The organism is Neisseria flavescens, assembly GCF_001618065.1.
Taxonomy (GTDB): Bacteria; Pseudomonadota; Gammaproteobacteria; order Burkholderiales; family Neisseriaceae; genus Neisseria; species Neisseria flavescens_A.
The window spans coordinates 1-56,692 of sequence record NZ_LAEI01000064.1; the positions used below are offsets into that span (position 1 = coordinate 1).

A 56,692-nucleotide genomic window follows, 5' to 3' on the forward strand; every position below is an offset into this window, starting at 1 on the left:
TTAACCACCGCCCTGTTTTAACAGGGTTTTTATTTGATAAAAACACTATCAACCTTTCTACACATTCCATACATACAAAAAATACAAAACAAAGGCCGTCTGAAATGCTCTTTCAGACGGCCCTTTTCATGTTTTCTATTTATCCAATACGTTGAAGGACAATTTCTAGGACAAATTTACTGCCTACATAGGCAAAAATCAAACTAACAAATCCGACAATAGTCCAAACAGCGGCTTTTTTGCCGCGCCATGCGGTCATGCTGTGTTTCAACAATAATGCACCATAAATCAGCCACGACATAATACTGAAGATGGTTTTATGCGTGAAGGTCATCGGCTTACCGAAAACGGTTTCTGCAAAAAACGTACCGCTGATTACGGAATAAGTCAACAGAATGAAACCTGCCCACATACCTTGGAACATGAGTTTTTCCAAACTCAATAATGGCGGCAAGAAGCTAACCAATGCGGAAAAACGGCGTTTGTGCAGATTGCGGTCGAGCAAAAGGATCAGGATGGCAAATAAGGTAACGATGCCAAATAGTCCGTATGCGAGTAATGATGATGCGATGTGCGACAGCGGCAATAAGTCTACGATTTGGCGGCCTGAAAAATCACCCGGGAAAAGGAAACCCAACAATAAGGTCAATGCGGCACAGGGATACAATAAGAGTTGCACACCGCGCAGACAATAAAAGAAGCTGCCTAAGCAGTACATCATCAGCATCAGCCAGACTATCAGGCTGAGCGAATAGCCAAAACCGGTAATCAATACCCTATCCTGCAATACTGGGAACATCAATGCTGCGCCATGTACCAATAATGCGCCACTCAAAATCAGCAGCTCGGTTTTCAGCGGGTAAGATTTATTATTGTGCTTTTTATGTTGCAACCAGGAAAATGCACCCAATCCGGCATACACCAGCATAAGGCAGATTAAGACAATCGGCATAAATATCTTTCTCAATAGACATGTAAACACTTGCAAACAACCGGCAGGGTTTCAGACGGCCTTGGTGTGCGTATTTGTGTTCTTGAAGCATAACTTCGGACTATCGTGTAAAATAATCCGAATTTTATTTTAACAAAGAATGCCCTGTATTGGGCAGCTATTCTCATTATCAAGGATAAGTATGTTAGACAACCTGACCAACCGCTTCAGCAAGGTACTTAAAAATATTCGCGGCCAATCAACGCTGACCGAAGACAATATTAAAGAAGCCTTGCGCGAGGTTCGTCTTGCCCTGCTGGAAGCCGACGTTGCATTACCCGTCGTTAAAGAATTCGTCAACACAGTCAAAGAACAAGCCCTTGGCCAAGAAGTCGTCGGCAGCCTGACGCCTGACCAAGCCTTTATTGGCGTGGTCAACCAAGCCTTAGTCGAATTGATGGGCAAGGAAAACAAAACGCTGGACTTATCGGTTTCACCGCCTGCCATTGTTTTGATGGCTGGTTTACAGGGTGCCGGTAAGACAACAACCGTCGGCAAACTTGCCCGCCTGCTGAAAAACGATCAGAAGAAAAAAGTTTTGGTGGTATCTGCCGACGTTTACCGCCCTGCCGCGATTGAACAGCTGCGCCTGTTGGCCGAACAGGTCGGCGTGGACTTTTTCCCATCCGATACCAACCAAAAACCGGTTGAGATTGCAACTGCCGCTGTTGATTACGCCAAAAAACATTTTTACGATGTATTGATGGTCGATACCGCCGGCCGTTTGGCAATCGATGAAGAGATGATGAACGAAATCAAAGCGCTTCATGCAGCAGTCAACCCAGTTGAAACTTTGTTCGTTATCGATGCCATGCTGGGTCAGGATGCAGTAAACACTGCTCAGGCATTTAATGAAGCCCTGCCGCTGACCGGTGTCGTATTGACCAAGATGGACGGCGACTCGCGCGGCGGTGCGGCATTGTCCGTACGCCATGTAACCGGCAAACCGATTAAATTTATCGGCGTCGGCGAGAAAATCAACGGCCTCGAACCTTTCCACCCCGACCGTCTTGCCAGCCGTATCCTCGGCATGGGCGACGTATTGACACTGATTGAAGACGTTCAAAAAGGTATTGATGAAGAAGCCGCCGCCAAAATGGCGAAAAAGCTGCAAAAAGGCAAAGGCTTCGACCTCAACGACTTTAAAGAACAAATCCAACAGATGCGCAATATGGGCGGCTTGGAAAACCTGATGTCGAAAATGCCGGGCGAACTGGGTCAAATATCGAAACAAATCCCCGAAGGTACGGCTGAAAAAGCGATGGGCAAAGTGGAAGCCATCATCAACTCGATGACCCCTAAAGAACGCGCCAACCCTGCCCTGCTCAAAGCCAGCCGCAAACGCCGTATTGCAATGGGTGCGGGTACGACCGTGCAGGAAGTGAACAAATTGCTCAAACAGTTTGAACAAATGCAACAAATGATGAAGATGTTCAGCGGCAACGGTTTGGGCAAACTAATGCGTTTGGCCAAAGGCATGAAGGGAATGAAAGGCATGTTCCCAGGTTTGTAAGCCGATTTGACAGAAAATGCCGTCTGAAAAGTTTCAGACGGCGTTTTGGTTTTTACTCTAGCAAAAATTACTGTTCACATATAACTATGAAATCTATTCCTTTTAAGAATTTTCATAGCGTATCGTTGCCTCTTCCAACATTTCCCATTGGCCACCACTACCATGGTAGGTTTCGGCACCAAGCCTGAAAACGGCATTGCAATGCGTACATTGAAAATAATGTACCACGAAATCGTTCCAACCATATATGTCACGATTACCCTGAGAATCAGTATGGGTAATGTAACCGCTATTGGCGATGGTTTTGGCAAAATCAAGGCTGGGACCATAAACTTTGTCGTAGGCTGGGGTAATGTCGATGAGCGTGCCGTCTGCTAAACGATCAGAGGCTCGCAGTAACATTTGCGATAATTCTTTCGGAACCCTGATACGAACGGTAGGTCGCAGGTCAGAACAGTAATCACACATCGTTTGGATCTTTCAGCATAGTAAAGGAAAACGAAGTGGAAGGAGCGCGGAATCCTTGCTTATTCAATCCTCAACTTATTGTGGCTTTTTCTGCTCTTCGCGTACTTTGTCCACCAACTGGTCAATCGTGGTCATGCCAGACTGCCAGTCTTTAAATTCGACTTGGTATTTGCCGCCGACAATAACGGTCGGTGTGCCGCTGATTTGGAATTTATTGGTCAATTCTTCCATTTGAGCCGCACGCGCTTGGCTTTCAGGAGCCTCAAATGCAGCCAATACTTTTTTGCCGTCAAACGCTGTTTGCTCGGACAGCCATTTTTTCAGGGTATCGGTATCGGCCAAGTTGATTTTTTGGTTAACCATCGCATCGAAAATATGGCTGTTGGCTTTATCTGATTCACCGGCCATTTCCACTGCGGCCGCCAAACGTGCCAAAGGTTTCATTTCATCACCCCACACGACATGCTCCCGGCGCATATAGGTATCGTCTTTAAACGTTTTGATGTGCTCGCTCAAAACCGGCTCAAGATGGGCACAATGCGGGCAGAAGTAGCCGAAGAATTCCAATACTTCGATTTTGCCGGCCTGCTGTTGCGGAATCGGATTGGACAATACGGTGTAATTGACACCTTCGGTCAATGCGGCAGGGGCTGCCGGAGCGGATGTGTTGCTTTGGGCGCTGTCTGCCGGAACGCTGGTTTCCGCCTGTTTGCCGCAAGCGGCCAATGCCAACAGGGTTAATGAGGTCAAGGCTAAGGTTTTCAGTTTCATAGGTATCTCTTTACATTCAAATCAATGGGCGGATTTTATGGCATTTTGTTGGAGGTGTGTTCGATTTGAGTGAAAAAATGTGTTTAGTTTTATTTCAACCTTTATAAAAGGCCGTCTGAAATATGGCTTAGATCATAGCCTTATTTTCAGACGGCCTTTGCCTGATTTCATCAGAAACGGTAATTTACCCGGGCAGTATAGCCGCGCGGATTACTCGGCATGGCATCCGAACGCCAATATTTTTGATTGAGCAGATTGGCAGCGGCAAAGGTAACGTTAACATTTTTATGGTTCCAGCCGAGCATGGCATCAACTCGGGCAAAGCCTGGAAGCGTAGTCACTTCTTTATTTCTTGAGTCGTAACCGTAGCGTTTGCCTGTACCGGTTACGCCGATTTCGCCGTAGAGGTTTTCGGTTGGTGTGTAACGGAAAAACAGGTTGCCGGTAACGTTGCTGGTGTTATTCAAATGGATGCCCACTCGGTCGGGATTTTCTTTGTCTTCAACGACTTTCGCCTGCATCAAGCCCAACGAACCGCGCAGATAGAGTTTTTTGGGAATGATTTGCCCGATGGCGGACAATTCCACGCCGCGCGAACGGTGTTTACCGCTGACTGCCCAAGTGTAGGGATCATTTTGCGCGTCGGGGCGGTAGCGGATATTGAAGCGTTCGATTTGGTAGGCGGACAACGTAGTGCTGAGGCGGTCGTCCAGCCAACTGCTTTTCACGCCGGTTTCGTATTGGCGGGTGTACTCGGGGTCGGCGTTGAACACGGCGGCAGACGACGTGTCGATACTCAAATAGCCGCCGCGTCCGCCATAAGGCGCGAAGCCTTTGTTATACGAGGCGTAAAGTGTGTGGACTGGGTTGATGTTCCACACTGCGCCGATGTTGGGGCTGAACGAGTGGCCGCTGTACTGGCGGCTGCTGCCGGTGAGTTTGTTTTCGGAATTAAAGGTGTATTTGTCGTAACGGCCGCCGAGGACGAATTTCAAATCGGGCGTGGCGGAGAAGATGTTTTGCACGAAGATGCCGTAGGAATCGGCCTTGTGTCGGTTTTGAGTGAGAACGGGCTGCAATCTGCCCGAAGCCGGCCAGCTCGCGCGGTCGTAGGGGTTGATGGAGGCTGAAAAGGCGCGGCTGTAACCCAAGGTCGGGTTGCGGTGTTCGCGACTGTAGTCCATGCCTACGGTCAGGTGGTTTTCAAAACGGCCGATGTTGTAGTCGCCGTTGAGTGTGAAATTGGACGACAGGGTTTTGTTGTCGGTCTGCTGCCAAGCATAGTTACGTTTGATTAAGTTGCCATTTTCGCTGCCTGCATAAAAATGGTCGAAATCCTGCGCCGCCGTACGGTGGGCGAGCTGCCATTGGGCGCGCCATTTGTCGTTGAAGGCGTATTCAAGGTCGGAACGCCAAACTTGCAGCTTGTCTTTAACAAAATCGTTCGGGTGAGCAAAACCCATGCGATAAGGCAGTCCGAAGCGGTCGTACACGGACTTGGTCGGGCTGCGGTCGGGTGTGCGCTCCACATTGTCGTAGGTGTATTGCCCCGTCCATTTCAAGCCGTTGTCGAGTTTGACGGTAATGCTGGGCGAAACCATGACATTTTTACTGTCTATGCCGCTGCGGAACGAATTGGCGCGCCCGACTTCGCCGGTGAGGCGGATGGCGACGTTTTTATTCAGCACTTCGTTGATGTCCATATTCAGGCTGCGGTTTGCCCACGAGCCGTAAACCGCACCGATGTTGCGGCTTTGTTTGAAGTTGGCGTATTTGCTGACCATGTTGATGACACCGCCGCCGTTGGTGCGGCCGTAAAGCACGGAAGACGGGCCTTTCAGGATTTCCACGCGCTCGATGTTGGCGGTGCTGCGGCGCACTTGTCCGCTTTCGCGCACGCCGTCGCGGTAAATATCGGATGCATCGGCTTGGAAGCCGCGCAGGAAAATGCTTTCGCCACGCATATCGTAGGCAGCGTCGATGCCGGCATTGCCTTCAAGGATGGAACTCAAATCGTTCGTGCCGTAGTTTTTGTTTTTCTGAATATTGAGCGTATCGACGGTTTGCGGCGTTTCTTTGATGAGCTGTCCGTTGCGGGTAACGGCGGCTTCGTCGTAGTTGATGTAGCCTTTGAGTACGCTGGTGTCGGACTGTCCGACCACGGTAACGGTGGGCAGGGTGGCGGTGTAATGTTCACCATTATCCTGCGTATCGGCGGCAGCAACAGGGAAGGAAGCGATAATCAGCGTGGGTAATAAAGCTAAATGAAATGGTATTTGCATTTTTATACTCAATTTAACGGAACAACCGAATTATATTGCTTCATAAAAGAAATGAGAATAGTTTCTTTTAATTATATTTAACATGATATTTGCAAACAAAGGCCGTCTGAAACACATATCGGTTTCAGACGGCCTTTGTTTATTAATAGACATTTCTAAACTACTTACTCAACAGCATTTCCTGCATCAGCTTCATGCCCCATTGCCAGCCGCCGAGTGCGCCGTTTAACCGGCCGGAATGCGGCGATTGAAGCAGGCGTGCATGCCAGCAGTCGGCCTGTTCTTGCGCCCAATCGCGTGGCGCACCGTTTGTTTCGGCGATAACCAGCGCTGTACGGCAAGGGCAGCGGACGCGTTGAAACGTATGGATTTCGTCCTCGGGAAAAGCTTCTGGACGCGGCGAGACCAAAATAATATTGGTCAGGCGTTTTTGCGTCATGATGTCGGCTTGATACAGCCATGCCAAAAATGCGGACACGCCTGCACCATGAGCCACGACGGCAATATTTCTGCTCACGATATGGTCGAAGGCCGTCTGAATGGCATGTTGCCATTCGGAAATGGTTTGCCGACTATCGGCTTCGGCAGTTTGAACAATCGGATAGCTGACCGCCCAGCGGTCTATCCACATTTCCGCTTCATCCGCATCGCGTATCAGAAACAGTGCCATTTCTTCGAGTTCGAAGCTCTGCATTTCAGACGGCCTATTTGAGCAAGTCATTGAGTGTAAATGCAATCAGCAATGCGGCAGGCACACTGAGGATGGCACAAGTCGCCAGACAAAGTACGATGTTGGCCACCAGCCGCCAGCCCTTCCAAGCAAAGCATTTGGCCGCAATCAGCAGGCAAGGCAGGGAAAACAGCAGCCATACCAACGCCCATGTCGGATTGGCCTTGGTCGGGGCAACCCAGCCGGACATCCGCGCCAGCATAAATACCGCCCACACCAGCATAGGCAGCACAAATGCCGCTACGACCCACGCTGCGCCTACGCCGGTTTTGCCGTTTATATTCCAATCATATTTACCAAAAACCTTATTCGGCAACATAGTCATACTCCACAACTAAAGGGGCGTGATCCGAGAATTTCTCGTCTTTATAAACATGTGCGGAAACGGCTTTGGCGGCCAACTCCGGCGTTACCATCTGATAATCGATACGCCACCCGACATCTTTCGCATACGCTTGTCCGCGGTTGCTCCACCAGGTATAGCCCGGCACATCGGGATAAAGTGTGCGCCACATATCCGTCCAACCGAGCTTGTGGATGACTTTGCCTATCCATTCGCGCTCTTCAGGCAAGAAGCCCGAATTTTTCTGATTGCCCTTCCAGTTTTTCAAGTCGATGTTTTGGTGGGCAATATTCCAATCGCCGCAGACGACGATGTCGCGTCCTTCATTTTTCATGGCTTCAAGCATGGGATAGAACGCGTCCAAAAAGCGGTATTTCACTTGTTGGCGCTCTTCCGCGCTGCTGCCGCTGGGCAGATACAGCGAAATTACCGACAACTTGCCGAAATCGCAACGGACAAAACGGCCTTCCCTGTCAAATTCTTCAATGCCCATGCCGATTTGCACATTGTCGGGTTTGCGTTTGCTGTACACCGCCACGCCGCTGTAACCGCGCTTTTCGGCGCAATGCCAGTAGCCATGCATACCGTGCGGATTCTTCATATCGTCTGACAGGTCAGCCTCTTGAGCTTTCAGTTCCTGCACGCAGACAATGTCCGCGCCTGATGCGGCGATGTATTCATAAAAACCTTTTTTATAGGCGGAGCGGATGCCGTTGACGTTGGCAGAGATGATTTTCAACATAAGATTTGAGTAATTTTTAAAAACGGATAATAGGATTGAGGTTTTTCAGACGGCCTGCAAGTCATAAACGAATACTTTGGAATTGCGGCCGTTGGCATTGTATTCCTGCAGACGTTCGGCAGGCAGGTCATCGGCTGAGGCTGTCTGAAAGCCCCGTTCGACAAACCATTCGCCTGTATGTGTGGATAAGGCGAAAAGCGTTTTGATATTTAAGGCGCGTGCTTTCTGAAACAGATGTTCCAACAGCAATTCGCCATAGCCACCATCGCGCGCTTCGGGCGACACCACCAGACAGGCCAATTCGCCGCAATCAGGCTCGGAAAAGGTTTTCAACGCCACGCAGCCGTAAATGTTTTGATCGTGTTCCAATACGGAAAAACTGGAAATATGGTTTTCCAAATACTCGCGGCTGCGGTGTAACAAGATGCCTTGTTCCGCCAACGGACGGATTAAGGTGATGATGTGCGGAATGTCGTCGCTGCGTGCCTGACGGATGGAAACAAACGGCTCACGGGCAATAGATGTACCGCTGCCCTCGCGGGTAAACAGCTCGCGCAACAGGCTGCCGTCTTCACGGCCGTTGAGAATCTGCACCCGCGATACGCCGTTTTCCAACGCGCCTACCGCCGCATGCAGCAAATCGGCCGGCGCATCGGGATTGTCGTGTATCAGTTCCTGCACTTCGCCGACAGACAAAGTATTGGCCAACGAGCCGTCGGCACGACGAATACCGGCTTCTTCGGTCAAGAAAACCAGCTTCTCCGCCTGCAAAGCCATGGCCACTTCCTGCGCGGTTTCGCACATACTCAGATTGAAGGTTTTGCCGCTGTACGAATGCCCCAAAGGACTGATTAGCACCACCGCGCCACTGTCCAAGCGCAAACGGATTTCTTCCGCGTCGATTTTGCGGACAGTACCGGTATAGCCCATGTCCACGCCGTCGATAACGCCCAACGGACGGGCGGTAATAAAGTTGCCGCAAGCGATAACCGGCGGCTTGCTCCGTTGTTGTGCAGATACGCTGCTGAACAAGGCGGCTTCGATATCGCTGCGGATAATTCCCGCCACCTGCTTCACTTCCATCAGGGTCGCTTCATCGGTAATCCGTCGGCTGCCGCTGTATTTCGGAACAAAATTCCGACCCGAAGCCAATTTGTCGAGCAAATGCCGCGAACCGTGCACCAAGACCAAACGCAAGCCCAAGCTGGCCAACAGGTTCAAATCTGCGGCCAAACGGATCAGGGTTTCGCCTTCTAACAAGCTGTCGGTCACGCCGACCACCATGGTTTTGCCGCGCAAATATTGGATATAGGGCGCGGCTTCGCGAAAGCTGGCGACAAAATGGGCGATGGCACTCATAGCAGGGCAAGATAAAAGAGTTGCATAATCAAAACCGTCAGCGCAATCAACGATGCCAAAGTCCAGTTGAAACCGTCCTTGCGCGTTTTGACCGCCACCTGCTCTTCCGCCTTAGGCTCTTCCTTGAGCGCGCTATTGAGCAAATCGGAAATTTCTTTGCGCGAGAGTTTGGAATGCTTGAGAATTTGCGCACCGATGTTATGCACGAGGCGCACATCCGTTACCGCCACAGGCAGATGGGCCGGATCGGCCGGCAGGTTGCCCGACAGATAATCCTTGGCCTTAAACATCCCCGAACAACGCGTGCAGACCACGAAACCCTGCGCCACGTTCAACTGGGCATCTTTCACCCAATGCGGCGTTTTACAATGAGGACAAGAACAAGCAGGCATGAGTATTTTCCGTAAGTGTATTGAATCAAAAATATATTTTAGCCAATGTTTCAGGCCGTCTGAAACAGTTTTCAGACGACCTGAGCATAATATTATGGTTTAAACCGCGCCGTAACGTTCACGATAGGATTTGACCGGCTCGAAAAAGCCGCCAAATTCGGCATTGTTTTGCAAGAGCGTGAACAAGTCGTTCAAGTTGGCAATCGAAACCACCGGCAGGCCGTATTGTTTTTCGACTTCCTGCACCGCCGACAATTCGCCCGTGCCTTTTTCCATGCGGTCGAGCGCAATAGCCACTGCGGCAGGCGTTGCGCCTTCGGCCTCAATCAGTTTGACCGACTCGCGCACGGATGTACCGGCGGAAATCACATCATCGATAATCAGCACGCGGCCTTTCAAAGGCGCGCCCACCAACACACCGCCTTCGCCGTGGTCTTTGGCTTCTTTGCGGTTGTAGGCAAACGGTACGTTTACGCCTTTTTCCGCCAACATCATCGCTGTTGCTGCCGCCAAAATAATGCCTTTATAGGCTGGGCCGAACAGCATATCGAACTTCACGCCGCTGGCAATAATGGCTTCGGCGTAAAACTTCGCCAGCTGCAAAGTCGATGCGCCGTCATTGAACAAACCGGCATTGAAAAAATAAGGCGACTGACGGCCGGCCTTGGTCGTAAATTCGCCGAATTTCAACACGTTTTGTACCAAAGCGAATTTGAGGAAGTCTTGACGAAAATCGGACATTTGGGTTCTCCCGAAAGATGTTGATTTATCAAAGAAACGATTATAAAGGATTCATGCGGAAAAATCAGGCCGTCTGAAAACAGGTTCAACCCCGCTTTAAACCGACTTGCCCTATTCCCTTTCAAACTGACAAGGCGGCATTGTCTTCTTATCCCTGCACTCAAAGCGGATTATTCCCGATGATACGGATGGTTGTGCAAAATCGAAACGGCACGATAAAGTTGCTCGGTCAGCAAAACGCGCACCATGCCGTGCGGCAAAGTCAGGCTGGAAAGGCGCATCATCATGTTTGCCTGCTGTTTCAAACGGTCGGTCATGCCGTCTGCGCCGCCGATAATAAAGCAGACGTGTTCGCCGTTTTGCTGCCAGCTTTTTAAATGTTGCGCCAACTCGACCGAAGTCGGCGCTTTGCCGCGCTCGTCCAATACTACCAAAAACGCGCCCTGCGGTATGGCTTCCAGCAGGCGTTTTTCTTCAGCCGCCATGCCCTGAGCCGCATTCACACCTGCGCCGCGTTTCTCTGGCTTGATTTCTTTCAGCGCATAATTGACATCGCGCCCAAAGCGTTTGGCGTACTCGCCGACGGCTTCATCCACCCAACGCGGCATTTTCGTGCCGACAGCCAAGACGGTGATATTCATGGAGTATCCTTTTGTTATCGAATTGTCGGTTGGATATTATGGTCAATCAAGTCCTTAAGCTGTTCAAGCCATGAGAAACTGCCTACGCAACCGACTGAAAATAAAAGGCCGTCTGAAAGCCGAATGTATCCCGTTCGGCTGTTTCAGACGGCCTTTCAATGATTAGCAGTGAACCAGTGTACCCTCGTTTTCGCCGGTTACCACGCGTTTGAGCGAGCCTTCTTTAGCAATGCCGAATACTACAATATTGAGCTTGCGTTCGCGGCAGAGGGCGAAAGCGGTGGCGTCCATCACTTTGAGGTTTTTCAACAAGGCTTCATCAAAAGTAATGGTTTCGTAGCGTGTTGCAGATGGATCTTTTTTCGGGTCTGCGGTGTACACGCCATCGACGTTGGTGGCTTTGAGCATCACGTCGCAGTTCATTTCCGCACCGCGCAATGCGGCGGCAGTGTCGGTTGTGAAGAACGGATTACCGGTACCGGCAGCGAAAATCACGACTTTGCCTTCTTCCAAATATTGAATGGCTTTAGGGCGGGCGTAAGTTTCAGCGATTTGCTGCATAGACAGTGCGGATTGTACGCGCGCTTTGATGCCCAAGGTTTCAAATGCGTCTTTGAGTGCCAACGCGTTCATCACGGTTGCCATCATGCCCATGTAGTCGGCAGTGGCGCGGTCCATGCTGCCTGCTTGTGCAGATACGCCGCGGAAAATGTTACCGCCGCCAACAACGATACCGACTTGCACGCCCATTCTCACGATTTCGGCAATTTCGCCGACAGTTTGAACGATGGTATCGTGATTGATGCCGAACGGATCGGAACCCATCAGGGATTCGCCGGAGAGTTTCAGTAATACGCGTTTGTATTTGATTTGCTGTGTCATGGGATACCTTGCTTTCTTGAATGTCGTCGGTCGGAGTTCGGGCCGTCTGAATTTTCAAACGGTCGGATTACAATGATATGGTGTGTCGTTCTATTATTGTTTTGTTTTCAGACGGCCTTTATATTCGGTCGTCTTAAAATAGGTACCGTAAACGGTTTTCTCAAAAAAAAGCACCCTGATTCGTTTGGAATCTAGGTGCTTTCTTTTTCATAAGTGCCTTACACTTTAGCAGCGGCAGCAACTTCGGCTGCGTAGTCAACAACGGCTTTCTCGATACCGTCACCTACTTTGTAGCGTACGAAGCTAACCACTTCAGTGCCGTTTTCTTTAGCGAATTGGGCAACAGTTTGGTCAGGGTTCATCACGAATGCTTGGCCGTTCAGAGTGATTTCAGCCAAGAATTTACGGATACGGCCTTCAACCATTTTAGCGGCGATGTCGGCAGGTTTGCCGGAAGCGATAGCTTGTTCTGTGTAGATGTGGCGTTCTTTTTCAACGGTTTCAGCATCTACTTCGGCTTCGCTTACGCATTGAGGTTTGGCGGCAACGATGTGCATACCGATTTTGCGTGCCACGTCTTCAGAGCCTTTGTACTCAACCAATACGCCTTCAGTAGCCAAAGCACCGTGGATGTAAGCAACCAGTTGGTTGGCAGTATCGATCACTTGGAAGCGGCGAACAGACATGTTCTCGCCCAATTTAGCGATGATGGCTTTGCGTTCTGCTTCAACCAGTTCGCTCAGTTCTTCAACGGTAGCCGGTTTTTTCTCGGCAGCAGTTTTAGCAACGAAGTTGGCAAATTCTACGAATCCGGCGTCTTTAGCAACAAAGTCGGTTTCGCAGTTTACTTCAACCAATGCACCAACATTGCCGTTGATTGCATAAGCCAATACGCCTTCGGCAGCCGTACGGCCAGCCAGTTTACCGGCTTTCGCACCGGATTTAATACGCAGGATTTCTTCGGCTTTGTCGAAGTTGCCTTCAGCTTCAACCAAGGCTTTTTTGCATTCCATCATGCCCAGGCCGGTAGCGGCGCGCAGGTCGGCAACCATTTTTGCAGTAATTTCTGCCATTTTGAATCTCCTAGATTTTTGGGAACACGGCCATTGCCGTGTTTGGAAATAGTGGCCGTCTGAAACGGATTTCAGAACGGGATTTGAGAAAAGGGGCATAACGCCCCTCTTCTATGTACCGAATTACTCGGCAGCAGCTTCTTGGGCAGCGGCTACAGTTTCTTGCAGTGCTTGGTTTTTGCCTTCCAAAACTGCGTCAGCGATGCCGCGGCAGTACAGGCGGATAGCTTTAGCGGAGTCATCGTTACCAGGGATAACGTATTTCACGCCGTCAGGGCTGTTGTTGGTATCGACTACGGCGATAACAGGGATGCCCAATTTTTCAGCCTCAACCAAAGTACCTTTTTGGTAGCCGGTATCGATAACGAAAATCGCATCAGGCAGGCCTTTCATGTTTTTGATACCGCCCAAAGAACGTTCCAGTTTTTCAACGTCGCGTTGCATTTCCAAAATTTCTTTTTGTTGAAACCGCCTTCAGCAGCGTTTTCCAGGGCAGCAGTTTTTTCTTCCAGGCGTTTGATGGATTGCTTAACGGTTTTGTAGTTAGTCAGCATACCACCCAACCAGCGGTAATCAACGAAAGGCATACCGGCACGGGTAGCTTCTTCGCGGATGATGTCGCGGGCTTGGCGTTTGGTACCTACGAACAATACTGTACCTTTGTTGGCAACTAGACGACGTACGGCTTCTTGCGCCTCTTGGAACATCGGCAGGGTTTTTTCCAAGTTTACGATATGGATTTTGTTGCGCGCACCGAAAATGTATTGAGCCATTTTCGGGTTCCAGAAACGGGTTTGGTGACCGAAGTGAACACCGGCTTCAATCATCTGACGCATAGTAATTTGAGACATGTTATTTCCTTGAAAGGGTTAAAGAGCACACATTCAATCGCATAGAACTTGATAGGCGGCGCCTATTGTCAAGCACCCTTCGGCGAAAGTGGGCATAAGTTTTAAAATAAAAGAGTGTTTCCGAAATCGGAAACTGACGGATTATAGCGGATAAGAGGCCGTCTGAAAAGGGATTTTATACCTTTCCGTCCTGTTTTTCATCCGTCTGTACCGCCTTTTGGCGGGCCGCTTCAAACTCCGCCTGCTCCTGTCGTTTCATCAAGCGGTTGCGGCGGCGGATGGTCACGACAAAGACCGTAAACACGGTGGGCAACACTGCCCAAAAAACCAAATAAATCAACGCACGCGCAATACTCGGCTGCGCGGCGGAAAACATCACGGCAACAAAAAGATAGCCGATGGCGACAATGTGCCACATCGTGTGCGTCCTGTTTGAATGTTAACAAAATAGTTATAATCGCAACATTCTACCGCAATCCCGAAAGGCCGTCTGAAAATGAGGAATCCCGAAAAATCGGCACTACGCAAACAGTTCCGCCGCGCACGCGCCCAAATGAGCGCCGACGAGCGGAACGCCGCCACCGAAACCATCAACCGCCTGCTCAAGCCCTACATCAAAAAAGGACGGAAAATCGGCGTGTATTGGCCGATGGGCAAGGAATTGCGATTGGACGGCTTTGTCCGTGCCGCACAAAAGCGCGGCGCAAAACTCTACCTACCCTATATCGAACCGAACACGCGGCGGATGTGGTTCACCCCCTACCCTGCCGACGACGCCAAACAAGAACGCAAACGCGGCCGCGCTAAATTGCATGTCCCCCAATTCACCGGCAAAAAAATCCGCGTCCACCAACTCAGCCTATTGCTGGTCCCCATCGTCGGCATCGACAAACGCGGCTACCGCCTCGGACAAGCCGGCGGCTATTACGACGCCACCCTCTCCGCCACGAAATACCGCTTGCAAGCCCAAACCCTGGGCGTAGGCTTCGGCTGCCAATTGACCGACACCCTGCCGACCGAACCCCACGACATCCCCCTAAACGGCTTTGTCTCAGAGCTTGGCATATTGAAATTCAGAAGACTTCGATAGAATAATTATCGATTTATAAAAATGATTAAAGGCCGTCTGAAACCTGATTTTTGGGTTTCAGACGGCCTTTTTTCTGTTTTATATTTCTCTTTTACATCAATCAGCGGCATTCAAAGCTATCTGCTTTATTTTCATTCCCGCCGGTATAAGTGGCGACTTTCGGGTAGGCGCAAATCGGCATTTGTTTATTCGGGAAGGATTTCCCTTGTGCAATCATGCGCTCGGGGGCTTGGTTTTTGCCATGCCAGTTTTCCAAAAGTGTGAGCGGATCTACATCATTGAAGGCTTGGCCGCCGCCGCAGTGGTTCATGCCGGGTATCATAAACAGGCGGCTGAAGTTTTGGGCGTTTGGCGTGTCGGCGTTCATTTGGCGGAACCATGCCACTTGGTCTTTGGCGGAAAACACAGGATCGGACACGCCGGTGATCACAATCAGTTTGCCGCCGCGTGCGCGGAAGGTGCTCAAATCGGTGGACACCGCATCGTTAATTGCGCCGGTTTGGTATGTTTTAGGCGTATCGCGGTCAAAATCGAATTTGCTCAAATCAAAGTTTGGCACGGCGGGAGTCATGAAATACCAAGTAAGCGAACCTGCGCCGAGCGTTACGCCGCGTGAATCAGGCTTGGCGGTTTGCGAGCTGCCGAGCTTCCATTTACGCCAGTCGGGCTGATTCATACCCACATCGTAATACCAACCGCTGTAAATCTGGTTGCCGCGTGAGTCGCGTGCGCCGTCCATCACGGCTTTAAGGGCTGCGGTTTTGGCGGGGGAGAGACCGGCGTGTTCGGCTTTGAAATCGCAGCTTTCCCATGCGTTAATCACACCGTCTTTCAGTCCGTCGCGCGCGTCGCAGCGGTTTTTCACCGCTTCGCTCACTTTATCCAAATCGGCCTGAGTAAGGGCGTTTGCCAAGATTTTGTTGCCCTGCGCGTCTTTGGGGGCAATTTTCATGAACTGTTGATAATCCCACTGTTGGGCGACGGCAGCACGCGACAGGCGGAAGCCGGGATTGGCGGCAATCACACCGTCAAATTCCAAAGGATAGCGTTGTGCGGCCATCATCGCTTCGCGTCCGCCGTTGGAGCAGCCCATGAAATAGCTGTGTTTCGGTGCAACGGCATACATCTTTTGAATCAACTGCTTGGCAACGGCGGTTACTTTTCCTGTGGACTGGTAAGCGAAGTCTAAACGCGCCTGCTGGTCTGCGCCGAAGTTGGGCGTGGGCGTAGGATGACCGCCGTCCATGCTGACCACGGCATAACCGCGCATCAGCGCTGGCGTAGCGGTAGAGGTGCGTACGGGGATACTACCCACGGCGGGCGCGACAAAACCGTCCACCCCGCCACCGCCTTGAAACAGGAAACCTCCGTTCCAGTTTTCAGGTAGCCTGAGTTGGAATTTCGTGCCGTAATGCTTGCCGTCCGCACCGGTGCGCGCGCCAATTTCGCCTTCCACCACGCAATGCGGTTTGGACTGTAAGACATTGGTTGAACCACCGGTGAGGGAAGACATTCTGTCGGCACTGATTTCGCCGTTCGACCATTCGGCTTTGGTGATGACAGTATCGGTAATAGTGGTATTTTTCAGGGTAATGCACTGATTTTGTGCATTTTGAGCGGGTGCTGCATGAACAGCAGAAATTCCGGCCAAAAATAGCACGGCAGCAAATAGGGAAAGTCGGGGTTTCATTGATACAGCTCCAATTTGAAGGTGGGCTTAAGGAATTTAAAAATTCCCGTAACTGAAAAATAAATTGATAAAACTGTCTGGAATGATATTTTCAGACTGCCTTTCAAGGGCGAGTATGGTAATCCATATGTTCGGCATTTTTTACATAAATTTCATAATTCCAGCCGTTATCATAGGGATAAATCAGATGTTTACCGACTAAACCTCTTGAATCTTGTGTATCAAATGTTGCAATTTTACTCCTTTTTACTATTTATCGAGTATTAGTGCCGTAGCAACTGTATTTTTTACCCCGTCGGGCAAAAATACAGTTGCTACAGAATACGGCTTTTCCAAGATTGAAACTGATGAAATCCGTTTAAAAGCAGCATTTGCAACTCTTCTCCAGAAGATATGACGGTATAGTTATCACTATATTCTTCCGGCAAATGTTGTGCAGTGTCTTGTTCTAATAAGATAAATAAGGGTTCAGTATCGCTAAATTGCGGATTAACAATCACCCAATCCGCAGCACGGCACAACTCATAGATGAAACTACACTCCTCATCCGTTAAATATGCATGGCCAATATTTCCTTCAAACTGGCATTCCCTATCATTGAAATCCGTTATTTCCAAATCTGTGGAACAGTTATCAAACTCTAAATAGTTGCCGTCCTTATCACGAAGGCAGCTATCTAGTCCCCTGCTGTTTAAAAATGATTTTGCACCTTCACGGTTGCCGTCTACCTGTTCGCCATTTTCAAAGCGGTAAAAATATAGGGAAAAGCCCATTGTTACTCCTTATTTAATTTTCAGGTTGGGTTTTACACATCAATTTTAATGTGTAGGCTGCTTTTGTAGACTTTGAAAACCTACCGCAAGTCAGATTCTTGAATCTGACATCTTGTAGTAACAGATGTATCGAAACACACGAATTATCTGACCTGCGGCTGCTCCGCGTTCAGGTAGCTTACTTCGCATCTTTAAACCCGCGCTTCAAATGCACCATCAGCAAAGCCACTGCTGCGGGGGTTACGCCGGAAATGCGGCTGGCTTGGCCGACGGTTTCGGGTTTGTGCTGGTTGAGCTTTTGCTGCACTTCGGCGGATAAGCCTTTGACTTTGCTGTAATCGATGTCGTCGGGCAGCTTTAAGGTTTCGATGTCGCGGCGGCTGTCGATTTCTTCGTTTTGGCGGTCGATATAGCCTTGGTATTTGACTTGGATTTCGACTTGTTCGACCACGCTGTCGGCAAGTGCGGTTTCAGGTTGTGCGTCGGGCAGGGTCATCAGCGCGGCGTAGTCGAGGTTCGGGCGGCGCAGGAGGTCGTGCAGGTTGGCTTCGCGGCTGAGTTTTTGGCCGAATACGCGCAGCTGCTCTTCTTCGGCGAGTTTTTGCGGTGTGTACCACGTTGTTTTCAAACGTTGAATTTCGCGTTCGATGGCTTCGCGTTTTTCGTTGAACATGCGCCATTGTTCTTCACCCACCAAGCCGATTTTGTAGCCGTCTTCGGTCAGGCGCATATCGGCGTTGTCTTCCCTGAGTTGCAGGCGGTATTCGGCGCGGCTGGTGAACATGCGGTAAGGTTCATTCACGCCTTTGGTGATGAGGTCGTCCACCAATACGCCGAGATAGGCTTGTTCGCGGCGCAGCAGGAGCGGGTCTTGTTCGCGGATGTATTGCACGGCGTTTGCGCCTGCGAGCAGGCCTTGTGCGGCGGCTTCTTCGTAGCCGGTGGTGCCGTTGATTTGTCCGGCGAAGAAGAGGCCTTGGATGGTCTTGGTTTCGAGGCTGGCTTTAAGGTTGCGCGGATCGAAATAGTCGTATTCGATGGCATAGCCGGGGCGCAGGATATGGGCGTTTTCAAGGCCTTTCATGCTGCGCACGAGGGCGATTTGGATATCGAACGGCAGGCTGGTGGAGATACCGTTAGGATAGTATTCGTGCGTGGTCAGGCCTTCGGGTTCGAGGAAAATCTGGTGGCTGTCTTTATCGGCGAAGCGGTTGATTTTGTCTTCAATAGACGGACAATAACGCGGACCCACGCCTTCGATTTTGCCGGTAAACATCGGGCTGCGGTCGAAGCCTGAGCGAATGATGTCGTGGGTTTGCGTGTTGGTATGCGTAATCCAGCAGGACACTTGGCGCGGGTGCATATCGGCGCTGCCGCGTACAGACATTACAGGAACGGGGGTGTCGCCGGGCTGTTCGGTCAGTTGGGAGAAGTCAATCGTGCGTCCGTCAATACGCGGCGGCGTGCCGGTTTTCAGACGGCCTTGAGGCAGGTTCAATTCGCGCAAACGGCCGCCCAAGGATTTGGCGGCTGGGTCGCCGGCGCGGCCGCCTTCGTAGTTTTCCAAACCGATGTGGATTTTGCCGGACAAAAACGTGCCTGCGGTCAACACGACGGCGCGTGCTTTAAACTCTACTCCCATCGCGGTAACCACTCCGCTGATGCGTTCGCCGTCGAGCGTTACGTCTTCGACGGCTTGTTGGAAAAGGTCGAGGTTTTCTTGGTTTTCCAACATTTCGCGGATGGCGGCTTTATATAGGATACGGTCGGCCTGCGCGCGCGTGGCTCGCACTGCCGCGCCTTTGCTGGCGTTCAATCGGCGGAACTGGATACCAGATTTGTCGGTGGCCAACGCCATCGCGCCGCCCAATGCGTCGAGTTCGCGCACGAGGTGACCTTTGCCGATGCCGCCGATAGAAGGGTTGCACGACATTTGGCCGAGGGTTTCGATGTTGTGTGAGAGCAGCAGGGTTTGCGCACCCATGCGTGCGGCGGCAAGCGCGGCTTCGGTACCGGCATGGCCGCCACCGACGACAATCACGTCGTAGGTTTTGGGGTAAATCATGTAAGTCATTTTTATGTATTCTGTAAAGGTTTCAGACGGCCTTTTGTTGATCAGGCCGTCTGAAAAGTGGAATCAAATCTTAAAAACCAAGCTTAGAAGGTATAGCCTGTTTCCAATTCGTCATCGCCGACCAATTCGACCAGCAATGCATACAGCGGCGCCAAATCATTGTAACGGCGCGATACGCGGCGCAAATAATTCAAGAAGCGCGGAATTTCAGGGCGGTATTTGTCTTTGCCGTCGCGGTAGTACAGGCGGGCAAAAATACCGGCCACTTTCAAATGGCGTTGAACGCCCATCCATTCAAACCAGCGGTAGAACTCGTCAAACTCGGCAGGCACAGGCAACTCGGCAGCGCGTGCTTTTTCCCAGTAACGGATGACCAAGTCCAATACAAATTCTTCTTCCCATTCGATAAACGCATCGCGCAACAGCGACACCAAATCATAGGAAATCGGGCCGTAAAGCGCGTCTTGGAAGTCCAACACGCCCGGGCGGCCTTTTGCCAACATCAGATTGCGGACGATAAAGTCGCGGTGGACATACACTTTGGGCTGCGCCAACAGAGGCGGCAACAGCGTATCGACGGTTTGCTGCCACAACTGGCGTTGTTTGAAGGTCAGCTCGCGGTCCAATTCTTTGGCCACAAACCATTCGGGGAACAAGTTAATCTCGCGCAGCATGACTTCGCGGTCGTATTCCGGCAGTTTGCCGGGTTGGCTGGCTTTTTGCAGTTCGATCAGTTCGTCGATGGCTTCGAGCAGCAGGGCTTTGTGGGCGGTTTCGCTGTTTTCCTGATTCATGGCGGTCAGGAATGTGGTATTGCCCAAATCGTTCAACACCATAAAGCCCAACGCTTCATCCACATGAAGCACTTGCGGCACATTGACCATGTCAAACAGTTTTTGCACTTTCAAATAAGGCGCAACACTCATCTTCTCAGGAGGCGCGTCCATACAGATAACGGTTTGGCCGTCTGAAAACGTCGCGCGGAAATAGCGGCGGAAGTCGGCATCGGCTGCCGCAAAGCTCAATTCGAACGGCTGGTTCGGATAAACAGACTCCAGCCAGTTTTGTAATTCGGTTTGTCGTTGCATAGCGGTATCGCAGAATTTCAGGTTACAATAACCGCTATTCTAACTGGCAAACCGATTTAAGGGGCGATTTTGGCTCGTTTATTTTCACTCAAACCCTTAGTACTCGCCTTAATTATGGGCTTTGGCGCAACAGCCGTGCGCGCGGAAGATGCTTCTGTTCCGCAGGCGGAAGACTATACCCCTGCCCACACTGCTGCATCCAAACCGGCAAAAACCAGCCAAAGCGAAGCCGACCCGCTTTCCTTGGGCAGCACTTGCCTGTTTTGCGACCACGAAGATGCCAAGCCGGCCGAAACCGCCGAAATCAAACGCAGCGGCGAGCCTGCCCTGCCTGCCGATTACACCCGCGTCAACGCCGATAAAATAGAAGGTCAGACCCAAGTCGGCGTCCGTGCCGAAGGCGACGTCATTGTCGAGCGCAATGCCGATGTTCTCAATGCCGATTGGGCGCAATACGACCAAGCCGCCGATACCGTTACCGCCGGCGACCGCTTTACCCTGTATCAAAACGGTTCGACCGTATCCGGCGATCAATTGGTTTACAACCTCAAAGACCAGACCGGTTCCGGCACCGCCGTGCGCCTCAATACCGAACAAGGAGGCCGCCGCCTTCAAAGTATCAGCGAAAAAGCCGAACTCAAAGGCAAAGGCCTCTACAAACTCATCAATACCAAATTCAACACCTGTTCGCCCGGCGATGCCAGCTGGTATATCCAAGCGCAAAGCATTGAAGCCGATGAGTCGACAGGCATCGGCGTGGCCAAACACGCTTCGCTCGTATTCGGCGGCGTCCCCGTCCTCTACACGCCTTGGGCAGACTTCCCCATCAACGGCAACCGCAAAAGCGGCCTGCTCGTTCCGACTATTGCCACAGGTTCAGACGGCCTTGAGCTGAGCCTGCCCTACTACTTCAACCTTGCGCCGAATTTGGATGCCACCATCCGCCCGGGCATCATCAGCAAACGCGGTGTGCAACTGGGCGGCCAAGTCCGTTATCTGCAACCGAATTACAGCGGCGAAGTCGATGGCGACTGGATGCCCAACGACCAAAAAAGCGTCCACAACAACCGCTACCAGTTCAAATGGAAACACCAGCAGCAGCTGAACAGCAAAATCAGCGGCGGCATCAACTACAACCAAGTTTCCGACGACGATTACTACCGCGACTTCTATGGCCGCGAAGACATCGCACGCAACGTCAACCTCGACCGTCAGGCATGGCTCAATTACAGCGACAAACTGTTGGGCGGCAGCTTCGACGGCTCGTTGCGCGTACAAAAATATCAAACGCTGGCCAACCAAGACGGCTATAAAGACGAGCCTTATGCCATCATGCCCCGTCTGACCGGCCGTTGGCAAAGCCATCTCGGCAAAGCGCAACTCAACGTGTTCGGCCAATTCACCCGTTTTGATCACGATACCAAGCAAGACGGCAGCCGCGTGGTACTCTACCCGAGCGTCAAATGGGACTTCCACAACCAATGGGGCTACATCCGACCTAAAGTCGGCGTACATGCCACTTATTACAGCCTCAACAGTTTCAACGGTCAAAGCGGCCGCAATGTCAGCCGCGTCCTGCCGATTATCAACGTCGACAGCGGCCTGACCTTCGAGCGCAGGGCCCGTCTATTCGGCGGTGAATACCTGCAAACACTCGAACCGCGCCTGTTTTACAACTACATTCCGACCAAGTCCCAAAACGACCTGCCTAATTTCGACAGCTCCGAAAACAGCTTTAGCTACTCGCAGCTGTTCCGCGAAAACCTGTATTCGGGCAACGACCGCATCAATTCGGCCAACAGCCTGACGCTGGCCACACAAAGCCGTATCCTCAACCCCAACACCGGTGCGGAACTCTTCCGTGCAGGTATCGGCCAGAAGTTTTATTTCAAAAAAGACAACGTCCTGCCTGACGGCAACGTCAGCAATTATCCGCGCAGCCAATCCGACTGGGTAGCCTTTGCACACGGCAACCTTACTCCGAACACACGCATTGATTTGGACATCCACTACAACCAAAACCTAAGCCGTGCCGAAAGCTACGCTGCAGGGATTACCTACAACCCCGAACCCGGCAAAGTCTTAAGCGCGCGCTACAAATACGGACGCAACGAACGCATTTATCTGCAAGCCAACGGCGACTATTTCTACGACAGGCTTAGCCAAGTCGATCTTGCCGCCCAATGGCCGTTGAGTAAAAACCTGTACGCCGTCGCCCGTTACAACTACGAAATCGAAGCCAAAAAACCGCTGGAAATGCTCATCGGTGCAGAATACAAAAGCAACTGTGGCTGCTGGAGCGCAAGCTTGGTCGGCCAACGCTATGTTACCGGCGAAAACAGCCACAAAAACGCCGTATTCTTCAACCTCCAACTCAAAGACTTGAGCAATATCGGCAACAACCCATTCGAAAAACTCCGCTTAGCCATTCCCGGTTACAGCAAAACCAACGAGGTAGTCAAACAATGAACTTCAAACCCCTGATTCTCGTCGCCGCACTCACTCTCGCAGTAGGCGCACACGCCGCCCCTAAAGCCAAAGCAGGCAAAGCGCGCGCAGCCAAAGCAGCTACCGTCAGCGCCACCACCATGCCTGCCGTACAAAGCGGCGTACATCTTTCAGACGGCATTGCCGCGGTTGTCGACAACGAAGTCATTACCCACCGTCAAGTAGAACAAGCCGTGGCACAAGCGCGTCAAACCATGCCTAAAGGCACACAAATGGACGCCAACGAGCTGCGCCAACAAGTTTTGGCCCAAATGATCAACCAGTCCCTGATCCTCCAAGCAGGCAAACGCCGCAACATCCAAGCGACCGATAGCGAAATCGAAGCCGTTATCGCGCACAACCCCAACATCAAAAATCCGTCTGCCGCCGTCCGTCAAGACATCGCCGATAGCATTATTGTTGAAAAAGTGCGCCAACAGGCCATCATGCAAAACAGCCGTGTCAGCGACTCCGAAGTGGCACGCTACATCGAGCAGGCCAAACAACAAGGCGTCACCCTGCCTGAAGCAGACCCTGTGCGCCAATATCATGCCCAACACATCCTCATTAAAGCCGACAACGACAATGCCGCCGTTGGCGCAGAAAGCACCATCCGCAAAATCTACTCACAAGCCCGCAGCGGCGCAGATTTCGGCGGCTTGGCACGCCAATACTCGCAAGACAGCAGCGCCGGCAATGGCGGCGATTTGGGCTGGTTTGCCGACGGCATGATGGTTGCCCCGTTTGAAGAAGCCGTCCACAAACTCAAACCCGGCCAAATCAGCGCCCCTGTCCGCACACAATTCGGCTGGCACATCATCAAGCTGAATGACGTCCGCGAAGCAGGTACGCCTGAAGAGCGCCAACAAAACGCCGTCCGCCAATACCTGTCCCAACAAAAAGCGCAACAGGCGACCACCAACCTCCTGCGCGAACTGCACAGCAGCTCCTACGTTGACGTACGCTAATCGCGCGTATTGTTAAAAAGGCAGAAATCCGTACAATAAGGCCGTCTGAAATCCATTGTTCAGACGGCCTTTTCTCCTTTTACTTAAACAACCCATTGATTAAAGCACCCCATCATGCCCATCCGTCCCAACTGGCAAGCCGCCACCCTGCTGCAAGCCGAAGAAACCGCCATTACTTCCGCTCACACCGGCCGCACCTACCGCATTCAAGCCGCGACACTCGGCGAACGTCCGGCAGGAGGCTATCCCGTGCTGTATATTCTTGACGGGGATGCCTTTTTCCCCGCCATCCTCAATATGGCGCAATCCCTGCTCATCAACCCCATCACCAAAAGCCATGCCGCCTGCCTGATTGTCGGCATCGGCTACACCGGCAGCACCATCCGCGACTTAAGCCAACGCGCCCTCGACTACACGCCGCCACTGCCAGACAACGCGCCCGAATCCGAACGCAAACAATACGGCCAAGCCGACCGCTTCAGCCGCTTTCTCGATGACGAACTCTCCGCCCTGCTCAACAGCAAATACCGCATCGATACCCAAAACCAAGCCGTCTTCGGCCATTCGTTCGGCGCCTTGTACGGCCTCTATTCCCTGTTCACCTGCCCCGAACGATTCCGCTATTATTTGCTGGTTTCGCCGTCTATCTGGTGGCAAGACCGCCGTGTACTCGATTGGTTGCCCGGCACATTGCCGCAAGGAATCGGCATCCGCCTCGGTGCAGGCGAACATGAAGGCAGAAACAACCGCCCCGACCAAACCAGCCGTGGCATGGTTGCACAAGCCAAAATCCTTGCCGGCACTTTGCACCACCTCGGCGCGGATGTCCGCTTCACCCTCTACCCCAACGCCAATCACGGCAACGCCCCGTTTTACGCCCTGACCGACTGCATCGAATATTTGCGTAGCGCATGGCAGCGTTAAAACAGGTTTGCCAAACATTGAGGCCGTCTGAAACGCAAACACCAAAGCGTCTTGAACCTATTGGATCAGTTTTAAACCCTCTAAAGTCTAATCAAAAAAGGCCGTCTGAAATCTATTGTTCAGACGGCCTTTGATATACGGTTTGCCAATCAGCCATTACCCCTGCTTTTTCCATTCCAAAGCCAAATCATACAGCGCCTTTTTATTCTCACCGGTAATCTTGGCGGCAAGCTCGGCTGCTTGTTTGGTCGGCAACTCGGCCGCAAGGATTTTCATGGTATTTTGCGCCGCCTCGGGCAAATCGCTGTGCTTCTCTTTTACCGCAGGGTGCAACACCAGCACCATCTCGCCACGCGTTTGGTTGCTGTCGTTTTTAAGGGCGGCTTGGATTTCGGCAACCGTGCCGCTGAGGAAAGTTTCAAATGTTTTGGTGATTTCGCGCGCCAAAGTCAAACGGCGATCGGGGAACTGTGCAGCCATATCCGCAAGACTTGCTTCGATACGGTGCGGCGTTTCAAACATCACAATCGGAAAATCGGATTCCGCCCATTTGGCCAGCAGCTTTTGGCGTTCGCCGGCCTTAGGCGGCAGAAAACCATTGAAGTAAAAATCGGATTCCGTCACCCCGGCCACGCTCAACGCCCCCATGACCGCACTTGCGCCAACCACAGGCACCACTTTAAATCCGGCCTCGCGCACGCGGGCGGCAAGTTTCGCACCAGGATCGCAAACCGCAGGCGTACCCGCATCCGAAACTTGGGCGACGCTCAGGCCATCTGAAAGATGGGCGATGATTTTATCGGCCATTTGCTGCTCGTTGTGTTCGCGCACGCTCACGAGTTTACCCTGAATACCGTACGCACTCAAAAGCTGGGCGGTAACACGGGTATCCTCGGCGCAGATCATGTCGGCCTTTTGCAGAACGGCCAGCGCGCGCAGCGTTATGTCGGCTAAATTGCCGATGGGTGTGGCGACAACGTATAATGTCTGTTTTTCGATGCTGTCGACGGCTTTTTGCAGGTGTTTTGTGTACATAGATTCAAGGCCGTCTGAAACGGCGTCTCTTTAAAAACAATGATTATATAACGGGTAAACTTTTCATGCGCTTAAACCACAAACAGGGGGCGGCGGCCGAAGATGCGGCGCTGGCATTCCTGCTGGGCAAAGGCTACTCGCTGCTGGCGCGGAACTGGCATTGCGCCTACGGCGAAATCGATTTAATCGTCAAAAACGGCAGTACGATTGTGTTTGTTGAAGTAAAATACCGCAAAAACCGAGGTTTCGGTGGTGCCGCATACAGCATCTCGCAGTCCAAATTATTGAAATTGCAACGAAGTGTAGAGTATTATCTGCAAAAGCACGGGTTAAACCATGCGCCCTGCCGCCTGGACGCGGTATTGATTGAGGGCGACGGCCCGCCCGAATGGATTCAAAATATTACAGGTTAACCTCATGACAACATTACAAGAACGCGTTTCCGCACATTTTGCCGAGAGCATCCGCTCCAAGCAAGAAGCCGAAAAAGTACTGGTCGAGCCGACCGCACAGGCCGCCGAGCTGATGCTGCAATGCCTGATGAACGACGGCAAAATCCTGGCTTGCGGCAACGGCGGTTCGGCTGCCGACGCGCAGCACTTCGCCGCCGAAATGACCGGCCGTTTTGAAAAAGAGCGCATGGAATTGGCCGCTGTCGCGCTGACGACGGACACTTCCGCCCTGACCGCCATCGGCAACGACTACGGTTTCGACCATGTATTCAGCAAACAAGTGCGCGCGCTCGGACGTGCCGGCGACGTATTGGTCGGCATCTCCACCTCCGGCAATTCCGCCAACGTCATCGAAGCCATCAAAGCGGCACACGAACGCGACATGCACGTCATCGCCATGACCGGTCGCGACGGCGGAAAAATCGCCGCAATGCTCAAAGATACCGACGTTTTGCTCAACGTCCCTTATCCGCGCACTGCCCGCATTCAAGAAAACCATATTTTGCTGATTCACGCCATGTGCGACTGCATCGACTCCGTCCTGCTCGAAGGCATGTAACCCTTTCTTTTCAGACGGCCCATCCCTTAAAGGCCGTCTGAACACCCAACCGTCCATACCCAAGGAAAAGGATATGAAGAATATCAAACGCTACGCCCTCCCCGTTCTGACAGCGACCCTCTTGAGCCTGAGTCTGAGCGGCTGCGTCGGCGCACTGATCGGTGGTGCAGCCGTGGGCACCAAATCCGCCGTCGACCGCCGCACCACCGGCGCGCAAACCGACGACAACGTTATGGCCCTGCGCGTCGAAACCACCGCACGCTCCTACCTGCGCCAAAACAACCAAGTCGAAGGCTACAAGCCCAAACTGAACGTTGTCGGCTACAACCGCCACCTGCTCCTGCTCGGCCAAGTGGCTACCGAAGGCGAAAAACAATTTGTTGAACGCATCGCCCGTTCCGAACAAGCCGCAGAAGGCGTGTACAACTACATCACCGTTGCCTCACAAGCGCGTTCGCTCGGCGATGTGACCAACGACACTTGGGGTACATCCAAAGTCCGCGCCACCCTGTTGGGCCTCAGCCCGGCCACCCAGGCACGCGTCAAAATCGTGACTTACGGCAACGTGACCTATGTGATGGGCATCCTTACGCCTGAAGAACAAGCCCGCGTGACCCAAAAAGTCAGCACGACCGTCGGCGTACAAAAAGTCGTCACCCTCTATCAAAACTACGTTGCCAACTGATTCACAGGCAACCCGGGGCCGTCTGAATATTCAGACGGCCATTCCTCCAACGATTACCCGACCCATCATGTCAAAGAATAATAAAACCCCTTTCCAACTTAAGCCCAAACACCTAATCCGCGCTTTATTCCTTGTCAGCTTTATCGCCGTCGCAGCCCTTGTTGCCGGCGTATTCAGCACCCTAAACTCCGGCAAAACCGACGTACCCGAAAAAAACCCTGCAGAACAAACCGACACACGCATTGAAGTTTGGCGCCCCAACGGCGCAGTCGAACCTGAAACCGTTCAGCCTGCCAAAGACGGCGACGCAAAAACCGCCTCCGGCAATCCTGTCGTCCCACAAAACGAAAAAAGCGACAACGCCGAAGAAGGTGCAAAAAACGACCGTCCTGCCGCACACCGCGGCAAACGCACAGAAAACAAACGCGTTGAAGCCGACAAATCAGAAAAAACACAATCCGACAACAGCAGCCCTGCCGCTCAAAACACACCTCAAGCAGACAGCCAGCCGGTAGCAAACAAAGCCGCAGACAGCAAACCTGCCGCACAAGCGGTAGAAAAAAAACCGGCAAAAGCCAAAGCCCCCGAGTCCAAACCGACTCCGAAAGCCGAGCCTGAGGCCAAACCACAAGCCAAACCGCGCAATAAAGACAATCTCGACAACCTGTTTTAAACAGACGGCACACCCGTCCCGTTCAGACGGCCTCCATGCCGTCTGAAACAAGAAGGAAACCTCATGGACAAAGTCATCATCAAAACCCCCGAAGAAATCGAAAAAATGCGCGAACTCGGCCGCTTGGTCGCCGAAGCCCTCGATTACATCGGCCAATTCGTCAAACCCGGCGTAACCACCAACGAAATCGACAAACTCGTTTACGACTACCACGTCAACGTTCAAGGCGGTTATCCGGCCCCCCTCAACTACGGCAACCCGCCTTACCCGAAATCCTGCTGCACCTCCGTCAACCACGTTATCTGCCACGGTATTCCCGACGACAAGCCGCTGAAAGAAGGCGACATCGTCAACATCGACCTGACCATTAAAAAAGACGGCTTCCACGGCGATTCCAGCCGTATGTTTACCGTCGGCAAAGTCTCCCCGATTGCCCAACGCCTGATCGACGTGACCCACGCATCCATGATGGCGGGTATCGAAGCGGTCAAACCCGGTGCCACCCTCGGCGACGTCGGCTATGCCTGCCAACAGGTTGCCGAAAATGCCGGCTACTCCGTCGTACAGGAATTCTGCGGACACGGCATCGGCCGCGGCTTCCACGAAGCGCCGCAAGTGGTCCACTACGGCCGCAAAGGCGAGGGCCTCGTTCTGAAACCGGGCATGATTTTCACCATCGAGCCGATGATCAACCAAGGCAAACGCCATCTGCGCATCCTGAACGACGGTTGGACAGTGGTCACCAAAGACCGCTCCCTCTCCGCCCAGTGGGAACACGAAGTTTTGGTTACCGAAACCGGCTACGAAATCCTCACCATCAGCCCTGCCAGCGGTAAGCCTTAACCTTGAAAAACTCTTCAGGCCGTCTGAAAATACAGATTCAGACGACCTGAAATTTATTCGCATTCTCAATCTAGAAAACCGAATAAAAGCTCAAAATTAAGTTTTTACCCATAATGAATTGTTTAGTTATGTAAAAATTTGCTCATACCATATTTAAGATAATCGCATAATTTAATGATTTATATGCCAAAAATTATACGAAATAATGAATTAAGAAATATTTACACAAATTATGGCAGACAGCGGAAAACTTCTTTCGAATATACTGTCTAATTATCTAGATCAGTCATTTGCAATACGCCCACATATCACCCCAAAAGCCTACAGGAAAAGGGATGCCGGCATTCTTGCAGACCTATTTTTATGCCTAGAGGCATGCAACAAATACCACAATAAGGAAGATTCATGAAATCGTTCGAAAAAATTGAAAACATCCGCGATATCCGTAAAAAACTCGGCCTGAACCAAATGGACTTCTGGAGCCGCATCGGTGTGACTCAATCCGGTGGTTCCCGTTACGAATCCGGCCGCAATATGCCTAAACCTGTACGCGAATTGCTGCGTTTGGTACACATCGAGCGCGTAGATTTGGCTAAAGTAAACCGTGACGACTTGGCCGTTGCGTCCCTGCTGAAAAACCGCGACCCTGAGTTGTACGCTTCTCTGAAAAAAGAAGCCAAAGCCGACAACAAAGGCAAATAATCAAGCTATTCAAAAGGCCGTCTGAAATTCGTTTTCAGACGGCCTTTTTACTTTCTACACTCTAAGGGCATGTCGCATATATGCCCTTTCTCCTTTACGGCTGATACTGTTTGAAATAGTCCAACACCGTTTGCGGCAGCCATTGCAGATTCAGACGGCCTTGATCGCGGCTGACGAAGCCGACATGCCCGCCGTATGCCGGTTGCAGCAGCGTAACGGCCGAGGACACGTCCCGCCCGGTCGGCAGGGCTTCCGGCGGCAGGAAGGGGTCGTTGACGGCATTGAGCAGCAGCAACGGCGTATCCACGCCTTTCAGAAACGGTTTGCAGGAATTACGGCGGTAGTAATCGTGGCGGTCGGCAAAACCGTGAAGCGGCGCGGTAAAGCGGTCGTCAAAATCGCCAAGCGTTTTGCAGTTTTGCCGGTTCAAGGCCGTCTGAAACTGAGGAATCGCTCGGGCTTTCGGCAGCAGCGAATTCAAAAAATAGCGCGTGTAAATCAGTCGCGTCATGCCTTGGTCAAAACGCGTACCGGCCGCCACGGCATCAACCGGCGCGGAAACGACGGCAGAAGCACGCGGAACGGCATTACTGCCCTGCTCGCCCAAATATTTGGCCAGGGCATTACCCCCCAAAGAAACGCCGACGGCGTAAATGGTTGAATAGCGTCGGGCCAGCGTGTTAAGCATAAAGGCGATTTCAGTCGTATCGCCGAGGTGGTAGAACACGGACGCGGTGTTTGCGATGCCGCCGCAACTGCGGAAATGGGCGACCACGCCGTTCCAACCGCGCTGCTGCACGGCTTTCATCAGCTCGACCGCGTAATGGCTCTCGCTGCTGCCTTCCAGTCCGTGGAACAAAACCACCAGCGGCACATCGGGGTCGGCGCTGTCGACAAAATCGTAGGCAACTTGGGTTTTACCGGTGCTGTCGGGCAGAAGCTCGCGGCGGTAGTCGGGCGCTTTGCCTTGCAGCAACTTAGCAAACAGGGTGTCGGCATGGCCGTTTCTGAGCCAATAAGGCGTGTTGGGTGAACGTGTATTCATAATTCGTTTCTTCTATTTTTCAGACGGCCTGAAGATAAGCATATACACCAGCAAGGCAGTCAGCGTGCCGTTTGTCCAGCCTGCCCAAACGTCGGTGGGATAATGCACGCCCAAATAAACACGTGAAAATCCGGTCAACAGGGCAAAGGAAATACCGCCTATCCAAGCGGTGCGACGGTAGCGCGTGCGGCGGCAAAGCAATATCAGCATGACGGCAATGGCGGCGGAAAACGTACTGTGGCCGCTGGGGAAGGAAAAATTGCTCTCTTCAATCAGGCGCGGCCAAAGCAGCGGACGTTCGCGGGCAAACCATACCTTCACAATCAGCATATTCAAAGTCGGCACCAATGCCGCCAACACGCAAAACAGTGCTTCGCGCTTCTTATCAGCGAAATACAGGGCAGCGGCGACTGCACCGATCAGCGGCACGGCAATCGCGGTTTTGCCCAGATAGTGCAACACGGTGGCAATCGGGTCAAACCATGTGCCCGCGTGGGCATGGACGGCGTGCATCAGCGGCGGCTCGAAAGCGAAGCCGCCATATTGCGCCAGCCAAATACCGATAACGAGGGTCGGCGGTAAAAACAGCAAAGAAGCAAAAATCAGTGCGCGTCTGGATTGGGCCGGGGATAAGTGCATTATTCCACCGTTTCTTTCAAAGTCGCGCCAATCGCCTGCAAACCCTGCAGCGCATCTTCCCACGCCGTATCCAGCAAGCGGCAGGCCTCGCCTTCCGCCTTGATGCCGAACTCGATATGCGGCGGAGTATAACGGCCGTCTGAATCGGTACGGCCCACGGTGGGCAGGCTGTACGAACGGATACCGGCGTAGGTATGTTCAAGATGTTCCATAATCGGCGTAATGCGCGACTCGGGTTGGTCGAACACATACACGCTGCGGCTGCCGCGTTCGGTTTGGTTAAAGCGGTCAGCGTAATAAGTATCCAAAACCCATTCCGCCATCGGGTGCGCCATCACGGGGAAGCCGGGGAAGAAATAATGTTCGCGGATGGAAAATCCGGCGATGTTGTTAAACGGATTGGGCACCAATTCCGCGCCTTCGGGAAAATCCGCCATTTTCAGGCGTTGGGCGTGTTCCGGCGAATCGAGCGGCTCGCCGCGTTTCAGGGTTACGCCTTCGATAAACTTGGCGGCCTCAGGATGGCGGACGACAGGCAAATCCAAAGCAGCCGCGGCGGCTTGGCGCGTGTGGTCGTCAGGCGTAGAACCAATACCGCCGGTAACAAAAGTCGGCAGGCCGTCTGAAAAACTGCGGCGCAGTTGTTTGACCAGCAAATCGGGTTCGTCAGGCAGATATTGCACCTGATTGAGCTTCAGCCCGTGCGATTCCAATAAGGATTTAAAAAAGGCGAAATGCTTGTCTTGACGGCTGCCGTGCAGGATTTCGTCGCCGATGATAATAAGGTTAAAAGCGTTCATGATGAGGTTTCTTTAATACGGCCCTCCGAACATTCAGACGGCCTAATTGCTGACAATGTATTCCATTTATAAGATAATGGTTTCAACTTTTCAAGTCTGGAGGAATCCCAATGAGCCAAAACCATACCATTTTACAAAATCTCCCCATCGGTCAAAAAGTCGGCATCGCCTTCTCCGGCGGTCTTGATACCTCTGCCGCGCTGTTGTGGATGAAACTCAAAGGCGCACTGCCTTACGCCTACACCGCCAACCTCGGTCAGCCTGACGAAGACGATTACAACGCCATTCCTAAAAAAGCGATGGAATACGGTGCGGAAAACGCCCGCCTGATCGACTGCCGCGCACAGCTGGCACACGAAGGCATCGCCGCCATCCAATGCGGCGCGTTCCACGTTTCCACCGGAGGCATCGCCTACTTCAACACCACGCCTCTGGGCCGCGCCGTGACAGGCACCATGCTCGTTTCCGCCATGAAAGAAGATGATGTGAATATCTGGGGCGACGGCAGCACCTACAAAGGCAACGACATCGAGCGTTTCTACCGCTACGGCCTGTTGACCAATCCAGCGTTGAAAATCTACAAACCTTGGCTCGACCAACAATTTATCGACGAACTCGGCGGCCGCCACGAAATGAGCGAATTTCTGATTGCCAACGGCTTCAACTACAAAATGTCGGTTGAAAAAGCCTACTCTACCGACTCCAATATGCTGGGTGCCACCCACGAAGCCAAAGACTTGGAATTCCTCAACAGCGGCATCAAAATCGTTAAGCCCATCATGGGCGTTGCCTTCTGGGACGAAAACGTCGAAGTCAAACCCGAAGAAGTCAGCGTACGCTTTGAAGAAGGCGTGCCGGTTGCATTAAACGGCAAAGAATACGCCGACCCTGTCGAACTCTTCCTCGAAGCCAACCGCATCGGCGGCCGCCACGGCTTGGGCATGAGCGACCAAATCGAAAACCGCATCATCGAAGCCAAATCGCGTGGCATCTACGAAGCCCCGGGCATGGCTTTGTTCCACATCGCCTACGAACGTTTGGTGACCGGCATCCACAACGAAGACACCATCGAACAATACCGCATCAACGGCCTGCGCCTCGGCCGCCTGCTCTACCAAGGCCGCTGGTTTGACAGCCAAGCCCTTATGTTGCGCGAAACCGCCCAACGCTGGGTTGCCAAAGCCATTACCGGCGAAGTCACCCTCGAGCTGCGCCGCGGCAACGACTACTCGATTCTGAACACAGAATCGCCTAACCTGACCTACCAACCGGAACGCCTGAGTATGGAAAAAGTCGAAGACGCAGCGTTCACACCGCTCGACCGCATCGGCCAACTGACCATGCGCAACCTCGACATCACCGACACCCGCGCCAAACTGGGTATTTACTCGCAAAGCGGTTTGTTGGCATTGGGCGAAGGCTCTGTATTACCGCAGTTGAATAATAAGGAGTAGAATGAGGGGGCTTTAAAGCCCCCTTATTTTTAAAGGAATAAAATGAAAGAATATAAAGCCGTCATTTATCAAGAGAACCTGCTTTCCAGTTTGGTTTTTGGCAGCGCCAAAATCAATCCGGTCAAATTCAGCGATTTCCTCAACAGCCACGCTTCGCAAGGCTGGAAGGTCGTTACCATGGAAAAAGACCAACGCCGCATGCTGCTGTTTTTCGTGCGTGAAGCCTACGTCGTCATTTTGGAAAAAGAACGTGTTTAAACTCGGCGTCTATGCCTGTCTCGGATTGTTCGTCAGCTGGGTGTTGCTCTTGATTTTGCAACTTTGGTTTTCCTTCATCGATGCCGATATGTTTCTCAAAATCACCCTGACCATGGCAGGTCTTTTCATTATCATTCTGGCCAGCTTACTGGTCATCAGCCAGTATTTTTCCGAAAAGAAAATGAAGGACGACGGATTTATCAACTGATACTACTTCGGGAAGCGCCATGTATGCTTTATCCGAAACCTTAACGCAACATCCTTGTTTAATAGACAAGGCCGTCTGAAATGTAAGTTTCAGACGGCCTTATTACCCTTCCCAAATTTATCAAATACCATGAAATTCTTTTCTCACTTTTATCTTGAAAACCATATGTATTTCAACGACTACTTGAAATACGTCCTGATTTTCGCCGCCCTCGTCATCCTCCTGCTCGCCGTATCGCAATACCTGCGCCACCGCATGGACACCAAATACCGCGACCTGAGCATTATTGCGCTGTTGTTGCTCATCCTCATCTGCGGCACGCAATATCTTTCGTACAGCGAGCGTCAAAACTTTGCCGCCGATACTTCGCGCATGGTTGGCTTTCTCGATGCCTTGATTGAAAACCAAAAGGTTGAAAAACAAGACATCATCGTCAACAGCACGCGCCCGTCCAACGGCATGATTGTCGGCATCAAAAGCCAATATTACGAAGTCCATTTTAATCAAGACTTCTCTGCCTACACACTGACGCCCATCAATTTGGTCAACAACAATATCGAACTCATTGATAAAGAATAACAGGATACACACATGGAAGCATACTCCCTGCTCGCCCTCAAACTGCTGATGGGCATTTTAGGTTTGATTTTGCAAATCCACCTCTTAGGCAAAGGCAACCTCGCGCCGACCTCCGCCATGGACCAAGTGCAAAACTTTGTACTCGGCGGCATCATCGGCGGCGTGATTTACAGCGACAGCGTCGGCCTGCTACAATTTTTCCTCGTGCTGATTTTGTGGACGCTGTTGGTCTTGAGCCTGAAATTCATCAAAAACCACAACCACTGGGTCAAATCCGTGATTGACGGTAAATCCGTTTGGATCATCGTCAACGGCAAAGTCCAAGCAGAAGAATGTATGAAAAACGGCATCAGCGCGCATGACCTCATGTTCAAGCTCCGCGCCGCCGGCGTCTACGAAATCTCTGCCGTCAAACGCGCCGTGATGGAACAAAACGGCCAGCTCACCGTCATTCAGTACGGCGACGAGAGCCTGCGCTATCCGCTGATTACAGACGGCCAAGTCGACCCCGACATCCTCGAAATTATTAAGCGTGACGAAGAGTGGCTGCAACAAGAACTCGACCGCCTCCACCTTGAAGCCTCGCAAGTCTATATCGGCGAATACATAGACGGAAAATTGGTGGCACACCCTTATCCTTCTTGATTTGAAAATAGCAGGCCGTCTGAAACCTTGATTTCAGACGGCCTTTTTGTATTCAGCCCAAACACTGATTTTTTAATCGCGATATTCAAACCTTGCACCCAAAAATTGAGCCAGCGCAGAGACGTGGGAATGTCGGGGATCTTTGACGGCGGTCAGCAACAGGATATTGCCGTGTTGCCGCTCCAAATCCAGCAGCCGCTTGATGGCGGCCTGCTCGGCATCGCCTTGCAGCTCTTCATGATAACGGCTGACAAAACTGTCAAAATTCTCAGTCGGATTTTCGTGATACCAGCGACGCAGGTTTGCACTGGGTGTAATGTCTTTCAGCCAAAGCGCAGTGGCAAAAATCTCTTTGCGGACGCCGCGCGGATAGAGGCGGTCGATAAAGACGGCGGTCTGTTCGGGATTGGGCTGATACGCGTAAATGCGCTGTACGGTAAACATTTTTTCTCGTCTCCAATGGATTCAGGCCGTCTGAAAATTCAGACGGCCTGATGTTTTTTAGGGTTTAGAACAGTTTTTTGACTTCGGCTTCGATATCGTCGGCTCGCATAAAGGTTTCGCCGATCAGGAAAGTATGCACGCCGTGGCTGCGCATGAAATCGACGTCTTCTTTGTTGCGGATGCCACTTTCGGTTACAACGGTTTTGCCGTTCAATTCAGGCAAGAGGTCGAGGGTTTGTTGCAGGGTCACTTCAAACGTACGCAGGTTGCGGTTGTTGACGCCCCACAACGGCGTGGTCATGTTGCGGCATTTTTCCAACTCGGACGCATCGTGCAACTCCAACAATACAGTCATGCCCAATTCGTGGGCAACGGCTTCAAAACGCTCAAGCTGCTCGGCTTCCAATGCGGCGGCAATTAGAAGAACCGCATCCGCACCCCACCCGCGCGCCTGATAGATTTGGTATTCGTCGATGATGAAATCTTTACGCAAGACCGGCAGCGCCACGGCCGCACGCGCCTGTTTCAAATACTCGGGCGAGCCTTGGAAGTAAGGTTCGTCCGTCAACACGGACAAGCAGGCTGCACCGGCTTTTTCATAGGCAGCGGCGATTTCAGCAGGATGAAAATCAGGACGGATCAGGCCTTTGCTCGGGCTGGCTTTTTTGACTTCGGCAATAATGGCAGGTAGATTCTGCGTGTGTTTTTCACGGATCGAGCCGATAAAGCTGCGAACCGGCGCGGCAGCCTGCGCTTGGGCTTTGATGTCTTCCAAGGAAACGGCAGCTTTTTGGGCGGCCACTTCTTCTGCTTTGGTGGCAAGGATTTTGTTGAGAATATCGGTCATGGCGTTTTTCTATTGGGGCTGATTTTCGGGTTTGAATCGTGCAACATGCTGCTGCAGATTAGATTTCAGACGGCCTGAATGCCGCTATTTTAATGGTTTGAAAAAAGGCGGGCAAGAATGCCCGCCTTTGTGTCTGCTTCAATTTAGTGATGAATGCCCAAAACGGACGCGTTGTGGCTGATGATTTCGTCCGCCAAAGACGGATTGTCGTTCAGCTTGATACCGTAGCCGGGCACCAATTCTTTCAGACGGCCTGACCATGATTCGGCATGATCTGGGAAGCATTGGTTGATCAGCTTAATCATCAAAGGTACGGCGGTTGATGCGCCTGGGGACGCGCCCAGCAATGCGGCCAGCGAGCCGTCGGCATGAGCGACGATTTCGGTACCAAATTGGAGTACGCCGCCTTTTTTCGGGTCTTTTTTGATGATTTGTACGCGTTGACCGGCGGTAATCAGTTCCCAATCGTCAGGATTGGCTTCCGGATAATACTCTAAGAGCGAAGTGAAGCGTTCTTCTTTGGTTTTACGCAATTCGCCCAAGAGGTATTTGGTCAGCGGCATATTAGCCCAACCGGCGCGGAGCATAGGATAGAGGTTGTCCATGTGGATGGACATCGGCAAATCCATGAGCGAGCCTTGTTTGAGGAAGTTGGGACGGAAGCCTGCATACGGGCCGAACATCAAATGGCGTTGGCCGTCCACGTTGCGGGTATCCAAATGCGGAACGGACATAGGGGGCGCGCCGACGGAGGCTTGGCCGTACACTTTGGCGTTGTGTTGCGCGGCCGTTTCGGGATTGCTGTTGCGGAAGAAGAGGCCGGAAACCGGAAAGCCGCCGTAGCCTTTGCCTTCGGGGATACCGGATTTTTGCAGCAGGGTCAGTGCGCCGCCGCCTGCGCCGAGGAAGACGAAACGGGTGCGGAGTGTCAACGGGTCGTCATCGTCTTTGGTGCTGCTGGTTTTCAGCACCCATGCGCCGTCCGATTCGCGGTTGAGGTCGTCGACATGACGGTTAAATTTGATTTTTACGCCTTTGTCGCTCAAGTATTTAACCATCTGGCGGGTCAGGCTGCCGAAATCGACGTCTGTGCCTTCGGCGGAGTAGTTGGCGGCGATGGATTGGTTTTCATCACGGCCGTTGACAACCAGCGGTGCCCATTCGGCAATTTTGGCGCGGTCGGTAGAAAACTCCATTTTTTCAAAGAGTTTTTGGTTTTTGAACACGTCGAAACGTTTTTGCAGATAACTGCAATGGTCGGCGTTCATCACCAGCGACATATGGGGGACGGAATTAATGAACGTGCGGTCGGTCAGTTTGCCTTCTTCGACCAAAGTCGCCCAAAATTGGCGGCTGATATGGAATTGTTCGGCAATATTGAGGGCACGGGTCGGATCGATCGTGCCATCGGCAGTCAGGGGCGCATAGTTCAATTCACACAGCGCAGAGTGCCCCGTACCGGCATTGTTCCATGCATTTGATGATTCCAACGCCACATCTTCTAAGCGTTCGATCAGGGTGATTTCCCAAGATGGTTCGAGTTCTTTGAGCAATACGCCCAAAGTGGCGCTCATAATGCCGCCGCCTACTAATACGACATCGGTTGCTTCAGCCATGGTTTTACTCCTACTAAAGTCAGGCATGGTTTGCCTTGTGGTTATCTATCATTATAAACAACTGATTTCAGAGGAATTGTTTTGTTTTTGTAGTGTGTGAAACTTTTTTGCCTGCTGAGTTTCCGAGCGTAAATGGCGGGAGGCAGTTTCGGTTTGGGTTCCAGATTTCAGGTCTTTATAATATGTTATTGAGAATTTAGTAGATTTTACGGAGAAATGCAAAGATTTTCTGTTCGGTTCATATAAAAATAAGAGATTAGGCCGTCTGAAAACGTTTTCTTACCCTTTATCCGCCAACGTTTGCCAAGAAAAAAGAATTTTTCATTTCTTTTTAATTGACCGTTTTTGTCAGCAATTTCAGCGCTAACAAACGTGAATCAACCGCCAATCTGCTATCATTTCGGCTTATCCCACAACAAGGCAAGCCGCCATGTACCTGACACAAGAAAAGCCCTACCGCCCCCTATTGGTCGCACTGATGTTCCTCACCCTGCCGCTGGCGATGATATTGCACAATATCGTGCAAATCGCCTTTTCAGACGGCCAAGGACTGCTGATAACGGTCAAAGACGGCGCGTGGGCATGGCAAAGCGGTTGGCAGGATTCAGTCGCATGGTTTGTCTGCGGCATGTTTGCCTTCCTCAACCTGCCGATTGCCGGCGGACTGACCAAGCTGGCGTATAAAAAATGATGCGCCGACATTCGCGTTATGCCATCTTCCTTGCCGGTATAGCAGCGTGTGCCTCGGCGGCGGCAGGTTTGATTTTTGAAGCCATCTTAGGCAATGCCGCATTGGCCGGTATGCGCGGACAAGGCGTGTTCTACTACACCCTCTCCGTATGGATCATCGCCATGCTGACCCTGCCCAAACAGCTCACGCGCGCACCGGAACAGCCCATCGTCTTTCACAAGATGAAACGTTGATTCAACAAGCACAAACATTTTCAGCCGGCATGCTTTCCGTTACCATTACATCCAACGCGTTTTAACCAATAAGGAATAACAAATGAATCAGGCGCAACAGCTCCGCGACGGCATACAGGCACTGGGTTTGGACATCGACGAAGCCAAACAGACCAAGCTTCTAGACTATGCCGCCCTGCTGCAAAAGTGGAACAAAACCTACAACCTGACCGCCCTGCGCGATCCCGCCCAAACCGTCAGCCACCATCTGCTCGACAGCCTGACCCTCTTGCCCTATATCGAACACGCCCAAACCATGCTCGACGTCGGCTCCGGCGGCGGACAGCCCGGCATACCCACCGCCATCTGCCGTCCCGACCTCGACATCACCCTCCTCGATGCCAACACCAAAAAAACCGCCTTTCTGCAACAAGCCGTCATCGAACTCGGCCTTAAAAACGTCCGCGTCATCAGCGGCCGCGTAGAAGCCGCCGCCGACTGCCGCGCCGACGTCATCACCAGCCGCGCCTTTGCCGAACTCGCCGACTTCGTCAACTGGACCGAACACCTCCTCAAAGACGGCGGCTACTGGGCAGCCATGAAAGGCGTATATCCGCAAGAAGAAATCGACAAACTCCCCGAAAGCGTCGCCGTTGAAAAAGTCGAAGCATTGCACGTCCCCCAACTCAATGCCGAACGCCATATCGTCATCATCCGCAAAAAGGCCGTCTGAAAACAACCCAAGCATACCGAATAACGGTACAATCCAGCCATCCACACTTAACACGACAGCAAAGCACATGAGCGCACAAATCCTCGCCGTCGCCAACCAAAAAGGCGGAGTCGGCAAAACCACCACCACCGTCAACCTAGCCGCCTCCCTGGCCTCCAAAGGCCGCCGCGTCCTCGTCGTCGATCTCGACCCCCAAGGCAACGCCACCACAGGCAGCGGCATTAACAAAGCCACCATCGAAAACGGCGTATATCAAGTCGTCCTCGGCGAAACCGACATCCCCAACGCCGTCGTCCGCAGCAAAGAAGGCGGCTACGACGTATTGGGCGCCAACCGCACACTGGCCGGCGCAGAAGTCGAACTCGTCCAAGAAATCGCACGCGAAATCCGCCTCAAAAACGCCCTACAGCTCGTTGCCGACGACTACGACTACGTCCTCATCGACTGCCCCCCGTCCCTGACCCTGCTCACCCTCAACGGCCTGGTCGCCGCCAACGGCGTCATCGTCCCTATGCTTTGCGAATACTACGCCCTCGAAGGCATCTCCGACCTCGTGGCCACCGTCCGCAAAATCCGCCAAGCCATCAACCCCGACCTCGACGTAACCGGCATCGTCCGCACCATGTACGACAGCCGCAGCCGCCTCGTCGTCGAAGTCAGCGAACAGCTCAAACAACACTTCGGTAACCTACTCTTCGACACCGTCATCCCCCGCAACATCCGCCTCGCTGAAGCCCCCAGCCACGGCCTCCCCGCCCTCGCCTACGACGCCCACGCCAAAGGCACCCAAGCTTATCTCGACTTGGCCGATGAACTGATTGCACGGGTGGAAAAATAAACAGAAATATGAATATAAAAAGGCCGTCTGAAAGGTAGAAAGTACTTTCAGACGGCCTTTGGTTTGATTGGAAAGAATATTTTTTCAAAAGACCGCGTGCGTGCGTACCGCACACACCCTACGCATAAATTTCAAATTCTTTATGATTCATAGGTAGGGGTATAGAAAGGTACGGATGTAGTTGGACAAGCTACTGATTAATTTCTTTATAGATATGGTTGTACGTTTTCACATTTCCTGATATATTGCGTAAATATTACGTATAAAATTAGGAAATTAATAATGGTGGAATTCGCATTGTCAGAACCTTTCCCATTTGAAATAGGAGAAATAGTTGAGCAACAAGATAGTGATATTGCTTTGAGTAAAATCAGCAAGTATTTATCTCAGGAAGTACTTAAAGAGATTGTACTTACTGCGCATAATAATATTCAGGACAAAGCAGCATTATCTGATAGAAACACATTGGGAAATTACCGACAGGGAGAAATTACACTTGCGTTAAGGGTATATTTAAGTGAATATGGCTGGACGCTTGAACCTTGGTCTGGAGGTGCATTTCTATGTCTCTCGCCATGTCGAACTAAAAGTATTATTGTAGCTACTGCTACTTCAGATGTTGGTAGGCATAATGGGATGCCAATGACAACCTCAAGCAAAGGTAGGAAATTTGAGGAGGCTATTCGTAACTCAAAATTAGATTTACCTGATACTGTTCAGTTTTGGGTTCTGTTGTTTCACTGGGAATATAATAAAGTGCAACTTGAATTATCTTTACCTAGTGGTTTTGTTAGTCATCAAATAACTGGATACAAACAGCGAATTATATTAGCTGATGTTGATTTGACTAAAATTGATGAGATTGAACGTAAGCAGCCTGTTGAAGAATATGAACCTTTGGTTGAAAGAAAACAAAAAGCAGGGTAATTTGAATGATATATCATGCAGACATTTAATCGTGAAAGACTGGAATTTGCACTCGATAAACGTGGTTTTACGCAAACTAAATTAGCTGAATTATTAGGTATTACCGCTCGACAAGTAAGAAACTATGTAAAAGATGAGCAAATACCTGATTTGAATGAATTAGCTAATTTATTAGAGTTTCCAGTTCATTTTTTTACTAATGACGAAAAACTGCCTGAGTTGAAATCTCAGGCAGTAAGTTTTCGTGCCCGTTCACGCACTTCAAAGAGGCTTGAAAAACAAGCATTAAATCATAGCATTACGGCTTTTTTGTTGAATGACTGGCTCGAGACAGAATTTACACTAAGTCAAGCCGTATTGCCTGATTTTTCTGATATTCCTCCTGAAGAGGCTGCTCAGGAACTAAGATTAGAATGGGGGCTGGGCAATGAACCTATAACAAATATGCTTACTTTACTCGAAGCTAAGGGTGTCCGTGTATTTTCGCTATCTCTAGATACAAAGGATATTGATGCCTTTTGTACTTGGTATGAGAATCACCCATTTGTATTTTTAAATACACAAAAATCTGCAGAACGTAGTCGATTTGATGCTGCCCATGAGTTGGGACACTTAATCCGTGATAAATACAGTATGGAACATAGTAAAAATAGTGAAATTACTGCAGATGAACCTCGTGATATTATCGAAAAAGAAGCTAATGCCTTTGCTTCAGCTTTTTTAATGCCAGAGGCTGCACTACGCTTATATCGTCATGTTCCTATCACTATTGAAAATTTATTAAAAATCAAAAGACGATTTGGTGTTTCTCTTGTTGCCTTAGCATATCGGATGCATAAATTAGGAATGATTACCGATAGGATGTATATACACAACCTTTGTCCTTTGTTTGCAAAGAAAAAATATCGAACTATCGAACCAGAGCCAATGGAAAGGGAAATATCAAGTGCATTACGTAAAATGCTTACTATTTTAAAAAATGATGGTATCGGTATTGAACAGATTGCTGAAAATTTAAACGTATCCCCCAAAGATGTTGCTGATTTAACTTTTGGATTAGTTGAGAGGGACTTAAATAGATATAGAAAACTTCGATTAGTTAAATAAAAAAAAGCCTGAAAAGTTTCAGGCTGTTTTTTATTTTCCAATTTTTTCCCTACTCCTTCATTAACCTCTTCACCGACACCGGATACGGTGTCTTCAATTCCTGCGCAAACAGCGACACCCTCAATTCTTCAATCATCCATTTAAACGCGGCGAGGTCGTCTGAAATGGGTAGTCCTTGTTTCACTAAGCTGTCGGTTTTTTCCTGCCACATTTGTTCCAATTCCTGTATGTCGGCTTCGCGGGCTGCGTCGCGTGATGGGTTGCTGCTGTATTTTTCGAGGCGCAGGGTCATGGCTTTGAGGTAGATGGGTAGGCGTGGCCATTGTGCCCACGGGGTGCGGGTGGCGAAGCCGGGGGCAAGCAGGGTTTGCAGGCGTAGTCTTAGAAGGTGGGTCAATGGGTGTTTGCCGAGTTTGCTGTTGAGTTCGGCATAAGCGGCGGCGGTTTCCTGCAGGTAGCGGCTGAGGGCTTCTTTGACGGCAGGCAGGCGGCTGCGGGCGCGTTTGATTTGTTCTTTAAAGGCTTTTTCGTTGCGCGGCAGCTCGTCTTCGCCGATAAAGGCGCGGTCGCAGACGGCCTGTGTAAGGTCGTCGCGCAGGGTGTCGGCGTTGATGTGTTTGAGCAGCATGGCGGCTTGGGTGAAGCCTTGGATGCCTTTGTTCAGGTCTTTAACTTGTTCTTTTAATAGCAGCTTCATCAATTCGATTACGCCTAGTCTGTGTGCCTGCTCGGCGGCTTCGGTGGTGTCAAACAGGCGCAGGGCGATGCGGCCGTCTTTTTCTTTTTGCAGGCCGAGGTAGCCGGTGAGCTGTTGTTTGCCGCGTGCGAATTTGATGGATTCGGGCAGGGTGCCGATGTCCCATGCGGTAACGTTGTCGCGCTCGAATTCTTGGGTGTTGTCGCGGAAGGTAACGGCGGCGGCTTGGCCGAGCTGTTGTTGCAACTCATGCAGTTTGCGGCCGCCGGCAAGCTCTTGTCCTCCGTCGTCGATAATGCGCAGATTCAGATAGCAGTGTTCGGGCAATTCTTGCGCCGCCCATGCGTCTTGGTCGATTTGCTCGAGAATCCGCATATCGCCGGCGCTTTTGGCGATAAAGTGCGCCAACTGGGGAATGATGGCCGCTTGGCGGTCGGGATTGCTTTCGAGGAATTTGGTAATGAAATCGGGTACGGGCACGCAAATGCGGCGGATTTGCTTCGGCAGGGCTTTAATCAGCAGCTGGATTTTTTCGCGCAACATACCGGGTACCAGCCATTCTAGCGACGGCGCGTGCAGGCGGTTGAGGACGGTCAGCGGCACGGTCATGGTCACGCCGTCGAGCGGATGGTGCGGCTCGAAGCGGTAGGAAAGTTTGAACTTGCCGTCTGCGGTTTGCCAGAATTTGGGGAATTGCTCTTCGGTAATGTGCGCGGCGGCGTGTTGCATCAAATCGTCGCGGCTGAGGAACAGCAGGCGCGGATTGTCGCGTTCGGCTGTTTTGAGCCAGGCTTCAAAGGTGCGGATATCGGCAAGGGGCAAAGGTTTCAGACGGCCTTTTTGAGATGCTGGCTGCTTTTTGGGATTGGGGCCGTCTGAGACATTTTGTCGGGTATGTGAACTCGGTTCATGCACGCGCTTGTCCGTATCTTTGGAATCTGAGTGCGTGGCTTGCGCCACACGCCCTGCGTTGCGCTGGTTTGCTTGTCCGTTTTGTCCGGCCGTCTTGTCCTGCTGGGTTTGTCCGCCCTCTTCGCTTCCCCAAACTCCGCCTTTCGCGTCTTTCCACACCAGCTCGGGCAGGCGTTCGTTATAAAACGCAAACAGGGCTTCGTCATCGACCAATACGTCTTGCTTGCGCGATTTGTGTTCGAGTTCGGTAATTTCTTTAATCAGCTTTTTATTGTGGGCAAAAAAGGCCTCCTGAAGATTGCTTTCCTGCGCCACCAATGCGCCGCGGATAAAGATTTCGCGCGCTTCTTCGGGGGCAACTTTACCGTAAGACACGGGGCGGCGCGGCAATACGGTCAGGCCGTAAAGCGTCACGCGTTCGCTGACGACTACTTCGCCGCGTTTTTGCTCCCAGTGCGGCTCGAAATAATGATAGCGAACGAGGTGCGGCGCTTCCTGCTCTATCCATTCGGGCTGGATAACGGCGACGTCGCGCGCGTAAAGGCGCGTGGTTTCAACCAATTCTGCCGCCATCACCCATTTGGGTTTGGCTTTGAACAGGGCTGATGCCGGGAAAAGGTGGAAGCGGCTGCCGCGCGCGCCGGTGTAGTCGTTGCCGTCGGGCGATTTCATGCCGACGTTGGCGATAAGGCCGGTCAGCAGGGCGCGGTGGATTTGTTCGTAGCCGGCTTCTTTGGCGGCGCGGATTTGGGCACGGTGTTGTTTCTTATCCAGTTGTTTTTGTTTGAGTTTGGCCGCCAAATCTTGGTCGCCTTGGCTTTCAGACGGCCTTAATTGTTCTTGGGTAGGAGGTTGTCTAAACGCGGCTTCTTTAGTGGTCAAACCCATTTCAATCGCGGTTTGGGCAAGCTGGTGGTGCAGCTCGCGCCATTCGCGCATCCGCAGGTGCGACAGGAAATATTGACGGCACCATTGCACCAGCTGCTTATTGGACAAACCTTTGTCGCGCTCGCGCTGGAAGCTGTCCCAAATATTCAGATAGGCAAGAAAGTCGGATTGCTTGTCGGTAAAGCGTTCATGCGCCTTGGCCGCGGCATCGCGCGCTTCCAGCGGCCGCTCGCGCGGGTCTTGAATCGACAGCGCGGACGCGATCACCAATATTTCCGCCATGCAGTCGTGTTTCTTCGCCGCCAACAAAATGCGCGCAATTTTCGGGTCGATGGGCAGGCGCGCCATTTGTTCGCCGAGCTTGGTCAGACGGTAGCGCGTGTTGGCACCGATATGGCCTGAACTGTTTTGCAGGCCGTCTGAAATATTGGCTGGGTTGAATCGGGCATCCATACCTGATCCGCGTACTTGGTTTTTCATATTTTGCATAGTCTTGTCGGTCGGGCATCTTCCCCGACATCATCTAAATTTGTCTTTATTGGTTTTCACGCCGCTTATTGCGGATAAACATATTCCGCCTTGCCATCGCGAATGTTCAAGCTGCCTGCATCGCCCGTAATCAGGTTGCCCGTTACCGAGCCTTCACTACAACCTGAAACCGGCATATCGTAGCCCAGCGTGTGAATCAGGAACGTTGAAAGCTGCTGATGAAAGGCAATCTCGCAAGGCGCAAAAGTTTGGTTGGCAGCCTGTTGCACAGCCTTATCCGGGCTGTACAACACCAGCGGCACGAGATAGCTGTCGGGCTGCACCGTGCCTTGATTGTAGGTATCTTGGCGCACATACTGGCCATGATCGGAGGTATAGGCAAACAGCCAGTTGCCGTCAGGCTGCTTTTGCAGCTGCTCGAATACGGTTTGAATCATTTGGTCGGTTTTGTGGATGGTGTTGTCGTACTTATCCACAATATTGGCTTCGCCGAATACTTTATCTTGAGGCTGCAACAATGCGCCGTATGGGACGTGCGAACCGCGTTGGTGCAACACTATAAAATGCTTGCCCTGCCGCAAATTGATTTTGTCGAACAGCGGCAGCAGTTTCTCATCAGGCATATTGTCGCTGTTGCCGTAGCCAAGTTGCGTCGGCTGAATCAGATGGTCTATCCATTTCTTACCGATTAAGTTCAAAATCGCCATCTCGTTTTCAGCCTGCGCGCTGTAAAAATACGTTTCATAGCCCTGCTCTTTGGCGAGGCGGAACATATTGGTATCGCCGCTGCTGATTTGCTCATAGCCGTTGGCATGCGGTATGGCATTGAAAAAGCTGGGCAGGGACACAGCCGTCATCAAAGCGGCGGAATAGCTTTGTTTCACAATCGGCTTAAAGTCGGCTTGCGAAAGCTGGGTCAAAAACGGCGAAGTCTCACGCCCATAGCCAAACAGTTTCAAATGCGCCGCGCTTTCGCTTTCGCCCATAATCAGGACGATATTTTGAACACTGCCCTGCCCGATTTTGCTTGGCGCAGGCTGCTTGAACACAGGGATTTTGCTTAAATCAAACAACTGATACGGCAACACGCGCCCGACAAAATAGCCGAAGCTGAAATAATTGGCTTTGATACGGCTATATGTCGGCTTGGGCGAAATACCGTGTTCCTGCGTCGTACTGAATGAACGTCCAAAAATCAGCAACATCGCTGCAATAAACAAAATATCGGCGGCAAAGTGCGTCTTACGGCGGAACTTGGCAAGGCTGCAAAACAGCACGACTTCCGCCACGCCCCACAACGCAGGCAGCCACAACTTATCCAACATCGACGCGCCCGCGCTGCCGACTTCAGTAACCTCTTTCAGCATCAGCCAATAATTGATGCCCGTCATCCAGCTTTGATAAACCGCATAATGCACATTGTTGGCAATGATGCTGAGCGCAAAAAACAACGCAATCAGCAACCGTGAAGCCTTATAACGCGCAAACAGATACAGCGCAGCAATCACAAATGTCAGCGCAAACGTTTCCGCAATTTTTGCCGCCGGTAGAGTTTCAATCCCGAAGACAAAACGATAGGCAATTTCGCTGGCAGTAAGTAAAGACGAATACAGAACAAGCGCGAGGAAAGATTTTTTCATCATTAATATTTCACAAAAAAAATTTACCGATTGAGTTTTAAAACCCAATATTCCCTTTTCAATAGTTTTTAGTTTCTCAATGATTTAGGCCGTCTGAAAATAAAACATGATCTACCATTTTCTTTTACTTTCAGACGGCCTCCACCACTCCCAATTCCAACAACACTATTGAGGAACTAGCATAGAAACATATTATAAAATACCAAATAAATTCTATTTCAGACGACATGTTTATTATTAATTTGGTCAGCCCTTCCAAATTTCTTGTCTATGATATTCTAAATATCCTGTTCTCCCTTCAATCTTTAACCTTGGATATTTTTTTCTGTCGCTTAATCCTAATTTTGAATAAGTCATTTTGGATAGAAAAGGAGAGAGTAGCATTTCTTGATTATCTGTGAAAGTAATGAAACCGCGATCAAATAGATAATCTATGGTTGGGGTAAACATAAATCCGTTATATGGATCTGTTTTCTCAAAGTCATTTGATTTTGCCCATGGTTTAATATGACTTGCGATTAAAAGGCGATCATCAGAAATCAATGTAATTGGACAAAATGGACATTGTTCTAACAGTTTTTTCCTATATTCTCCCTGACCTTGTCGTGCTCTTAATTTTTCTGTTTTTTCACGACTATCAGGTTCTCCTAGGATATTTTTTTCTTCTTGTTCAAGAATAGCAGGATGGATAACATCACCAAAATAATCTGCAAAGAGACGAATATAAAAAATAGGTTCTTTTAGAGTTTTTGGGTTAACTAGTTTTACGATAGAAATATATGTCACATTAGGCAACGAAAGTTCTCGGATAAGTTCATATCCAAATTTTGATTGTTTATTATTAAATTTAACATACAATCTTGGGCCTGCAATTTGTGTTTGTTCTTCTATATCAAACCAAATTATTTCAGGCAGCTTGGTAATCTTTTGTCGGCGCTCTAACCACAATGTAGGGAGTTCGCTGGCATTTTGATAAAGCTGTTCTGGAGATAAATATTCCTCTTTCGTCTCATCTAAGTATTTAATTAAATCCTGCTTCAGTAAAAAACAACGATCAATAAATCCATTTGGACCAAAAAATGATCGATTTTCCTTATTTTCATTGCCGATATATAATTTTGCCTCTCCATTTCCAGAACCTATTTTATTGGCTCTAACTACAAATGAATCCGCAATGGTAATCTTTTCTTTAGTATCTACAGGAAAATAATCAATTCCATCAATTAGCATTATTATGCTCCATATTTTGTAATATCAATTTGTTTCAAAATAGCAATTAAAACATCAACAACAATACTATTTCCTGCTTGACGGTATGCTTGTGTATCACTTACAACAATTTGGAAATCATCTCTAAAGCCCATAAGTCGGAGGCATTCTCTTGGTGTTAATTTCCTAATACGGCCTTGATTATGAGTAACATAATTATCAACCCCAGCTCGATGCATTTTATGCATTGTTTGTAATAATGGTCTTGCAACAGTTAAGTCGGTTTCTGTACTAGTTTTAAAATTCTTTGTACCACCAGCTAAAACATAATTGCGGATTTTATTTGATAAATAATATTTTTCTTCTACATCATTTACATTAAAAATAAACTCATCAAATTGACTAGAATTAACTGCATATTCAAATATGAAATCCCCGTGCCAGTTAAATTGTTGATTGGCCTTTTGGCATAGCATTACATCACCGTTTATTTGAGTGTACCGTTTTTGGCGATTTTTAGAGCTGGTTACGAATTTAATTCCTTTTTCTTTTAGAAAATATTTGCTATCTGTGTAATCTTCTAGGAAATCTTGCATAGAATGCTCAAGAGGAATCTCTGCTGGAAATATAAATCCCCCTTGAGGAGGAGTTTTAAAACCAACCACAAAAATACGCTCCCGATGTTGTGGTATGCCGTAATTTTTGCTGTTCATTACTTGAAAATATAAATCATAACCTAATGCGTGCAACACATCTTTTACCACCTGCCATGTTTTACCATTATCATGATTTAATAATCCCTTTACATTTTCATAAATAAAAATTTTTGGTTTCGTTTCATTAACTACACGAGCAAACTCATAGAATAAAGTACCACGAGTATCTTCCAAGCCATGCCTTTTTCCTACCATAGAAAATGCTTGGCAAGGACTTCCACCAACTAATAAATCTATTTGTCCTAGATAAGGTGTCGCATCAAATGTTGTAATATCAGAATGCCAGAGCTCTTCTGATAATTGATAATTTGCTAGATAACTTTTTTTCACATGGGGGTCAATGTCTCCCGCAAATATGATTTCATGGTTTAATTTCAAACGTTTCATCGCCTGTTCAATCGCACCAATACCACTAAAAACAGTTGCTAAACGAATATGCGAATTAGGATTTGAAAAAGGTTTATTCCTCCAATCTTCGTACTGAAAAGAAAAAGGAAGGGAATAATTTTCTTGATTTTTATATGCTAAATTTGACACTAAATTATCTCTACTAAATCCAAAAGTCGTTGTTAATTATAACAAAATTTAATTATTGCTGGCAGTTAACCATTCACAGAAAATATTTTCAGACGACCTCCACCGCTCCCAATTCCAACAACACCTGAAAACCATCATTGATATACCGCTGGTCCGGTGCTTCGAGGAATGGGAATGCTGCCACATCGCCGAGTTTCAACGCTGCCATGCGCAGGATGACGGCGGCGAGGTTGCTGCGGACGATTTCTGGGTCGGTAAATTCGGGGCGGCTGTTGAAATCTTCTTCTGAAAACAGTCGGATACACACGCCTGCGGAGACGCGGCCGCAGCGGCCGGAGCGTTGGCGGGCGGCGGCTTGGGAGATTTTTTCTACATGGAGCTGTTCCACCTTCGCCCGTGCGGAATAGCGTTTGACGCGCGCGAGGCCGGTGTCGATGACGTATTTGATGCCCGGCACGGTGAGCGAGGTTTCGGCAACGTTGGTTGCCAGCACGATGCGGCGTTTTGCGCCGGAGGGGTGGAAGATTTTGTGCTGCTCGGCATGCGACAGGCGCGCGAACAGGGGCAGGATTTCGTCGTTGCGGCGCAGTGTGGATTTGCGCAGTGCTTCGGCGGCTTCGCGGATTTCGCGCTCGCCCGGCAGGAATACCAAAATATCGCCTTCGCCATATCGCGCCAATTCGTCCGCTGCATCGACAATCGCATCGGTCAGCTCGACTTCTGCGTCGTCTTCGTCTTTGCTGGTCAGCGGGCGGTAGAGGATTTCGACGGGATAGGTGCGCCCGCTCACTTCCAGCACGGGCGCGTCGTTGAAGTGTTGGGAGAAGCGTTCCGCGTCTATCGTTGCCGAGGTGATGATGACTTTCAAATCAGGGCGGCGCGGCAGGAGCTGTTTCAGGTAGCCCAGCAGAAAGTCAATGTTCAGGCTGCGTTCGTGCGCTTCGTCGATGATAATCGTGTCGTAGGCGGCGAGATAACGGTCGGTTTGCGTTTCCGCCAGCAGAATGCCGTCGGTCATCAGCTTGACGCAGGCATCGCGCGAGGTGTGGTCGGTGAAGCGCACTTTATAGCCGACCGCGTTGCCGATTTCCGATTTCAATTCTTCGGCAATCCGCTCTGCCACCGAGCGCGCTGCCAAACGGCGCGGCTGGGTATGCCCGATCAGCCCCGCCGCCCCGCGCCCGAGTTCCAAACAAATCTTGGGCAACTGCGTGGTTTTACCCGAACCGGTTTCGCCGCAAATAATCGTTACCTGATTCTCGGCAATGGCTTTTTTGATTTCGTCGAGTTTTTCGTGAACGGGCAGCGTGTTGTCGAATTCGGGCTTGGGCAGTTTGGACAGGCGTTGCAGATAGAGGTCGTGCGATTTTTTGTATTTTTCCTCGACCTTGGCCAAGCCGCCGTATTTATTGGGGTTTTTAAAGGCAGATCGCAGAAAATGGCGGTCTTTGGAGAGGGTTTGGGCGAAATCGGGTTGCGGCATGATGGTGCAATAAATTAAATAATGTGAAAAGAATGGAATTATAGCAAAAGGCCGTCTGAAACTTGCTTGCTTTCAAGTTTCAGACGGCCTTTGTATGGATAAACCGTTTTAGTCGGCGGCGTGCCAAGGTTTTTGCATACCGGCGTGGAAACTCGGTTTTTCTCCGCCCCACAAGGTGTCAATGTCGTAGAAGTCGCGCACGGCAGGGAGCATGACGTGGACAACGAGGTCGCCTGCGTCGACGAGCGTCCATTCGCCGCTGTCGCCTTCGGTACTGAGGATTTCGAAACCGGCTTCTTTTAAATCGACGGCAACGTTGTTGGCCAATGCTTTGACTTGGCGTGTGCTGTCGCCACTGGCAATAATCATGCGGGCGAACAGGGAGGTTTTGTCTTGGGTTTCCAAAACAGAGATGTCTTTGGCTTTAATGTCTTCAAGGGCGTTTACGGCCACTTCGACCATTTTTTGCAGGTCTTGCAATTCTTGTTCGTTCATTATTTTCCTAGTTGAAATGTTTTCAGACGGCATTATAGCTTATCTGCCTGAATAAACGCTATTTTTCATAGAGTTTGTGTTGGCGGATGTATTGGGCGACGGGTTGCGGCAGGCCGTCTGAATGGTGCGTTTTGGCGAGATTGGCACGGATTTGGGTGGAACTGGTATTGTGCAGCGGCGCGTTGAGGATGCGGACGCTGCCGTTTTGCAGGGCTTCGCCGAGCCATACGTGCAATTCGCGCGGGGTTTTGTTGAGGTTGTCGCCTTGGCGCATGGCGATGGCGATATGGGTCTGGCGCACGAGGGTTTGCCATTTTTTCCATGTGTGCAGCTGCATCAGGCTGTCGCTGCCCATCAGCCACCATAGTTGCGCGCCGGGAAACTGCTGGCGGAAGATTTGGACGGTGTCAAACGTATAAGTTGCGCCGTCGCGGACAATGTCGCAGTCGCTGGCGGCGAATTTCGGCTCGTCGGCGATGGCGAGTTCGACCATATTGAGGCGCTCTTGTGCCGGCGTGCGCGTGCTGTCTTTGTGGTACGGGTCGCCTGCCGGCAGGAAGACGACAAGGTCCAAACCGATTTCGTCGGCAAAGGCGCGGGCGATGTGGAGGTGGCCGTTGTGGATGGGGTCAAACGTGCCGCCGAATAATCCGATTTTTTTCATTTCGTGGTGTCTGCGTTAGATGTTTTGGCCGTCTGAAGCAGGCAGGCTGCCGTCAACAATCAGGTTGAGCTTACCTGTGGTCGGGTGGATGACCAGGCCGTGGATGGCGATGTTGTCGGGCATCAGCGGATGTTTGCGAATCAGCTCGACGGTATGGCGCACGCTGTCTTCGACGTTGTCAAAACCGGTCAGCCAGCCGTCCAAATCGATACCGGCATTGCGCAGGGTTTCGATGCGGTCGTCGGGGATATTGCTGTCGTGTACGCGTTGGAGGAACTCTTCGGCGTGCAATCCTCGCATACCGCAGTCGTGGTGGGCAATGACCATGATTTCTTTGACTTTGAGTTCAAATACGGCCACCAACAAACTGCGCATCACCGAACCCCAAGGGTGGGTTACCAGCGCACCGGCGTTTTTGATGAGCTTGGCATCGCCGTTTTTCAAACCCAACGCATTGGGTAGCAGCTCGATAATGCGTGCGTCCATGCAGGAGAGGATGGCCAGCTCGCGGCCGGGGTATTTGTTGGTGAAATATTTTTCGTATTCGCCCGTTTCGACGAAATGTTGGTTATAGGCGAGGATTTCGCTCAATTCGCTCATGATGTGCTCGTTTCGGATGGTTTACTCTATTATAGCGGTTTTCGAGTAGTGCGGTTGTTTTGCAAATTCGCCGTAAACGGCTAAAATCGACGTATCTTTAGTTCTTTTGGAGGATGCGCCATGTCTCAGTCTTTCCGTTTTGAACAGGTATTCGCGTCCGATGTCCACGACGCATTGTGGGATTGGGCGCAAACAAGCTATGGCGCATCCGACGATTGGTGCATTCTGTATCTCAACGGCCTGCCTTTAGGCCGTCTGAACCCGTTATGGCGCGAACGCCTCGGGCAAGATTGGACAGGCAGGCAGTCAACCCTTTCAGACGGCCTGAATTTGGAAACAGACAGCTGGGCTCAGATGGGCGATAGTTTGCAAACGCTGGCGCAACAATGGCGCGAATGCGGTTGGCTCAAAGGTTGGCGCGATGAAAAGTTCGACATCTGCGACCAGGCAGGCAAGCCTTTATGCGCACTCGAACGCGCCGCCTTCCGTCCGTTCGGCCTAATGAGTCAGGCAGTGCATTTGAACGGATTGGTCGAAACAGAAAACAGTCTGCGCTTTTGGATAGGCCGCCGCAGTCCGCACAAAGCCGTCGATCCAAACAAACTCGACAACCTGACCGGCGGCGGTATCAGCAGCGGCGAGAGGCCGTCTAAAGCCGTCTGCCGTGAAGGCGAAGAAGAAGCTGGCATTCCCGCTTCTCTGACACCCCATATCCGACCGACTGCCCAAATATATAGTTTGCGCCCTGTTAATCGCGGTGTCCACAACGAAATCCTGTATATCTTCGACATCGTCCTGCCCGAAGGCTTCCAACCCGCCAACCAAGACGGCGAAGTCGCCGGTTTTGAACTGATGGACATCCCCACCCTGCTTGATGCCATGTTGGGCGGACACATGATGCACGATGCCCAGCTGGTCACGATCGAAGCCTGCCGTCGATACGGCCTGATCGACCCCAAACATCCGCTGTCCGCATGGCTCGACAGCATCCGTTGCTGACCCCATTTTTAAAGGCCGTCTGAAACCATGTTGCAACTCAAAAACATCAACAAACGCTTCGGCAGCAAAACCGTTGCCCAAGACATCAACCTAAACGTCGAAGCAGGCAAAATCCTCGCCGTACTCGGCCGATCCGGCTGCGGCAAATCCACCCTGCTCAAAACCATCGTCGGCCTGGTGCGTCCCGACAGCGGCGAAATCTGGCTCAACGGCGACAACATCACCGACATGCCGTCTGAAAAACGTAATATCTCGCTGATGTTTCAAGACTACGCCCTTTTGCCGCATTTAACCGCCCTCGACAACGTCGGCTTCGGCCTTAAAATGCGCCGTCTGCCCCAAGCCGAAATCGAAGAACAATCCATGCAGGCCTTGCGCGACATCGGTTTGGAACACGAAGCGCAACGCAAACCCGAAAGCCTCTCCGGCGGCGAACAGCAACGCCTCGCCCTCGCACGCGCCCTCATCACGCGCCCGTCGCTATTGCTCTTGGACGAGGCCTTCTCCAGCCTCGACACCCACCTGCGTCACCACCTGCGCACCCTGACCGCCGAACGCATCCGCAGTCAAAACATCCCCGCCATCCTCGTGACCCACTCCGCCGAGGAAGCCTGCACCATGGCAGACACCATCGCCATCATGCACGAAGGCCGCATCCTCCAACACGGCACGCCGGAAACCCTTATCCGCCGCCCCGTCAACGCCCAAGCCGCCCTGCTACTCGGTTTGGCCAACACCGGCGACACACGCTACATCCCCCAACACGCCATCCGGTTCGACCCGAACGGCACGGCCGTCCGCATCAGCGAAGCCGTCCCACTCGCCGAAGGCATACGCCTCACCCTCGCTCATCCGCAATACGGCGATTTGATTTGGTACCCCCACGCCGACCACGATACGAACAAACCGCAAACCGGACAGGAAATCCGCATCAGCGTGGATGAAAGTCAGATCGTTTGGTTTGATTGAATCTGATGGATTGAGAAAAAGAAAAAGGCCGTCTGAAAAAAACATTTTTCAGACGGCCTTATCTATTCAATCAAAATCAGTCTTTCAACTTCGCCAACTGGGTTTGAACTTTCGCCATTTTGTCTTCCAATTCCGCCAAATCGGCTTTGTCTTTTTCCACCAAATGCGCCGGGGCTTTTTCGGTGTAGCCGGGTTTGGAGAGTTTAGCATTGAGTTTGTCCAAGGCTTTTTGCAGCTTCTCGGCTTCTTTGCTCAAACGGGCGGTTTCGGCGGCTTTGTCGATTTCGACTTTCAGCATCAGGCGCGCGCCGTTGCAGACAGCGACAGGTGCGTCTTCCGCTTCGGGCAGGTTGTCCACCAGCTTGGCTTCGGTCAGTCGGGTCAGCGACGGCAGGTATTTGAGCAGGCCTTCGAGTTCTGCGCTGCCTTCGACAAAGAGCGGTGCTTTGACGTTTGGCGCGATACCCATTTCGCCGCGCAGTTTGCGCACTTCTTCCACCAAGTCTTTCAATGCGGCCATTTTGTCGAAGGCCGTCTGAACGATTTGTTCTTTATCGGCTTGCGGATAGGCGGCCAACATGATGCTGTCGGCGGTTTTGGCATTCGCCAGAGGCGCAACAACCTGCCACAGCTCTTCGGTAATGAACGGCATGATTGGGTGCAGCAGGCGCAGGATGGTTTCGAGTACGCGCACAAGGGTGCGGCGTGTGGTGCGCTGGGTTGTCGGGCAGCCGGTTTGGATTTGCACTTTTGCCAGCTCGATGTACCAGTCGCAATATTCGTTCCACACAAATTCGTACAGCGTTTGCGCGGCAAGGTCGAAGCGGTAGGTTTCAAAGGCTTCGGCAACGGCGGCTTCGGCCTGTTGCAGTTTGCCGATAATCCATTGGTCGGCGAAGGTAAACGCCAACGGCTGCATTTCGTCTTGACCGCAGTCTTTATCTTCGGTGTTCATCAACACGAAATTGGTGGCGTTCCACAATTTATTGCAGAAGTTGCGATAGCCTTCGGCGCGTTTGAAGTCAAAGTTGACGCTACGGCCGAGGCTGGCGTAGCTCGCCATGGTGAAGCGCAATGCGTCCGCGCCCATGCTCGGAATGCCTTCGGGAAAGAGTTTTTTGGTTGCTTCTTCCACTTTCGGCGCGGTTTCGGGTTTACGCAGGCCGGTGGTACGTTTCACCAGCAGTTTTTCCAAGTCGATGCCGTCGATCAAATCCACAGGGTCGATGACGTTGCCTTCGGATTTGGACATTTTTTTGCCTTCGTGGTCGCGTACGATGCCGTGGATGTACACATCTTTAAATGGTACTTTGCCGGTAAAGTGGGTGGTCATCATAATCATGCGTGCCACCCAGAAGAAGATGATTTCGTAGCCTGTAACCAAGACATTGGACGGCAGGAAGGCTTTAAGTTCGTCGGTTTCAGACGGCCAGCCGAGTGTGGAAAACGGCACGAGCGCGGAGGAGAACCATGTATCCAATACGTCTTCTTCGCGGGTCAAACCGGTTTTGCCGGCTTGTTTTTCGGCT

At 51.1% G+C, this 56,692-nt stretch carries 57 protein-coding genes and 2 pseudogenes (1 of these 59 cut by a window edge); 24 read left to right on the forward strand and 35 right to left on the reverse strand.

Features of this window, described 5'->3' with window-relative positions; all coding sequences use genetic code 11:
- Positions 1–139: 139 nt before the first annotated feature.
- Complete coding sequence (locus TW89_RS09890; protein ID WP_128581344.1) at positions 140–952, reverse strand: cytochrome C assembly family protein; 813 nt, start codon at positions 950–952, stop codon at positions 140–142.
- A gap of 181 nt (positions 953–1,133) precedes the next feature.
- Here TW89_RS09890 and ffh point away from each other — a divergent pair, with 181 nt between their 5' ends.
- Both ffh and TW89_RS11770 read left to right on the forward strand, forming a co-directional pair.
- Complete coding sequence (gene ffh / locus TW89_RS09895; RefSeq protein ID WP_003684000.1) at positions 1,134–2,504, forward strand: signal recognition particle protein; 1,371 nt, start codon at positions 1,134–1,136, stop codon at positions 2,502–2,504.
- A 147-nt stretch (positions 2,505–2,651) separates the two neighbouring features.
- Positions 2,652–2,882: a hypothetical protein gene (locus TW89_RS11770; protein ID WP_164836726.1), complete on the forward strand. Its 231-nt coding sequence runs from the start codon at positions 2,652–2,654 to the stop codon at positions 2,880–2,882.
- 165 nt (positions 2,883–3,047) lie between these two features.
- On the opposite strand, the gene TW89_RS09905 is transcribed toward TW89_RS11770, so the two are convergent.
- From TW89_RS09905 to TW89_RS09970, 13 genes and pseudogenes are all read right to left on the reverse strand, one after another.
- Complete coding sequence (locus TW89_RS09905; protein WP_003749428.1) at positions 3,048–3,743, reverse strand: thiol:disulfide interchange protein DsbA/DsbL; 696 nt, start codon at positions 3,741–3,743, stop codon at positions 3,048–3,050.
- A 170-nt stretch (positions 3,744–3,913) separates the two neighbouring features.
- Positions 3,914–6,025, reverse strand: coding sequence for a TonB-dependent receptor (locus TW89_RS09910; protein WP_128581346.1), 2,112 nt, complete (start codon positions 6,023–6,025; stop codon positions 3,914–3,916).
- Between the two features lie 160 nt (positions 6,026–6,185).
- Entirely contained in the window at positions 6,186–6,719 is a 534-nt protein-coding gene (locus tag TW89_RS09915; protein ID WP_128581347.1) for an alpha/beta hydrolase, read from the reverse strand.
- Positions 6,720–6,729: 10 nt separating this feature from the next.
- Positions 6,730–7,074 (reverse strand): hypothetical protein, encoded by a 345-nt coding sequence (locus tag TW89_RS09920; RefSeq protein WP_070608462.1) that lies wholly within the window; start codon positions 7,072–7,074, stop codon positions 6,730–6,732.
- The gene (locus TW89_RS09925) at positions 7,061–7,840 is read right to left on the reverse strand and encodes an exodeoxyribonuclease III (RefSeq protein WP_003684015.1); all 780 of its coding nucleotides are present in this window, start codon (positions 7,838–7,840) and stop codon (positions 7,061–7,063) included. The genes TW89_RS09920 and TW89_RS09925 overlap by 14 nt, the downstream gene beginning before the upstream one ends.
- A 45-nt stretch (positions 7,841–7,885) precedes the next feature.
- Positions 7,886–9,199 (reverse strand): amino-acid N-acetyltransferase, encoded by a 1,314-nt coding sequence (gene argA / locus TW89_RS09930; protein WP_128581348.1) that lies wholly within the window; start codon positions 9,197–9,199, stop codon positions 7,886–7,888.
- Entirely contained in the window at positions 9,196–9,591 is a 396-nt protein-coding gene (locus TW89_RS09935; protein WP_036493714.1) for an MJ0042-type zinc finger domain-containing protein, read from the reverse strand. Before TW89_RS09935 ends, argA begins: the two co-directional genes overlap by 4 nt.
- Positions 9,592–9,690: 99 nt before the next feature.
- Positions 9,691–10,332 carry an orotate phosphoribosyltransferase gene (gene pyrE / locus TW89_RS09940; protein ID WP_128581349.1) on the reverse strand — a complete coding sequence of 214 codons (642 nt, stop codon included), beginning with the start codon at positions 10,330–10,332 and terminating at the stop codon, positions 9,691–9,693.
- Between the two features lie 170 nt (positions 10,333–10,502).
- Complete coding sequence (gene rlmH / locus TW89_RS09945) at positions 10,503–10,973, reverse strand: 23S rRNA (pseudouridine(1915)-N(3))-methyltransferase RlmH (RefSeq protein ID WP_036493712.1); 471 nt, start codon at positions 10,971–10,973, stop codon at positions 10,503–10,505.
- Between the two features lie 162 nt (positions 10,974–11,135).
- The gene (gene pyrH / locus TW89_RS09950) at positions 11,136–11,855 is read right to left on the reverse strand and encodes a UMP kinase (protein WP_003708812.1); all 720 of its coding nucleotides are present in this window, start codon (positions 11,853–11,855) and stop codon (positions 11,136–11,138) included.
- Positions 11,856–12,073: 218 nt separating this feature from the next.
- Positions 12,074–12,928, reverse strand: a complete 855-nt coding sequence (gene tsf, locus TW89_RS09960) for a translation elongation factor Ts (RefSeq protein ID WP_002236251.1) — start codon at positions 12,926–12,928, stop codon at positions 12,074–12,076.
- Positions 12,929–13,051: 123 nt separating this feature from the next.
- Positions 13,052–13,779: pseudogene (gene rpsB / locus TW89_RS09965) on the reverse strand (30S ribosomal protein S2).
- A 175-nt stretch (positions 13,780–13,954) separates the two neighbouring features.
- Positions 13,955–14,197 carry a hypothetical protein gene (locus TW89_RS09970; RefSeq protein WP_004520263.1) on the reverse strand — a complete coding sequence of 81 codons (243 nt, stop codon included), beginning with the start codon at positions 14,195–14,197 and terminating at the stop codon, positions 13,955–13,957.
- A 78-nt stretch (positions 14,198–14,275) separates the two neighbouring features.
- Between TW89_RS09970 and TW89_RS09975 the strand changes: the two genes are divergently transcribed.
- Positions 14,276–14,869: a 5-formyltetrahydrofolate cyclo-ligase gene (locus TW89_RS09975; protein WP_128581350.1), complete on the forward strand. Its 594-nt coding sequence runs from the start codon at positions 14,276–14,278 to the stop codon at positions 14,867–14,869.
- A gap of 100 nt (positions 14,870–14,969) precedes the next feature.
- Here the strand turns inward: TW89_RS09975 and TW89_RS09980 are convergent, their stop codons facing one another.
- From TW89_RS09980 to amgK, 5 genes are all read right to left on the reverse strand, one after another.
- The gene (locus TW89_RS09980) at positions 14,970–16,559 is read right to left on the reverse strand and encodes a tannase/feruloyl esterase family alpha/beta hydrolase (protein WP_128581351.1); all 1,590 of its coding nucleotides are present in this window, start codon (positions 16,557–16,559) and stop codon (positions 14,970–14,972) included.
- 103 nt (positions 16,560–16,662) lie between these two features.
- Positions 16,663–16,812: a phenolic acid decarboxylase gene (locus TW89_RS12305; protein WP_199900443.1), complete on the reverse strand. Its 150-nt coding sequence runs from the start codon at positions 16,810–16,812 to the stop codon at positions 16,663–16,665.
- Between the two features lie 61 nt (positions 16,813–16,873).
- Positions 16,874–17,332, reverse strand: a complete 459-nt coding sequence (locus tag TW89_RS09990; RefSeq protein ID WP_128581352.1) for a hypothetical protein — start codon at positions 17,330–17,332, stop codon at positions 16,874–16,876.
- A 178-nt stretch (positions 17,333–17,510) separates the two neighbouring features.
- Positions 17,511–19,406, reverse strand: a complete 1,896-nt coding sequence (gene mnmG / locus TW89_RS09995; RefSeq protein ID WP_128581353.1) for a tRNA uridine-5-carboxymethylaminomethyl(34) synthesis enzyme MnmG — start codon at positions 19,404–19,406, stop codon at positions 17,511–17,513.
- Between the two features lie 83 nt (positions 19,407–19,489).
- Positions 19,490–20,494, reverse strand: a complete 1,005-nt coding sequence (gene amgK, locus TW89_RS10000) for an N-acetylmuramate/N-acetylglucosamine kinase AmgK (protein ID WP_128581354.1) — start codon at positions 20,492–20,494, stop codon at positions 19,490–19,492.
- Positions 20,495–20,563: 69 nt separating this feature from the next.
- On the opposite strand from amgK, the gene TW89_RS10005 reads away from it, so the two are divergent.
- From TW89_RS10005 to TW89_RS10015, 3 genes are all read left to right on the forward strand, one after another.
- Positions 20,564–22,963 (forward strand): LPS-assembly protein LptD, encoded by a 2,400-nt coding sequence (locus TW89_RS10005; RefSeq protein WP_349251557.1) that lies wholly within the window; start codon positions 20,564–20,566, stop codon positions 22,961–22,963.
- Positions 22,960–23,949: a peptidylprolyl isomerase gene (locus tag TW89_RS10010; protein ID WP_070624699.1), complete on the forward strand. Its 990-nt coding sequence runs from the start codon at positions 22,960–22,962 to the stop codon at positions 23,947–23,949. Before TW89_RS10005 ends, TW89_RS10010 begins: the two co-directional genes overlap by 4 nt.
- Before the next feature lie 114 nt (positions 23,950–24,063).
- Positions 24,064–24,873 (forward strand): alpha/beta hydrolase, encoded by an 810-nt coding sequence (locus TW89_RS10015; RefSeq protein ID WP_128581355.1) that lies wholly within the window; start codon positions 24,064–24,066, stop codon positions 24,871–24,873.
- A 156-nt stretch (positions 24,874–25,029) separates the two neighbouring features.
- On the opposite strand, the gene rsmI is transcribed toward TW89_RS10015, so the two are convergent.
- Entirely contained in the window at positions 25,030–25,908 is an 879-nt protein-coding gene (rsmI, locus tag TW89_RS10020; RefSeq protein WP_128581356.1) for a 16S rRNA (cytidine(1402)-2'-O)-methyltransferase, read from the reverse strand.
- 65 nt (positions 25,909–25,973) lie between these two features.
- Here rsmI and TW89_RS10025 point away from each other — a divergent pair, with 65 nt between their 5' ends.
- From TW89_RS10025 to TW89_RS10050, 6 genes are all read left to right on the forward strand, one after another.
- Positions 25,974–26,321, forward strand: coding sequence for a YraN family protein (locus TW89_RS10025; protein ID WP_128581357.1), 348 nt, complete (start codon positions 25,974–25,976; stop codon positions 26,319–26,321).
- A gap of 4 nt (positions 26,322–26,325) precedes the next feature.
- Positions 26,326–26,919, forward strand: coding sequence for a phosphoheptose isomerase (locus tag TW89_RS10030; protein WP_107724192.1), 594 nt, complete (start codon positions 26,326–26,328; stop codon positions 26,917–26,919).
- Between the two features lie 73 nt (positions 26,920–26,992).
- Positions 26,993–27,604, forward strand: coding sequence for a BON domain-containing protein (locus TW89_RS10035; protein ID WP_128581358.1), 612 nt, complete (start codon positions 26,993–26,995; stop codon positions 27,602–27,604).
- Between the two features lie 67 nt (positions 27,605–27,671).
- On the forward strand, positions 27,672–28,277 hold the full coding sequence (locus TW89_RS10040) for a hypothetical protein (RefSeq protein WP_128581359.1): 606 nt from the start codon (positions 27,672–27,674) through the stop codon (positions 28,275–28,277).
- A gap of 42 nt (positions 28,278–28,319) precedes the next feature.
- Positions 28,320–29,120 (forward strand): type I methionyl aminopeptidase, encoded by an 801-nt coding sequence (map, locus tag TW89_RS10045; RefSeq protein WP_223168821.1) that lies wholly within the window; start codon positions 28,320–28,322, stop codon positions 29,118–29,120.
- Between the two features lie 405 nt (positions 29,121–29,525).
- Entirely contained in the window at positions 29,526–29,822 is a 297-nt protein-coding gene (locus TW89_RS10050; protein WP_003680641.1) for a helix-turn-helix domain-containing protein, read from the forward strand.
- Between the two features lie 94 nt (positions 29,823–29,916).
- Here the strand turns inward: TW89_RS10050 and TW89_RS10055 are convergent, their stop codons facing one another.
- Genes TW89_RS10055 through TW89_RS10065 form a run of 3 tightly spaced genes read right to left on the reverse strand, consistent with a single transcriptional unit; the run spans position 29,917 to position 32,306 of the window.
- Positions 29,917–30,867, reverse strand: a complete 951-nt coding sequence (locus TW89_RS10055) for a YheT family hydrolase (RefSeq protein WP_128581360.1) — start codon at positions 30,865–30,867, stop codon at positions 29,917–29,919.
- Positions 30,868–30,879: 12 nt separating this feature from the next.
- Positions 30,880–31,506, reverse strand: a complete 627-nt coding sequence (locus TW89_RS10060; RefSeq protein WP_128581361.1) for a phosphatase PAP2 family protein — start codon at positions 31,504–31,506, stop codon at positions 30,880–30,882.
- Positions 31,506–32,306, reverse strand: coding sequence for a competence/damage-inducible protein A (locus TW89_RS10065; protein ID WP_128581362.1), 801 nt, complete (start codon positions 32,304–32,306; stop codon positions 31,506–31,508). Before TW89_RS10065 ends, TW89_RS10060 begins: the two co-directional genes overlap by 1 nt.
- A 110-nt stretch (positions 32,307–32,416) precedes the next feature.
- Here TW89_RS10065 and argG point away from each other — a divergent pair, with 110 nt between their 5' ends.
- From argG to TW89_RS10090, 5 genes are all read left to right on the forward strand, one after another.
- Positions 32,417–33,760, forward strand: coding sequence for an argininosuccinate synthase (gene argG / locus TW89_RS10070; RefSeq protein ID WP_049322465.1), 1,344 nt, complete (start codon positions 32,417–32,419; stop codon positions 33,758–33,760).
- A gap of 42 nt (positions 33,761–33,802) precedes the next feature.
- Entirely contained in the window at positions 33,803–34,018 is a 216-nt protein-coding gene (locus tag TW89_RS10075; protein ID WP_003749376.1) for a DUF4177 domain-containing protein, read from the forward strand.
- Complete coding sequence (locus TW89_RS10080) at positions 34,011–34,226, forward strand: hypothetical protein (RefSeq protein WP_070825809.1); 216 nt, start codon at positions 34,011–34,013, stop codon at positions 34,224–34,226. Before TW89_RS10075 ends, TW89_RS10080 begins: the two co-directional genes overlap by 8 nt.
- 129 nt (positions 34,227–34,355) lie before the next feature.
- Positions 34,356–34,805: a DUF3290 domain-containing protein gene (locus tag TW89_RS10085; protein WP_128581363.1), complete on the forward strand. Its 450-nt coding sequence runs from the start codon at positions 34,356–34,358 to the stop codon at positions 34,803–34,805.
- A gap of 12 nt (positions 34,806–34,817) precedes the next feature.
- Positions 34,818–35,450 carry a DUF421 domain-containing protein gene (locus tag TW89_RS10090; RefSeq protein WP_128581364.1) on the forward strand — a complete coding sequence of 211 codons (633 nt, stop codon included), beginning with the start codon at positions 34,818–34,820 and terminating at the stop codon, positions 35,448–35,450.
- A gap of 72 nt (positions 35,451–35,522) precedes the next feature.
- Here TW89_RS10090 and TW89_RS10095 read toward each other — a convergent pair whose 3' ends face one another.
- The 3 genes from TW89_RS10095 to TW89_RS10105 form a co-directional block, all read right to left on the reverse strand.
- Positions 35,523–35,894, reverse strand: coding sequence for a DUF488 domain-containing protein (locus TW89_RS10095; protein ID WP_128581365.1), 372 nt, complete (start codon positions 35,892–35,894; stop codon positions 35,523–35,525).
- A gap of 64 nt (positions 35,895–35,958) precedes the next feature.
- A complete protein-coding gene (gene trpC, locus TW89_RS10100) occupies positions 35,959–36,741 on the reverse strand; it encodes an indole-3-glycerol phosphate synthase TrpC (RefSeq protein WP_128581366.1) in 783 nt (260 codons plus the stop codon).
- Positions 36,742–36,884: 143 nt separating this feature from the next.
- Positions 36,885–38,357, reverse strand: coding sequence for a malate:quinone oxidoreductase (locus TW89_RS10105; RefSeq protein ID WP_049329291.1), 1,473 nt, complete (start codon positions 38,355–38,357; stop codon positions 36,885–36,887).
- A gap of 430 nt (positions 38,358–38,787) precedes the next feature.
- Between TW89_RS10105 and TW89_RS10110 the strand changes: the two are divergent.
- From TW89_RS10110 to TW89_RS10130, 5 genes and pseudogenes are all read left to right on the forward strand, one after another.
- A pseudogene (locus tag TW89_RS10110) lies at positions 38,788–39,281 on the forward strand (hypothetical protein).
- 82 nt (positions 39,282–39,363) lie between these two features.
- Complete coding sequence (gene rsmG, locus TW89_RS10115; protein WP_128581367.1) at positions 39,364–39,993, forward strand: 16S rRNA (guanine(527)-N(7))-methyltransferase RsmG; 630 nt, start codon at positions 39,364–39,366, stop codon at positions 39,991–39,993.
- A gap of 67 nt (positions 39,994–40,060) precedes the next feature.
- Positions 40,061–40,831 (forward strand): ParA family protein, encoded by a 771-nt coding sequence (locus TW89_RS10120; protein ID WP_070624676.1) that lies wholly within the window; start codon positions 40,061–40,063, stop codon positions 40,829–40,831.
- A gap of 282 nt (positions 40,832–41,113) precedes the next feature.
- Positions 41,114–41,758: a hypothetical protein gene (locus TW89_RS10125; protein WP_049359311.1), complete on the forward strand. Its 645-nt coding sequence runs from the start codon at positions 41,114–41,116 to the stop codon at positions 41,756–41,758.
- Positions 41,759–41,773: 15 nt separating this feature from the next.
- The gene (locus TW89_RS10130) at positions 41,774–42,865 is read left to right on the forward strand and encodes an XRE family transcriptional regulator (RefSeq protein ID WP_049359309.1); all 1,092 of its coding nucleotides are present in this window, start codon (positions 41,774–41,776) and stop codon (positions 42,863–42,865) included.
- Positions 42,866–42,914: 49 nt separating this feature from the next.
- Here TW89_RS10130 and TW89_RS10135 read toward each other — a convergent pair whose 3' ends face one another.
- The 8 genes from TW89_RS10135 to TW89_RS10170 form a co-directional block, all read right to left on the reverse strand.
- The gene (locus tag TW89_RS10135) at positions 42,915–45,851 is read right to left on the reverse strand and encodes a DUF3418 domain-containing protein (RefSeq protein ID WP_128581368.1); all 2,937 of its coding nucleotides are present in this window, start codon (positions 45,849–45,851) and stop codon (positions 42,915–42,917) included.
- A gap of 65 nt (positions 45,852–45,916) precedes the next feature.
- On the reverse strand, positions 45,917–47,494 hold the full coding sequence (gene lpt3 / locus TW89_RS10140; protein WP_128581369.1) for a lipooligosaccharide phosphoethanolamine transferase: 1,578 nt from the start codon (positions 47,492–47,494) through the stop codon (positions 45,917–45,919).
- A 243-nt stretch (positions 47,495–47,737) separates the two neighbouring features.
- On the reverse strand, positions 47,738–48,721 hold the full coding sequence (locus tag TW89_RS10145) for an HNH endonuclease (RefSeq protein WP_128581370.1): 984 nt from the start codon (positions 48,719–48,721) through the stop codon (positions 47,738–47,740).
- 2 nt (positions 48,722–48,723) lie between these two features.
- Positions 48,724–49,851 (reverse strand): DNA cytosine methyltransferase, encoded by a 1,128-nt coding sequence (locus TW89_RS10150; protein WP_432757681.1) that lies wholly within the window; start codon positions 49,849–49,851, stop codon positions 48,724–48,726.
- A gap of 190 nt (positions 49,852–50,041) precedes the next feature.
- Positions 50,042–51,436: an ATP-dependent RNA helicase HrpA gene (hrpA, locus tag TW89_RS10155; RefSeq protein WP_128581372.1), complete on the reverse strand. Its 1,395-nt coding sequence runs from the start codon at positions 51,434–51,436 to the stop codon at positions 50,042–50,044.
- Positions 51,437–51,544: 108 nt separating this feature from the next.
- Positions 51,545–51,931 (reverse strand): ribosome silencing factor, encoded by a 387-nt coding sequence (rsfS, locus tag TW89_RS10160; protein WP_002246503.1) that lies wholly within the window; start codon positions 51,929–51,931, stop codon positions 51,545–51,547.
- Positions 51,932–51,989: 58 nt separating this feature from the next.
- On the reverse strand, positions 51,990–52,595 hold the full coding sequence (gene nadD, locus TW89_RS10165; RefSeq protein WP_128581373.1) for a nicotinate-nucleotide adenylyltransferase: 606 nt from the start codon (positions 52,593–52,595) through the stop codon (positions 51,990–51,992).
- A 15-nt stretch (positions 52,596–52,610) separates the two neighbouring features.
- The gene (locus TW89_RS10170) at positions 52,611–53,195 is read right to left on the reverse strand and encodes a beta-class carbonic anhydrase (RefSeq protein WP_049322449.1); all 585 of its coding nucleotides are present in this window, start codon (positions 53,193–53,195) and stop codon (positions 52,611–52,613) included.
- Positions 53,196–53,315: 120 nt separating this feature from the next.
- Between TW89_RS10170 and TW89_RS10175 the strand changes: the two genes are divergently transcribed.
- Together TW89_RS10175 and TW89_RS10180 are read left to right on the forward strand one after the other, a co-directional pair.
- The gene (locus TW89_RS10175) at positions 53,316–54,194 is read left to right on the forward strand and encodes an NUDIX hydrolase (protein ID WP_128581374.1); all 879 of its coding nucleotides are present in this window, start codon (positions 53,316–53,318) and stop codon (positions 54,192–54,194) included.
- Between the two features lie 27 nt (positions 54,195–54,221).
- Positions 54,222–55,163 carry an ABC transporter ATP-binding protein gene (locus TW89_RS10180; protein WP_128581375.1) on the forward strand — a complete coding sequence of 314 codons (942 nt, stop codon included), beginning with the start codon at positions 54,222–54,224 and terminating at the stop codon, positions 55,161–55,163.
- Between the two features lie 76 nt (positions 55,164–55,239).
- On the opposite strand, the gene TW89_RS10185 is transcribed toward TW89_RS10180, so the two are convergent.
- Positions 55,240–56,692, reverse strand: the 3' portion of a protein-coding gene (locus TW89_RS10185; RefSeq protein WP_128581376.1) for a valine--tRNA ligase. The gene runs 1,379 nt beyond the window's last position; 1,453 of the gene's 2,832 nt are visible here — the last part of the coding sequence; its start codon lies off the right edge, out of view; its stop codon occupies positions 55,240–55,242.

What these genes read in the sequence shown, in the direction of transcription:
- TW89_RS09970 (WP_004520263.1), bottom strand. Translation starts at nt 14,197, where the DNA reads ATGTGGCACATTGTCGCCATCGGCTATCTTTTTGTTGCCGTGATGTTT.
- hrpA (WP_128581372.1), bottom strand. Translation starts at nt 51,436, where the DNA reads ATGCCGCAACCCGATTTCGCCCAAACCCTCTCCAAAGACCGCCATTTT.
- TW89_RS10055 (WP_128581360.1), bottom strand. Translation starts at nt 30,867, where the DNA reads ATGAATACACGTTCACCCAACACGCCTTATTGGCTCAGAAACGGCCAT.
- TW89_RS10060 (WP_128581361.1), bottom strand. Translation starts at nt 31,506, where the DNA reads ATGCACTTATCCCCGGCCCAATCCAGACGCGCACTGATTTTTGCTTCT.
- TW89_RS09905 (WP_003749428.1), bottom strand. Translation starts at nt 3,743, where the DNA reads ATGAAACTGAAAACCTTAGCCTTGACCTCATTAACCCTGTTGGCATTG.
- TW89_RS10130 (WP_049359309.1), top strand. Translation starts at nt 41,774, where the DNA reads ATGCAGACATTTAATCGTGAAAGACTGGAATTTGCACTCGATAAACGT.
- nadD (WP_128581373.1), bottom strand. Translation starts at nt 52,595, where the DNA reads ATGAAAAAAATCGGATTATTCGGCGGCACGTTTGACCCCATCCACAAC.
- TW89_RS09890 (WP_128581344.1), bottom strand. Translation starts at nt 952, where the DNA reads ATGCCGATTGTCTTAATCTGCCTTATGCTGGTGTATGCCGGATTGGGT.
- rsmG (WP_128581367.1), top strand. Translation starts at nt 39,364, where the DNA reads ATGAATCAGGCGCAACAGCTCCGCGACGGCATACAGGCACTGGGTTTG.
- ffh (WP_003684000.1), top strand. Translation starts at nt 1,134, where the DNA reads ATGTTAGACAACCTGACCAACCGCTTCAGCAAGGTACTTAAAAATATT.
- TW89_RS09920 (WP_070608462.1), bottom strand. Translation starts at nt 7,074, where the DNA reads ATGTTGCCGAATAAGGTTTTTGGTAAATATGATTGGAATATAAACGGC.
- TW89_RS09915 (WP_128581347.1), bottom strand. Translation starts at nt 6,719, where the DNA reads ATGCAGAGCTTCGAACTCGAAGAAATGGCACTGTTTCTGATACGCGAT.
- argA (WP_128581348.1), bottom strand. Translation starts at nt 9,199, where the DNA reads ATGAGTGCCATCGCCCATTTTGTCGCCAGCTTTCGCGAAGCCGCGCCC.
- TW89_RS10135 (WP_128581368.1), bottom strand. Translation starts at nt 45,851, where the DNA reads ATGCAAAATATGAAAAACCAAGTACGCGGATCAGGTATGGATGCCCGA.
- TW89_RS10010 (WP_070624699.1), top strand. Translation starts at nt 22,960, where the DNA reads ATGAACTTCAAACCCCTGATTCTCGTCGCCGCACTCACTCTCGCAGTA.
- TW89_RS10170 (WP_049322449.1), bottom strand. Translation starts at nt 53,195, where the DNA reads ATGAGCGAATTGAGCGAAATCCTCGCCTATAACCAACATTTCGTCGAA.
- tsf (WP_002236251.1), bottom strand. Translation starts at nt 12,928, where the DNA reads ATGGCAGAAATTACTGCAAAAATGGTTGCCGACCTGCGCGCCGCTACC.
- TW89_RS10095 (WP_128581365.1), bottom strand. Translation starts at nt 35,894, where the DNA reads ATGTTTACCGTACAGCGCATTTACGCGTATCAGCCCAATCCCGAACAG.
- TW89_RS10175 (WP_128581374.1), top strand. Translation starts at nt 53,316, where the DNA reads ATGTCTCAGTCTTTCCGTTTTGAACAGGTATTCGCGTCCGATGTCCAC.
- TW89_RS10065 (WP_128581362.1), bottom strand. Translation starts at nt 32,306, where the DNA reads ATGAACGCTTTTAACCTTATTATCATCGGCGACGAAATCCTGCACGGC.
- argG (WP_049322465.1), top strand. Translation starts at nt 32,417, where the DNA reads ATGAGCCAAAACCATACCATTTTACAAAATCTCCCCATCGGTCAAAAA.
- TW89_RS09975 (WP_128581350.1), top strand. Translation starts at nt 14,276, where the DNA reads ATGAGGAATCCCGAAAAATCGGCACTACGCAAACAGTTCCGCCGCGCA.
- TW89_RS10030 (WP_107724192.1), top strand. Translation starts at nt 26,326, where the DNA reads ATGACAACATTACAAGAACGCGTTTCCGCACATTTTGCCGAGAGCATC.
- TW89_RS10015 (WP_128581355.1), top strand. Translation starts at nt 24,064, where the DNA reads ATGCCCATCCGTCCCAACTGGCAAGCCGCCACCCTGCTGCAAGCCGAA.
- TW89_RS10180 (WP_128581375.1), top strand. Translation starts at nt 54,222, where the DNA reads ATGTTGCAACTCAAAAACATCAACAAACGCTTCGGCAGCAAAACCGTT.
- rsfS (WP_002246503.1), bottom strand. Translation starts at nt 51,931, where the DNA reads ATGAACGAACAAGAATTGCAAGACCTGCAAAAAATGGTCGAAGTGGCC.
- TW89_RS10085 (WP_128581363.1), top strand. Translation starts at nt 34,356, where the DNA reads ATGAAATTCTTTTCTCACTTTTATCTTGAAAACCATATGTATTTCAAC.
- TW89_RS10040 (WP_128581359.1), top strand. Translation starts at nt 27,672, where the DNA reads ATGTCAAAGAATAATAAAACCCCTTTCCAACTTAAGCCCAAACACCTA.
- TW89_RS10025 (WP_128581357.1), top strand. Translation starts at nt 25,974, where the DNA reads ATGCGCTTAAACCACAAACAGGGGGCGGCGGCCGAAGATGCGGCGCTG.
- TW89_RS10035 (WP_128581358.1), top strand. Translation starts at nt 26,993, where the DNA reads ATGAAGAATATCAAACGCTACGCCCTCCCCGTTCTGACAGCGACCCTC.
- pyrE (WP_128581349.1), bottom strand. Translation starts at nt 10,332, where the DNA reads ATGTCCGATTTTCGTCAAGACTTCCTCAAATTCGCTTTGGTACAAAAC.
- TW89_RS10105 (WP_049329291.1), bottom strand. Translation starts at nt 38,357, where the DNA reads ATGGCTGAAGCAACCGATGTCGTATTAGTAGGCGGCGGCATTATGAGC.
- rlmH (WP_036493712.1), bottom strand. Translation starts at nt 10,973, where the DNA reads ATGAATATCACCGTCTTGGCTGTCGGCACGAAAATGCCGCGTTGGGTG.
- TW89_RS10090 (WP_128581364.1), top strand. Translation starts at nt 34,818, where the DNA reads ATGGAAGCATACTCCCTGCTCGCCCTCAAACTGCTGATGGGCATTTTA.
- TW89_RS09980 (WP_128581351.1), bottom strand. Translation starts at nt 16,559, where the DNA reads ATGAAACCCCGACTTTCCCTATTTGCTGCCGTGCTATTTTTGGCCGGA.
- TW89_RS10075 (WP_003749376.1), top strand. Translation starts at nt 33,803, where the DNA reads ATGAAAGAATATAAAGCCGTCATTTATCAAGAGAACCTGCTTTCCAGT.
- TW89_RS10120 (WP_070624676.1), top strand. Translation starts at nt 40,061, where the DNA reads ATGAGCGCACAAATCCTCGCCGTCGCCAACCAAAAAGGCGGAGTCGGC.
- TW89_RS09935 (WP_036493714.1), bottom strand. Translation starts at nt 9,591, where the DNA reads ATGCCTGCTTGTTCTTGTCCTCATTGTAAAACGCCGCATTGGGTGAAA.
- TW89_RS09925 (WP_003684015.1), bottom strand. Translation starts at nt 7,840, where the DNA reads ATGTTGAAAATCATCTCTGCCAACGTCAACGGCATCCGCTCCGCCTAT.
- trpC (WP_128581366.1), bottom strand. Translation starts at nt 36,741, where the DNA reads ATGACCGATATTCTCAACAAAATCCTTGCCACCAAAGCAGAAGAAGTG.
- lpt3 (WP_128581369.1), bottom strand. Translation starts at nt 47,494, where the DNA reads ATGATGAAAAAATCTTTCCTCGCGCTTGTTCTGTATTCGTCTTTACTT.
- TW89_RS10050 (WP_003680641.1), top strand. Translation starts at nt 29,526, where the DNA reads ATGAAATCGTTCGAAAAAATTGAAAACATCCGCGATATCCGTAAAAAA.
- TW89_RS10145 (WP_128581370.1), bottom strand. Translation starts at nt 48,721, where the DNA reads ATGCTAATTGATGGAATTGATTATTTTCCTGTAGATACTAAAGAAAAG.
- pyrH (WP_003708812.1), bottom strand. Translation starts at nt 11,855, where the DNA reads ATGACACAGCAAATCAAATACAAACGCGTATTACTGAAACTCTCCGGC.
- rsmI (WP_128581356.1), bottom strand. Translation starts at nt 25,908, where the DNA reads ATGTACACAAAACACCTGCAAAAAGCCGTCGACAGCATCGAAAAACAG.
- amgK (WP_128581354.1), bottom strand. Translation starts at nt 20,494, where the DNA reads ATGCAACGACAAACCGAATTACAAAACTGGCTGGAGTCTGTTTATCCG.
- mnmG (WP_128581353.1), bottom strand. Translation starts at nt 19,406, where the DNA reads ATGACTTACATGATTTACCCCAAAACCTACGACGTGATTGTCGTCGGT.
- TW89_RS09990 (WP_128581352.1), bottom strand. Translation starts at nt 17,332, where the DNA reads ATGGGCTTTTCCCTATATTTTTACCGCTTTGAAAATGGCGAACAGGTA.
- TW89_RS10125 (WP_049359311.1), top strand. Translation starts at nt 41,114, where the DNA reads ATGGTGGAATTCGCATTGTCAGAACCTTTCCCATTTGAAATAGGAGAA.
- TW89_RS09910 (WP_128581346.1), bottom strand. Translation starts at nt 6,025, where the DNA reads ATGCAAATACCATTTCATTTAGCTTTATTACCCACGCTGATTATCGCT.